Below are 57155 nucleotides of genomic sequence, written 5' to 3' on the forward strand. Positions count from 1 at the left end.
GCTTTCACCACGATCACCATCTTTGAGGGTATCAGGCCTGTCCCTGTCATTAAGGGCCAGCGGGGTGGGCTGCACAAAGTAAAAACGCCCCACGAGGGGGCGTTTTTGCGATGGTATTCGACCCGCAAGCCGGGGAGGGTTCAGGGGCTTACCCCTTCATGCCGTCCCAGAAGCTTTTGACCGAGGAAAAGAAGCTACGGGATTCAGGGTTCGTGTTCTCTTCCGAGAGGTCTTCGAACTCGCGCAGCAGTTCCTTTTGTCGGGAGGTCAGGTTGACCGGTGTTTCCACGGCCAGCTCGATGAACATGTCACCGGGGCTGCCGCCACGCAGCGCAGGCATACCCTTGCCGCGCAGGCGCATCTGACGGCCGGACTGGCTGCCTTCGGGGATCTGGACGCGGCCACGGCCGCCGTCGATGGTCGGCACCTCGATGGCACCGCCCAGGGCAGCTTTGGCCATCGACACGGGCACCCGGCAATAAAGATTGTTGCCGTCGCGTTCGAACAGATCGTGCGGCGAAACCTCGACAAAGATGTAGAGATCGCCCGGAGGTCCACCGCGCAGGCCCGCCTCGCCTTCACCAGCCAGACGGATTCGCGTGCCGGTTTCCACACCCGCCGGAATATTCACCGACAGCGAGCGGTCCTTTTCCACGCGGCCATGGCCGTGGCAGGTTTTGCACGGGTTCTTGATGATCTGGCCCAGGCCCGAACAGGTCGGACAGCTGCGCTCCACCGTGAAAAAGCCCTGTTGCGCACGCACCTTGCCCATGCCCGAACAGGTCGGGCAGGTGGTGGGTTCGACCCCACCTTCGGCACCGGTGCCCTCGCAGGAGGTACAGGCGACCGAGGTCGGAACCTTGATCGTCTTGTGCAGACCGGAGAAGGCCTCTTCCAGGGTGACGCGCAGGTTATAGCGCAGATCCGCGCCGCGCGATGCGCGCTGACGCCCGCCTGCCTGACCGCGTCCGCCCATAAAGTCGCCGAACAGGTCGTCGAACACATCCGAGAAGGCCGAGGAGAAATCGCCGCCCCCCGGATGGCCGCCGCGGGGACCGCCGCCACCGCCCATGCCGTTTTCAAAGGCCGCATGACCATAGCGGTCATAGGCTGCCTTCTTCTCGGCGTCCTTCAGAACCTCGTAGGCCTCGTTGGCCTCTTTGAACTGCGCTTCGGCATCCGGGTTATCGGCATTGCGATCCGGGTGCAGTTCCTTGGCTTTCTTGCGATAGCCTTTTTTGATTTCCTCGGCGGTGGCGCCTTTGGCCACCCCGAGAATGTCGTAATAGTCGCGTTTTGACATCGGTTTACCCCTTCTGCCTCAACGTAAAACGGGCCAGTCCGGGGTCCGGACCGGCCCGAGGGTCAAGCCAATGATTCAGACCTTAGCGCTTGTCGCCGTCCAGGTCTTCGAATTCGGCATCCACGATGTCGTCGTCGCCCGGGCCGCTGGCTTCGTCAGCAGCTGTGGGTTCTTCTTCACCTTCTTCAGCCTGCGCCTTGTAGATCGCTTCGCCCAGTTTCATCGCCGCTTCGGTGACGTTCTGGATGCCAGCCTTGATCTTCTCGGCGTTGGCTTTGTCGCTTTCCAGGTCGTCCTTCAGCGCGGCAACCGCCAGTTCGATCACTTCGACGGTGGACGGGTCCACCTTGTCGCTGTGCTCTTCGAGCGACTTCTCGGTCGAATGGATCAGGCTTTCGGCCTGGTTCTTCGCTTCGATCAGCTCGCGGCGTTCCTTGTCCGCCTCGGCGTTGTCCTCAGCGTCCTTGACCATCTTTTCGATGTCGTCATCGGAAAGACCGCCCGAAGCCTGAATGGTGATCGTCTGCTCTTTGCCGGTCGCCTTGTCCTTGGCGCCAACCGAAACGATACCGTTGGCGTCGATGTCAAAGGTCACTTCGATCTGCGGCATGCCGCGCGGTGCCGGCGGGATGTCCTCGAGGTTGAACTGACCGAGCATCTTGTTGTCGGCAGCCATCTCGCGCTCACCCTGGAACACACGAATGGTCACGGCGTTCTGGTTGTCTTCCGCGGTCGAGAACACCTGCGACTTCTTGGTCGGGATGGTGGTGTTGCGGTCGATCAGGCGGGTGAAGACACCACCCAGGGTTTCGATACCCAAGCTCAGCGGGGTCACGTCGAGCAGAACAACGTCTTTCACGTCCCCCTGCAGAACGCCGGCCTGAATGGCGGCGCCCATGGCAACCACTTCGTCCGGGTTCACACCCTTGTGCGGCTCTTTACCGAAGAACTTAGTCACCTCTTCGATGACTTTCGGCATCCGGGTCATACCACCGACCAGAACCACCTCATCAATGTCGGACGCGGACAGACCGGCGTCTTTCAGAGCTGCGGCGCAGGGCTTCATCGAAGCCTTGATCAGGTCGCCAACCAGGCTTTCCAGCTTGGCGCGGGTCAGTTTCATGACCATGTGCAGCGGCTGGCCCGAGGACGGATCCATCGAGATGAACGGCTGGTTGATTTCGGTCTGCGAGCTGGAGGACAGTTCGATCTTGGCTTTTTCAGCGGCTTCTTTCAGTCGCTGCAGGGCCATCTTGTCCTTGGTCAGGTCGACCTGGTGCTCTTTCTTGAACTGATCTGCCAGGTAGTTGACGATGCGCATGTCAAAGTCTTCACCACCGAGGAAGGTGTCGCCGTTGGTCGACTTCACTTCGAACAGGCCGTCGTCGATTTCCAGAATGGTCACGTCGAAGGTACCACCACCAAGGTCATAAACCGCGATGGTCTGGGTGTCTTCCTTGTCGAGGCCATAGGCCAGCGCGGCGGCTGTCGGCTCGTTGATGATACGCAGGACTTCAAGACCGGCGATCTTGCCTGCGTCTTTGGTGGCCTGACGCTGTGCGTCGTTGAAATAGGCAGGCACGGTGATGACGGCCTGGGTCACTTCCTCACCGAGGTAGGACTCCGCGGTCTCTTTCATCTTGCCGAGAATGAAGGCCGAGATCTGGCTCGGCGAATACTTCTCACCCTTGGCTTCGACCCATGCGTCGCCATTGCCGCCGCTGATCACGTTGAACGGCAGGTTTTTCTTGTCTTTTGCCAGATCCGCATCGTCAAACCGGCGGCCGATCAGGCGCTTGACGCCGAAGATGGTGTTGTCCGGGTTGGTGACGGCCTGACGTTTGGCGGGCTGGCCAACCAGACGCTCTTCGTCGGTGAATGCGACGATGGACGGAGTGGTGCGGGTCCCTTCGGCGTTTTCAATCACGCGCGGCTGCGAACCATCCATGATGGCAACGCAGGAGTTGGTGGTCCCGAGGTCGATCCCGATAACTTTGCTCATTTTCGATCCCTTTTCTTTTCAAGGCGATTTCCCGAGACCTGGACCCGTTTTGGCATCCAGACCCCGATTTCGGTGCCAGGAGGTCTGCATCTCCCGGCGTCACGGCGTATATAGGGAGCGGAATTTGCCCCTGCAAGCGCCTGAACGCGTCGAGAAAGACGATTCAATGCGCTTTTTTGCATGGGCCGTGGTTAAGAATGGAATAACGGCGATGAGCAAGCTGCGCCTGCGCGGGTTCGAGATTTACAAAAGCCATCTGACCCCCGATGCGCAGCGGAACCTGATCGCGGCGTTGCGCCCGGTTCTGAAGGCGGCGCCGCTGTTTTCGCCTGTGGTGCCTGGGGGCGGGCAGATGTCGGTGCGCATGACCTCGGCTGGGGCGTTCGGCTGGTATTCTGATGCAGAAGGCTACCGCTACGCTCCAAAGCACCCGCGCGGCAGCGACTGGCCGACGATCCCGGAACCGATTCTCGACATCTGGCGTGAGCTGACGGGGGTGGAGCGTCTGCCCGATTGCTGTCTTATCAACTACTACGGTGAAGACGCGCGCATGGGTCTGCATCAAGACAAGGACGAGGCGGATTTCTCCTATCCGGTTGTGTCCATTTCCCTTGGTGATGACGGGCTGCTGCGCCTTGGTAATCCGACGCGCGGCGGCAAGACGGATTCGCTCTGGCTCAATTCCGGCGACGTGGTGGTCATGGGCGGAGAGGCGCGGCTGGCCTATCATGGGGTGGACCGGATCCGGTTCAAGTCTTCGCGGCTCTTGCCCAAAGGTGGGCGGCTCAATCTGACGCTGCGCGTTGTGACTTAAAGCGTTGGACCAGGTCGGGGGCTGCGTCTTTCAGCCAATGTACGTCGGCGCAGGCTGTCACCGCGGCCTCTGCGGCGCTGTTGAAACGGCGATCACCAAAATAGCCGATAGAAAACCAGCCGCGTCCGTCTTCGGGTTCGCGCCGGAACAGGTCAAACCCGAACGAGCCATCATCCCGCCGGAAGATATCGACGCAGATGCTGTTGGTGCCGTCAGGCAGGTTGACCGAAGCAAGAACGTGGTATGGGTGCGCCACTATCGGCGCGCGCTCCAGCTGAGCGAGACGTGGCGGCGGGTGTAGAATTCACCCATCAGGCCGATCATCACCAGCACCAGCCCCACCCAGGCAGCGTATTGCCATGTGCTGTGGTGGGGATTGTAGTTGATGAAGACATAGCCGCGCGACTGGTCGATGCAGTGGAACAGTGGGTTCCAGTCGAACATGGCCAGCATGAAGGTCGGCAGGGTATTGGCGAGGAACATCTTGCCCGAGGCGATCATGTTGGCGCGCTGGTAGATCATCGAGAAGATACCAACGAGGCTGGGCGCCCAGGGCTTCATCACCAGAAAGACAAGCCCGACCGCCGCGCCAGTGAACCAGGCCAGCAAAACCATACCAAAGGCGCCGATGGGTTGTTCGATATGCACCGGGGTAAAGGCGACGTGATAGACGAACAGGATGATCAGCAGCGACAGTACCTGAATATAAAGCGAGCCAAGCGCCGCTGACAGGATCGCCACCATGGTGTTCATCGGCGCGTGCTGCATCATCGGGCTGCTGGGCCCCTCTGCGCCGGCGACGGCGCTGACGGTTTTGGTATGGGTGAGGAACAGGAAGATCCCCGACAGCACATAAAGCAGAAAGTCGCCGCGAATGGCAGAGCCGCGCATGCCCAGAACCGCGAACATGATGTAAAAGGCCGCGACGAACAGAACAGCCTGCAACAGGTTGAGCCCCAGTGCGATCAGCGCGTTGTTGTGTTTCGACCGTACGCTCCGCACGACCGAATGAAAGACCACCTCGCCCATGGCGATGAGTCCGGAAACCGACGTTTTTTGCGTGCGAACCTGAAACATGTGGCCTGTAATCTGCGTTTGTTGCGGATTGGGGGACGGGCTGCTTGCCGTTCCAAAACAGAGCCACCATAAGGGGGCGCAGGAAAATTTTCAATTAACCCCTGGTCTGGGAGACGCCGAATTGACCTATGAAGAGCTCGTACCCGTGATCCGCCGGCTGGCGATCGAAGCCGGCAACAAGATCATGGAGATCTACAATTCGGATGATTTCGATGTGAAGGTGAAATCGGACGACAGCCCCGTCACCGCCGCTGACGAGGCCGCGGATGCTCTGATTTCGGCAGGCCTGCGTGCGGCGTTCCCGGATATGATGCTGGTCACCGAAGAGCAGAGCGCCTCGCACAAGGAACGCGGTGACACCTTCCTGATCGTCGACCCGCTGGATGGCACCAAGGAATTCATTCACCGCCGCGGCGATTTCACCGTGAACATCGCGCTGGTGGAAAAAGGCGTGCCGACCCGCGGCGTCGTCTATGCCCCGGCCAAGGAGCGCATGTTCTTCACTCTCGCTGATGGCTCTTCGGTAGAGGAAACCGGTGCCTTTGACCCTGAGACTGCTGGAGCCACATCTCCGATCCGCGTTGCCTCCAGCGACAATGCGGCGCTGATGGTGGTGGCCTCGAAATCGCACCGGGATCAGGCGACCGACGACTACATCAACAAGTACAGCGTCAAGGACATGAAGAGCGCGGGCTCTTCGCTTAAGTTCTGCCTCGTGGCCACCGGCGAAGCGGATCTTTACCCCCGCGTGGGCCGCACCATGGAGTGGGATACAGCGGCCGGCCACGCGGTCCTGTCGGGTGCAGGTGGCAAAGTGGTGCGTTTCGACGATCATTCCCCCCTTGTTTACGGCAAAGAGGGCTATGCGAACCCGTTTTTCATCGCTTACGCTCCGGGCGTTGAATTGAAAGAGGCCTGATGTCTGTCCTGATCGTCATCCCCGCGCGCTACGCGTCGACACGCTATCCGGGCAAGCCGCTTGTGGAATTGACCGGAGCCACCGGCGAAAAGCAAACCCTGATCGAGCGATCCTGGCGGGCGGCCTGTGCTGTCGGTGGGGTCGACCGGGTCGTTGTCGCGACGGATGACGACAGGATTCGCAGCGCGGCAGAAGGTTTTGGCGCCGAGGTCGTGATGACCTCGGAAAGCTGCGCCAACGGCACCGAGCGCTGCGCCGAGGCCCATGCGGCGCTGGGCGGCGGCTACGAGGTCGTCGTGAACCTTCAGGGGGATGCGCCGCTGACGCCGCATTGGTTCATCGAGGATTTGGTCAAAGCTCTGCGCGCAGCCCCGGGCATGGGGTTGGCGACGCCGGTGCTGCGCTGTGATGGTGCAACGCTCAACAGTCTTCTGGCAGATCGGCGCGCGGGCCGCGTCGGTGGCACCACTGCAGTCTTCGCGGCGGACCACAGCGCACTCTATTTTTCCAAAGAAGTGCTGCCTTTTTGTGCAAATGCCTATAAGGATGGCGAAAATACGCCAGTTTTCCACCATGTGGGCGTCTACGCCTACCGTCCCGACGCACTTGCCGCCTATCCTGATTGGCAGACAGGGCCGCTGGAAACCTTGGAAGGGCTGGAGCAGCTTCGTTTTCTTGAAAACGGTCGCAAGGTTCTGTGTGTCGAAGTCACCGCGCGGGGGCGCGAATTCTGGGAACTGAACAATCCGGAAGATGTGCCCAGGATAGAGGAGATGATGTCCCGTATGGGGGCGGCCTAACCAAAGGGAGGCCAACGGGAGGTCTCTGAATAGGGGCAAAACATGGCCCAATGTCATCAAAAACCCTTTTTTTGGTGTTTTTGTATAGGGTGAAACGGACAGGGATTGCGCAACAGGTGAAGTGCGTGACCCTGTGGGGCCGGAACCAGTGAGGGCAGTATGCCCCGAAAATAATTGAGAGAACACCATGCGTAAAAAAGTGACGAAGGCGATTTTCCCTGTGGCGGGTCTGGGTACACGGTTTTTGCCTGCGACCAAATCGGTGCCCAAGGAAATTATGACGCTGGTGGATCGCCCCCTGGTGCAATATGCCATCGACGAGGCTCGCGAGGCGGGGATCAAGGAATTCATCTTCGTGACCTCGCGCGGTAAGGGGGCATTGGAAGACTATTTTGACCAAGCCCCGATATTGGAGCAGGAGCTGCGCAAGAAAGGTAAGGATGCGCTGCTCGAAACTCTGAAGCACACCAATATGGAAAGCGGCGCCATCGCCTACATCCGCCAGCATCAGGCCCTGGGTCTGGGCCATGCGGTCTGGTGCGCACGGCGCCTGATCGCCAACGAACCCTTCGCGGTAATCCTGCCCGACGATGTGATCGCGGCGGAAACCCCCTGTCTCAAGCAGATGGTCGAGGCCTATTCCGAAACCGGCGGTAATATGGTTGCGGCGATGGAAGTTGCACCGGAAAAGGCTGGTGCCTATGGTGTTCTGGACGTGAAGAACGACATGGGATCCGTGGTCGAGGCCCGTGGCATGGTCGAAAAACCGGCTTTGGGCGAGGCGCCCTCCAATCTGGCGGTGATTGGCCGTTACATTCTGGAGCCCTCGGTGCTGCGCAATCTCAACAAGATGAAGCAGGGTGCGGGCGGCGAGATTCAGCTGACCGACGCCATTGCCCAGGACATCGAAAAAGATGTGCCTGTTTATGGCTATCGCTTCCGCGGCCAGCGCTTCGATTGCGGTTCCAAGGCAGGTTTCCTCCAGGCCACTGTCGCCTTTGCCCTGGGGCGTGAGGAATTGCGGGATGAGCTGCTGCAGTATATCACCGAAATCGCTCAGGTCGGACAGGCTGCCGAGTAGGAAACACTGGCCAGCCTCTGGTTTTGAGACCGGGTAATACAGGATCGAATTAGGGGTATACGGACAGTGGCAAATGTTCTGGTGACCGGCGGTGCCGGCTATATCGGCTCGCATGCATGTAAGGCGCTGAAGGCGGCGGGGTTTACACCCGTCACTTATGACAATCTGGTCACCGGTTGGCAGGACGCGGTCAAATTCGGCCCGTTTGAAAAGGGCGACCTTGCGGATCGTGCTCGTCTCGACGAGGTCTTCGCCACCTATCAGCCGGTCGCGGTGATGCATTTTGCGGCCCTTAGTCAAGTCGGGGAGGCGATGAGCCAGCCAGGCCGCTACTGGGCCAATAACACAGGTGGATCTTTGAACCTGATCGAAGCCGCGGTTGCTGCCGGGTGCCTTGATTTCGTATTCTCCTCGACCTGTGCCACCTATGGCGAACATGACAACGTGGTGCTGGACGAGAACACGCCGCAGCTGCCGCTCAACGCCTATGGCGCCAGCAAACGCGCGGTCGAGGATATCCTGAAGGATTTCGGTGCCGCCTATGGGCTGCGTTCGGTGATTTTCCGCTATTTCAACGTGGCTGGCGCCGATCCCGAGGCTGAAGTCGGCGAATTCCACCGTCCCGAAACCCATCTGGTCCCGCTGGTGCTGGATGCGATCGACGGCAAACGCGATGCGCTGACCATTTTTGGCACCGATTACGACACCCCCGATGGAACCTGCATCCGCGACTATGTGCATGTCTGCGATCTGGTGGATGCCCATGTTCTGGGCCTTCAGTGGCTGAAGGATGGCAAGGGCAGCCAGATCTTCAACCTCGGTACCGGCAGCGGGTTTTCGGTGCGCGAGGTCATGGACAAGGCTGAAGAGGTCACTGGCAGCAAGGTACCTTGCACCGTGGGGCCGCGTCGGGCGGGCGATTGCACCAAACTGGTGTCGGGATCGACCCGGGCGATCACAGATCTGGGCTGGAACCCACAGCGTTCCAGTCTTGAGATGATGATCGCTGATGCCTGGAAATGGCATCAGACGGGCAATTACGAGGCCTGAGCATGGAGCCGTTCCGCCCCGCCGCCGAGATGCCGGATATCGGCTGGCGTGCGGCCTACCGAATGCGGTGGAAACGGCGGCGGCTTCTGTGGCGCTCCTGGCGCTCTCGTCACCAGCTGAGCTTGTTGCGCGATCAGACCGCGGCAATCGGGGCAGAGGACATTCTGGCCTTTGTTGTGCTGCGCAACGAGGCGACGCGGCTGCCGTATTTCCTGGACTATTACCGGCGCCTCGGCGTCGGGCACTTCCTGATCATCGACAACGGCAGTGATGATGGCAGCGCAGAGATGCTGCGGCCGCAATCCGATGTCTCGCTCTGGCAGACGTCCGCGGGCTACAAGGCCTCCCGCTTCGGGCTGGACTGGCTGACCTTCCTGCTGATGACCTATGGCAGGGATCACTGGTGCCTGACGGTGGATGCGGATGAACTGCTGACCTATGGCGGCATTGCCACCCATGATCTGCGCGCGCTGACCGAACTTCTGGACCGCAGCGGGCAGGTCGGGTTTGGCGCCATGATGCTGGATCTTTATCCGCGCGGGCCGCTGAATCAGGTCAGCTACAGGCCGGGTCAGAACCCGCTGGAGGTTTTGCAGTGGTTCGATGCGGTGCCTTACCGTGCGGTCCGGCAGCACTCGATGGGAAACCTGTGGCTGCAGGGCGGCGCGCGGGAGCGGGTGTTCTTTGCTGCGGAGCCACATCGCTCTCCGACGTTGAACAAGATCCCGCTGATCCGCTGGAACCGCCGCTACGCCTATGTGAATTCGACTCATGCGGCGCTGCCGCCGGCGCTGAACGCCCTATACGACGGGCCGGGCGGGCCGCAGCCGTCGGGCGTGCTGCTGCACACAAAATTCCTGCCCGAAATTGTCGCAAAATCGGCAACAGAAAAGCAGCGAAAACAGCACTTCCATACGCCCGAGGATTTCGATCCTTATTACGATCACCTGACCTCGGCCCCGGACCTGTGGTTTGAGAACGCTTTGAAATACACGGGGCCAGAGCAACTGGCCGATCTGGGGTTGATGCGGGCGCCCGAGTGGTAGGGTGTGAATTACCCGAGTTCGGTGGTGCGGGTAGCCCCCGTAACTGTTTCTAAATTCGTTGTTAATAGACTTGGCGCGTGACATATTGCGCGCAGGCAGTCGCGCGCCGGGGCCTACCCGCGCGGAGCGTACAGGGTCGGAAACAGACGGATATGGAGTAGCCGTGGGTCTTTGGGATTCTTACCGTATGCGTGTACGGCGCAGGTACAGGCTGGCCCGGGCCTTGCGTAAATCCCGTGAACTCAAGACCATTCAGGACAACACCGGCCAGATCCGGCCGGATGATATCCTGCTGGTTTCCACGATGCGGAACGAGAAGATCCGCCTGCCCTATTTTCTGGACTATTACCGCGATCTGGGAGTCGATCACTTTCTCCTTGTCGATAACGGATCGCAGGACGGCACCCGCGACTATCTGCAAGGCATGCCGGATGTGTCTCTCTGGCACAGTGATGCGAGCTACCGGCGGGCAAACTACGGCGTGGACTGGATGAATGCGCTGAAACGCCGCTATGCCCATGGGCACTGGGTGTTGGTGGTCGATCCGGATGAGCTGTTCATCTATCCCTTCTGCGACACACGCCCGATCCGCGCGCTGACCGATTGGCTGGACAATTCCGCGATCCGCAGTTTTGCCGCCATGCTGATCGATGTTTATCCCAAGGGGCGCATCACCGATGCAGCCTATCAGCCCGGTCAGGATCCTTTGGAAATCGCCAACTGGTTCGACAGCGGCAACTACACGATCAGCCCGAACCCGACCTATGGCAACCTGTGGATTCAGGGCGGCCCCCGTGCCCGCATGTTCTTTGCCGACCGGCCAAAGAAGGCACCGGCTCTGAACAAGATTCCGTTGGTCAAATGGGACCGGAAATACGCCTATGTCAGTTCGACCCATGCTCTGCTGCCTCGCGGGCTGAACCGAGTTTATGAGACCAATGGCGGTGAAAAGACCAGCGGCGCGCTGCTCCATACCAAGTTTCTGGACACCTTTGGTGACAAGGCCCGCGAAGAGATGACGCGCAGCCAGCACTATGCGCAATCGGCCGAGTACAAGGCCTATGCCGCATCCCTGGCCGAGCAACCGGACCTGTGGTGCAAATGGAGCGAGAAATACATCAACTGGCGCCAGCTTGAGATTCTGGGTCTCATGTCCAAGGGCAACTGGGCATGAGCAGCGCAGGCCAAACTAGCAAGGAAGAGGCCACCAAGGGCACGGTCGGCATCGTCATGCTGGTGCATACGGCGCTGGAGCGGGCCGAGCAGGTGGCGCGCCACTGGGCGGCGGCGGGCTGCCCAGTGGTGATCCATGTGGACCGTAAGGTGCCGCAGACCACGTTCAAAACCTTCCGCGACGGGCTGTCGGATGAGCAGCTGATCCGGTTTTCGCCGCGCCACACCTGCGAATGGGGCACCTGGGGCATCGTCGCCGCCTCGCAATCGGCGGCGGAGATGATGTTGCGGTCCTGTCCCGGCGTGCGCCACGTCTACCTGTCGTCAGGCTCTTGCCTGCCGCTCAGACCGGTGCAGGAACTTGTCGATTATTTGGCCGCCCGCCCGCAGACCGATTTCATCGAAAGTGCCACCACCGCCGATGTGCCATGGATCGTGGGAGGTCTGGATGTGGAACGTTTTACCCTGCGCTTTCCCTTTTCCTGGAAAAAGCAGCGCGCGCTATTCGATGGTTATGTCAATCTGCAGCGCAGGCTGCGGATCAAGCGGCGCATCCCCCCCGGTCTGGTGCCCCATATGGGCAGCCAATGGTGGTGCCTGACCCGCCGCACCCTGTCGGCGATTCTTGAGGACCCGGACCGGCCAATCCATGATCGCTATTTCAAGAAGGTCTGGATCCCCGACGAAAGCTATTTCCAGACCCTCGCGCGGCAGCACTCGGCGCAGATCGAAAGCCGGTCGCTGACCCTGTCGAAGTTCGATTTCGAGGGTAAACCGCATATCTTTTATGACGATCACCTGCAGCTGTTGCGCCGGTCCGATTGCTTTGTCGCCCGCAAGATCTGGCCACGAGCGCAGCGGCTTTATGATGCCTTCCTGACCGATCCGGCAGGTGCGATGAAGCGGACGGAACCCAACCCAGGCAAGATCGACCGGGTCTTCTCCAAGGCGGTTGAGCGGCGCACCCGGGGGCGACCGGGTCTTTACATGCAAAGCCGGTTCCCGAGCAAATGGTCGGTGAGCAATGTGACCGCCAATCCCTATTCGGTGTTCCAGGGCTTTGCTGAGCTCTTCGTCGATTTTGAAAGCTGGCTGAACCGGACCACGGGCAGCCGGGTGCATGGCCATCTGTTTGCGCCGGATAGGGCCGAATTCGCCGATGGCGACAGCATGATCAATGGCGCACTCAGCGATACGGCAAAATTGCGCGACAATAATCCCGAAAGCTTCCTCACCAATCTGATCTGGAATACTCGGGGGCAACGGCAAAGCTTCCAGTTCGGCCCACAGGACAACCAGAAAATCGGCGCCTTTATCGCAGGCGATCCCAATGCACATGTGTCGGTGATCAGCGGCGCCTGGGCGGTGCCCTTGTTCCGCTCGACGCAGAGTTTTTCCGAATTGCGGCGCATCGCGGCGCGGCTGCAGCGGATCGAGGCCGCGCATCTGCATCTGCTGCGTGATCAGCATACCAAGGCCCGCGTCCGCATCTGGACCATGGCGGAATTTGTCGAGGCACCGATGGAGCCCCTGCAGGCCATTCTGGACGATCTGGGGGCGCAGGCCCCGCGCCATCTGAACGAGGCGCCGACGATGGCGGATCTGGAGGGCTTTGGACAGTTTCTGCAGAACCTCAAGAACCAGGGCATGCACCCCTATCTGATGGGGGATTTCCCGGTGGAACAAGGACCGGTAAGCATGCCAAAGTCCCCCCGAAAACCGTATTTGGTGCGATAGGTTCTGATGACCAAACCCTTTGATTACTTCGTTGTTTTTGCCGAAATGCGCACGGGCTCCAATTTTCTGGAAGCCAACCTCAACACGCTAGAAGGGGTGATCTGCCACGGAGAGGCCTTCAATCCCCATTTCATCGGCTACCCGAACCGCACCGAAATCCTGGGCCTGACGCAGGAGATGCGCGAAGCGGACCCTGGCAAGCTGATCGATCGGATCCGGTCGCAGCCCGATGCCTTTGGCGGCTTTCGGTATTTCCACGATCACGATCCGCGGGTTCTGGACATTGCGCTGGACGATCCTCGCTGCGCCAAGATCATCCTGACCCGCAACCCGCTGGAGAGCTACGTCTCGCGCAAGATCGCGGCCGCCACCGGCCAGTGGAAGCTGACCAATATCAAGCGCCGCAAAGAGGCGCAGGCGGAGTTCGATGCGGTGGAGTTTTCCCTCCATGTCGAGGATCTTCAGGCGTTTCAGATCACGTTGATGAACCGGCTTCAGTCCTCAGGCCAGACCGCATTCTACGTGGATTATGAAGACCTGCAGAATCTGGATGTGATGAACGGTCTGGCACAATGGCTGGGCGTCAACTCTCGGTTGGTGGCACTGGATGACAAGCTGAAGCGGCAGAACCCGGCGCCGACCCTGTCCAAGGTGGCCAACCCGGATGAGATGACGGCAGCACTGGCGGCAATGGATTGGTTCAACCTGTCGCGCACGCCGAATTTCGAACCGCGCCGTGGCCCGGCGGTGCGCGGCTATCTGGCCGCCGCCAAGACGCCGCTCCTTTACCTGCCGATGCGGGGCGGGCCCGAGGAAGCCGTGGCGGAATGGCTGGCAGCGCTGGATGGTGTGACTTCGGAGGATCTGATCTCCGGGATGAACCAGAAAGAACTCCGCCAGTGGAAAACTCAGAACAAGGGCTTTCGCAGTTTCACCGTTCTGCGTCACCCGGCCGAGCGAATTCACCAGGTGTTTTGCCAGCGCATTCTGCAAAAGGGTCCGGGCAGCTATGGCGCCATTCGCGAAACCCTGCGCCGTCAATTCAAGGTGCCGCTGCCCAAGGATGGCCCGGATGAGGATTATTCCCGCGCAGATCACCGGGCTGCCTTTGAAGGGTTCCTGAGCTTTGTCAAAGCCAACCTTGCCGGACAGACCTCGATCCGGGTCGATGCCGAATGGTCCAGCCAGTCACAGGCCTTGTCGGGCTTTGCCGAACTTGGCCCGCCCGACCTGATCCTGCGCGAAGAGGAGCTGGCGACTGAACTTCCCGCGCTGGCCAAAAGGTTTGCAGCCTCCGCGCCCGCCTATGCGCCGTCACAGCCGAGATCGCAGCCCTATACGCTGGGCGATATTCATGATGCAGCGCTGGAGGAGATGATCACAGCGCTCTATCAGCGGGATTATATGATGCTGGGGTTCGATGCCTGGAGGCCGCAGCGCTGACGAGTGTCTGCCCTGAACAAGGGCAGTTTCCCCATAGACTGTTCAATGCCGCTCTCAGGCAGCCTGAACCGGCTGGTTTTCGGTGAGAATGGTGAACAGCGTCGCCGGATCGTTATTGGCGCGCAGTTTGGTGCAGAAATTCTGCTCCCGCAGGGTGCGGGAGACCAGAGCCAGCGCTTTTAGGTGTTCAACGCCCGCATCCTCGGGCGCGAAAAGCGCAAAGGCGATATCGACGGGTTGCCGGTCGACAGCCGCGAAATCCAAGGGTTTTTCCAGAGTCACGAAGACGCCGCAGACCTCGGAGAGGCCATCAAGGCGGGCGTGGGGCAGGGCAACACCGTGTCCTACCCCTGTCGGGCCCAGGCTTTCCCGATCAAGCAGCGCTTCAACCGTGGGTTGCGGATTGAGACCGTAGGCGAGATGCCCGACCTCGGCGATCTCCTGAAACAGCCGCTTCTTGCTTGAGGCTGCACCAATCACGCGGACGGCGTCCGGTTTGAGGATCTTGGAAATCTGCATCTCGGTCATTTGCTCCGCTCGACCACCTTATCCGGTGGGCCGCTGGGCTACTGCTTAAGGATCGATCCAACCGATGTTGCCATCATCCCTGCGGTAAACCACATTCAATCCGTCTTTGCCTTCGTTGCGGAAAACCAGAACGGGCGCCCCGGCCAGTTCCATCTGCATCACTGCTTCGCCAACGGACAGGGACGGGATCTTGGTTTCCATCTCGGCCACGATGATCGGCTGCAGCGAGTCGGGTTCGGTCCCGGTCTCCGCTTCATCAGAGGCGAGGATATAAGAGCTGGCGCCCAAATGTTCAACCGGTTCGCTGCGGTCGCGGTGATGGTCCTTCAGGCGGCGTTTGTAGCGGCGCAGCTGTTTTTCCATCTTGTTGCAGCAGCCTTCGAAAGACGCATAGATTTCAGTGGCATGAGCCTTGGCCTGAGCGGTCAGACCGGTGGACAGGTGAACGGTGGCCTCGCAGACGTATTCATGCGCCGAACGGGAAAAGACCACGGTGGCGTCCGTCGGGCGCTCTGCGTATTTCGCGACAGCCGTTCCCAGTTCATCCTTAACGTGGGACTGCAACGCTTCGCCGATGTCGATCTGTTGACCGCTGATTTTGTAACGCATGTGATCTCCTTCACAATAATACCACCCGCAACACCGCCGGGGCCAAGCCCGGCAGACTATCGTCAGCTGCGGATGAGGGGATTAGGCAAGTACGCCGGAAGCAACCATGCGGACCCTGTTGCCAAGGCCAGCTTGCGGACTGCATCGGACTGCACATTTGCCATACTTCAATTCCATGACAACTGACGAAAAGAGTCAATGGAGAAGCGATGCGGATGGTGAAGGAATAGGAAACCGGCAGGAACAGGCCGAGGCCCGAAAGGTACGGTTCGGTTCAGGAAATACGGAAATTGTCGCCCAGATAAACGCGGCGCACGTTTTCGTTCTCGACCACCTCTTCGGGGCTGCCGGACATCAGAACCTGACCGTCATGCAGGATATAGGCGCGATCAACGATTTCGAGGGTTTCGCGCACGTTGTGATCGGTTATCAGCACTCCGATGCCACGTTTCTTCAGATCGGCGACCAGATGGCGGATATCGCCAACCGAAATCGGGTCGACCCCGGCAAAGGGTTCATCCAGCAGCAGGTATTTCGGATCCGCCGCCAGGCAGCGGGCGATTTCCACCCGGCGCCGTTCACCGCCCGACAGGGCCAACGCAGGTGCGCGGCGCAGGTGTTCGATAGAGAAATCCGACAGCAGCTCTTCTAGCCGTTCGCGCCGCTTGTGGTCGTGTTTGACGGCAATATCCAGCACGGCCGAGATATTGTCCTCGACCGACAGGCCCCGGAAAATGGACATTTCCTGCGGCAGGTAACCAATGCCAAGCCGCGCGCGGCGGTACATCGGCAGGTTGGTGACGTTCTGCCCGTCGATGGTGACGGTGCCCGCCTCGGGAAAGACAAGGCCGGCGATGGCGTAGAAACTGGTGGTCTTGCCGGACCCGTTCGGCCCCAGAAGGGCGACAACCTCGCCCCGGTCCAGACGCATGGTCACGTCACGAATCACCACCTTTTTGCGATAGCTTTTGCGCAGGTGTTCGATCCTGAGGCCGGACGAGCCTTCGGTGACCTTCAGTTCGGGTTTTGTCGCCATCAGTTGCCGCCATCCGGGTTGAGGATGGTTTTGACCCGTCCGGCCATGCTCGCGGTGCCGGTGGTCAGGTTCACCTCAAGCCGGTTCGAGGTCAGCGTGCTGGCTCCCTGATTGAGCAGGACATTGCCGGTCATCACAATGGTGCCGCTGTCGATGGTGTACTCTGCCTTCTCGGCCTCTGCGGCGTCCGGGCCGCTGACCAGCAGCACATCGCCGGTCGCCTCAAGCTGGTCGATGCCACGTTTGCCGGTCTCATCGGTCTTGTAGATCACCAGAACCCGGTTTGCAGACAGTCGCATCACCCCCTGGATGATCAGCACATTGCCAGTGAATTCGGCCGAGCCATCGGCCTGGTTGACCGCCAGCGCATCGGCTGTCACCTCGACCGGTTCCTTGGGGTCGGCCTTAACCTCGCCAAAGGCAATCACGTCCGTCTGGGCCATCGCAACCGGTGCAACCGATGCAAGGGCGCAAGACAGGCAAATCAGCAAGGTGGGCAATCTGAACACGGGCTATCTTTCTTTAGTATTGGGATCGTATACCAGCTTGACTCTGTTTTTGAATACCATTTGCACCGGTCCGCCTTCGGTTTTTGCCGTCACCAGCATCTGCCCCGCAGTCAGAACGCCAAGGGCGCCCGTGGCATGAACCGGTCCGGGACTTTCTGCGCGCACCCCGTCCAGCGCGGTTTCCAGTAATTCGGTCTCAACCGTCATACCATCCGCGGATGTCAGTTTGACGTTGCCGCTGAACCGCGCGAGGCCTTGATCGGGATGCACCGCCCCGCTGTCAGAGACCAACGTCATACGGCCGCCCTCGGCCATGCGGATTTCGGCCTGCAGATTGGTGGCCGTGGCGCCGCCGCTGTCGCTATTGGGCTGGGCAACCGAAGCCATCACCATGATCTCATCGCCCTGCGCGGTAGTGCCGGAAAAGAAGGGGCGGGTGACCTGCTGCCCGCGCATGCGTTCCTCGATCTCCTTTTGCGCAAAGGGGATGACCGCTTCGGTGTCGACCCCGCGCGAAATCAGGAACAGCGTCGACAGCAGCGCCAGCGCGGCCAGTGGCAGCAGCACCTTGAGATAGGCGACTGTGCGCGAATAGCGGTCCATCCGGTGTCCCCTTTCTCTTTTGTTGGCGTTGCGGTTCAGCCGAGGCCTGCGCGCAGGCAATCGTGGATATGGATCAGGCCGAGGGCCTGCGGGCCTTGTGTAGCATCCACCACAAACAGGCAGGTGATCTTGCGGGCATTCATCACCGCAAGCGCCTCTTCGGCGAGGGCGTCGGGGCCGATGGTTGTCGGCGAGGAGGTCATGACATCGGCAGCGGTCTGGCTCAGCAGCCCGTCCATGTGGCGGCGCAGGTCGCCATCCGTGATAATGCCGGTCAGTGCATTATCGGCGCCGGAAACCCCTGCCACGCCAAATCCCTTCTGGCTGATTTCCAGCAGCGCCTCGGACATCGGGCTGTTTTCAGCGACCAGTGGCAGGGCATCTCCGCCGTGCATCAGGTCGCGGACCTTGGACAGGCGCGCACCGAGTTTGCCGCCGGGGTGGAAATCGCGGAAGTTCTCGGGGCGGAAGTCGCGGTGCTTCATGATGGCAATGGCGAGCGCGTCGCCCATGGCCAGCGTCAGCGTGGTCGAAATCGATGGCACGATCCCGTATCCGCAGGCCTCGCCCAGGGCGGGGATTTCCAGCTGCACATCGGCTTGGGTCATCAGGGTGCTTTCCGGCCTGCTGGAGAGGCCGATCAACGGAATGTCAAAGCGGCGGGTAAAGACCAGAAGATTGGCCAGTTCAGGCGCTTCACCAGAGTTGGAGATGGCCAGAACCACATCGCCCTTGGACAGCATGCCAAGGTCGCCATGACTGGCCTCGGCCGGATGTACGAAATGGGCAGGTGTGCCGGTGCTGGCCAATGTGGCTGCGATCTTGCGACCGATGTGGCCGGATTTGCCGATACCGCTGACGATCACACGCCCTTCGGCCTTCAGGATCAGGCGCACCGCATCGGCGAACCGCTCGTCAAAACCGGCAGCCAGCGCATCCAGTGCGCGGGCTTCGTCGGTCACGACCTGACGCGCCGTGGCGAGGAAATGCTCGGACCCGCTCATGAGTGCGCGAAGATATCGGTTTCGGGCCAGCCCGCCAGATCAAGGCGCGCGCGCATCGGCAGGAAGTCGAAACAGGCCTGCGCCATGTCGGTGCGGCCTTCACGGGCAAGACGTTTGTCCAGCTCTTCACGCAGGCGGTGCAGGTGCAAAACGTCCGAGGCGGCATAGTCCAGCTGCGCTTCGGTCAGGGTTTCGGCACCCCAGTCACTCATCTGCTGTTGTTTCGAGATATCGACACCGATCAGCTCCTGACACAGGTTCCGCAATCCGTGGCGGTCGGTATAGGTGCGGATCAGGCGGCTTGCGATCTTGGTGCAGTAGACCGGCGCTGCCAGCGCGCCAAAGGCGTGGTACATGGCGGCGATGTCAAAACGCCCGAAATGGAACAGCTTCAGCACATTGGGATCTTCCAGCATACGGCACAGGTTCGGTGCTTCGCTCTGGCCCTTCTCAATCTGAACGATATGGGAGTTGCCGTCACCGCCGGACATCTGGATCACGCACAGCCGGTCGCGGTGGGGGTTGAGCCCCATGGTTTCACAATCGATTGCAACAACCGGGCCAAGGTCAAGCCCGTCCGGCAGGTCGTTTTTGTAAAGATGATTGGCCAATGGAGCGGTCCTTTGTCTGGGCAGGGCGCGCGGCCCGCCTTTCTGCCGAAATAGGGGCTAAAGCCTCTGAACTCAACTGTAGCCCAGCCCAGCCCTTGGTGTCGGGCAGCACTGGACGATATTTCTGCTAACATGGGGTTTAAGGCAGGTCAGCCAAATAGGAAACCTGCCAAAGCATTCGGCCCGGCAGTCTTTATCCAGCTCTCATGCGGCTGAAACTCATCGAGATATGAGCCTGTTGCAGCATCGCGGCAGCCTGAAGATCGCCAGCCTCAAGCGCTGCTGTGACGGTGCTGATCTCGCCATCGAAGATGCGCATTTCATCGCAAAGGTCGATGACGGAATCGATCACCGAGGTCAGCCAGATCCGCGAGGTCTGGTAATAAAGCCGCTCGGCTGTGGTGCGCAGCGGCATATTGCCGGTCAGTTTCAGCGTGGCGAGGAAGAAATCGGTGATCAGCCGGGCAAATTCGCGCGGGGCCGGGTCCTGTAGCAGGGATTGGGAGCGATCCGACAGGGCGCGGAACTCGGCAAGCAGCGCGTCGCTGGGCGGCAGGGGCATTATGTGGCCCATCATGCCGGCCAGTTCCATCCTCAGCTGGTAGGTTTGCGCCAGTTCCTCAAGGTTCACATCGGTGACGAAGGTGCCTACGCCGTGTACCGATTGCACCAGCCCTTCGTCTTCGAGCCGGGCAAGAACCCGGCGCAGCGGGGTGCGACTGACGCCGAATTCCTCGGCCAGTTCGGTTTCCGACAGGCGGGTTCCGGGCGCATAGTCCAGCAGACAGATGCGATCCCGGATTTCCCGGTGCATCAGTTCGAACCGGTCACGGGCACTATAGTCGGCATTGTCGAGATCCAGCGCCATGTTGGGCGAGGATGAGGTCATTGGAGGCCTCCCTTGGTTGGGTGCCTGTGTACCTGTCCCCGCCCGTCGGCGCAAATATCTGTTCAGACCAGTTTAGCAGAGAGCCCTTCGAGCAGCCCGAGGCATTGCGACAGCTGGTCGAGCGAGACGTATTCGTCCGGCTTGTGCGCCTGTTCGATCGATCCCGGTCCGCAGACGGCGACATTCATGCCAAGCCCCTGGAAAATCCCGGCCTCGGTGCCGAATGCCACCAGATCGGCGCCATTTGCCCCGGTCAGCTCCTGCAGGATCTCGCGGGCCTCGTTGTCGGTGACCGGCTCCAAACCGTCGACCTCTCCGATGACCTCGGTGACGATGCCTGCCTCGGGGAACACCGCCTGCATCTGCGGGATCAGGGAATGAGTGCACAGCCGATGCAGGTCTTCTTTGACGAAGTCGGCATCGGATTTCTGCACCGGGCGCATTTCCCAGTCGACCCGCGCCTTGCCGGGGATCACGTTATGGGCGTGGCCGCTGACCAGCGCGCCGGTGTTGATGGTGGTCCAGGGCGGTTCGAACCGGCTGCCTTCAGGCGCGCGGGCGCGCAAGGCGTCCTTCAGTTCCAGCAGGCGGGCGACGTAGCGCGCCGCGTATTCCGCGGCATTCACCCCCAGATCCGGGCCGGATCCGTGCCCTTCGAGCCCGGTGAAATGGGTCGAATACTCATAGCATCCCTTGTGACCTTCGATGATACGCATCATCGTAGGCTCTCCGACGATGCAGACCGAGGGGCGTATCTCCCGTTCTTTCAGCGACTTGGCCAGAGCCTGCGCGCCAAAGCAGCCGACCTCTTCGTCATAGGTGAAGGCGAAATGGATCGGCCGGGTCGGGTTCAGCGCCGCGTAATGCGGCGCCATCGCGGTCGCTGCCGCGATGAACCCCTTCATGTCGCAGGTGCCACGCCCGAACAGCTTGCCGTCGCGCTCCACCATCTGGAAGGGGTCGCTGGACCAGTCCTGATCGGTCACAGGCACCACGTCCGAATGGCCCGAGAGAACGATGCCACCATCGGTATCAGGACCGATGGTGGCGAAAAGATTGGCCTTGCTGCCGGTGTCGTCGGTCCACAGATGAACCTGTGCGCCTGCGCTATCCAGCCGGTCCGCCAATAGCGACATCAACGTCAGGTTGCTGCTCGCGGACACGGTCGGTTGCGCGATGAGTTCTCCCAACAAATCCGTCGTTCGGGGCAGGAAGGTCATTCAGAACCTCGTCTTTCACAAAGATTTTGCGCTCCACATCGCAGAGGGCTTCGGCTGGTCCGTTCTCGCGTATCAGGATCGTCTCGGTGGTCTCAAGCCCCCAGCTGTCCATCCAGAGCGCGGGCATGAAGTGGAAGGTCATCCCCGGCACCAGCACGGTTTCATCGGTGTCCCGCAGCGAAATGGTCCGCTCCCCCCAGTCCGGCGGGTAGCTGAGTCCGATCGGGTAGCCGCAGCGTCCGTTGCGGTCGATCCCGGCCTTTTTCAGGGCGCCATTCAGGGCATTGGCAATGTCACAGGCGCGGTTGCCGGCCTTTGCGGCCTCGATCCCGGCCTCGATGCCTTCGTTCAGCGCGGCAGAGGCGTCCAGCATTTCCTGCGGCGGCTGGCCCAGGTGTACGGTCCGGCACAGCGGCGCGTGATAGCGGCGATAACAGCCGGAAAGTTCGAAGAAGGTCGCCTCACCGGTCTGCATCTCGCGCCCGTCCCAGGTCATATGCGCGGCGGTGGCATCCAGACCCGAGGGCGTCAGCGGCACGATGGCCGGGTAATCACCCCAGTCTTCGCCAACCCCATAGGTGCCGGCCTGCAGCAGGTCGCCCACCAGCTCGTTCTTGCGCAATCCGGGGCGTGCGCGCTCGATGGCCAGATTGACGATGTTTTCGGTGATGCGGGCGGCCCGGCGGATGAACATCAGCTCTTCGTCGGACTTCACCGCACGCTGCCAGTTCACCAGCGCGGTGGCGTCATGCAGGCTGGCGTTGGGCAGGTTCTTTTGCAGGACAGCGTGGGCCTTGGCGGAGTAATAGTAGTTTTCCATTTCCACGCCGACGCGGGCCTTGCCGTATCCGAGCCGGGTCAGATGCGCGGCCAGATCTTCCATGGGGTGGCAGGTGGTCGACTGGATATAGCGGTCGTCGTAGCCGATGACGCTGCGCTCTTCCATCCAGACGGTGCGCAGGGCGCCAAAGGCATCCATCGTGCGGCCCCACCAGATCGGATCACCGTTCAGCCCCAGGATGACACCCTGGTGGACATAGAAGGACCAGCCGTCATAGCCGGTCAGCCAGGCCTGATTGGACGGGTCCGTGACGAAGAGAACGTCGATCCCGGCGGCCTCCATGGCTTTACGGGTCTTGGCGATGCGGCGGGCGTATTCGCCCTCAGTAAACGGAGCAAGTTCCAGTGGCATGGGGACCTCTGTTCAAAGGAGGGGTGTCGGAAATAGGGACTGTAATCTTTGTAGATGAGTACATCCTCCGATTCCGATCTATTCGCGGCAAAGGATTTGCTCAAAACGACACGCATAATCGGCATTTACGACGTCGTGAGCGGCAGGTTGCGTGATTGTTGTGCACAACCGGCGAATCTTTGGACAGTTTTGGTCCAGAGTAGAGCCTACGCCGGTATCGCGGTCACCTGTGTTCTCTCCGGCACGGCAGGTGGCGCAGTGTTCACAGATTCGCGGGGCGCTTTTCCAGTGATCACACCCGTGATACAGCCCTGACGCATGATACGTCTTGATGACCGGGATATCGCCATTCTCCGCGTGCTGACGCAGGAGGGGCGCATTACCAAAGCGGCCCTGGCCGAACGCATCGGCCTGTCTCCGACACCGTGCTGGGACCGGCTGCGCAAGCTGGAAAAGGCCGGGCTGATCGAAGGTTACGGCGCCCGCATCAACCTGCGCAAACTGGCACCGCATATAACGGTGTTTGTGGCGGTGGAAATTGCCGATCACACGGCGGCCCGGTTTCAGGCGTTTGAACTGGCGATCCAGCGCTATGATGAGGTCACGGCCTGCTGGGCGCTTGGCGGCGGCTTCGATTACCTGATGCAGATCGTCACCCATGACATCGATGCTTATCAGCGGCTGATCGATTCGATGCTGGATGCCCGCATCGGCCTGTCGCGCTATTTCACCTATATTGTGACCAAACCGGTCAAAGGTCCGGGCGGTCCGCCGCTGGATATTTTGCTGGGACGGGGGGCTGGCAGCTGAATCTTCTCCTTCATGGGGGAACTTTGGCTACTGTTTCTGGGTCTGGCAGAGGAATGTCCTCCTGAACTTCAGGAGGATTTGCCATGGCCGACACCGCCCTTTCTGCCCGCAGCGACATCGCGGACAAAACGCTAGTCCGTTCATTTTCTTATGTGAATGGCCGGTGGCAGACGGCTGAAGACGGCAATACCTTTGCCGTGAAGGACCCCGGAACCGGAAATGTGGTTGGCCATGTCGCGAGCCTTTCGGCAGAAGAATCCTCTGCTGCGGTCGATGCCGCGCAGAATGCTTTCGCCGCTTGGGCGGGGCTTTTGCCGCAGGAACGTTCGGCCATCCTGCGCCGGTGGTATCAGCTGCAGCTGGACCATAAGGAGGATCTGGCCCGGATCATGGTGCTGGAACAGGGTAAACCCCTGTCCGAGGCGATGGGCGAAATCGACTACGGCGCGGGCTTTGTGGAGTTCTACGCCGAAGAGGCCAAGCGTCCGAACATCGAAGGCGTTACCAGCCACCTGCCCGATGCCGAGGTCGAGCTGTGGCGCGAGCCGGTTGGCGTGGTGGCGCTGATCACGCCGTGGAACTTCCCCTCCGCAATGCTGACGCGCAAGGCAGCGGCGGCGCTGGCGGCGGGCTGCACCGTTGTGGCGCACCCTTCGGCGGAAACCCCGTTCAGCGCCCTGGCGCTGGCCGAATTGGCCGAACGCGCGGGCGTGCCTGCCGGGGTGTTCAACGTCGTCACCGGCGATGCGCCCACCGTGGTCAAACCCTGGACCGAAGATACCCGTGTGCGGGCGCTGTCCTTCACCGGCTCTACCGAAGTGGGCAAGCTGTTGTACCGGCAAAGCGCCGATACGGTGAAGCGGCTGGTGATGGAGCTGGGCGGCCACGCACCGGTGATCGTCTTCGAAGATGCCGATCTTGATCAGGCGGTCGAGGAAACCATGAAGGCGAAATTCGCGACCTCGGGTCAGGATTGCCTCGGTGCCAACCGGATCTTTGTGCAGCGCAGCATCTACCCGGAGTTTTGCAAACGGCTGACGGCGGCGACCAAGAAACTGACCGTTGGTCTAGGCATGGACGACCCGGACATCGGGCCGCTGATGCACGACCGAGTCGTGGCCAAGCAGGAAGAACATGTGCGCGACGCGATTGAGAAGGGCGCCAAACTGGCCTGCGGCGGCGAACGCCACGCCATGGGACCGCTGTTCTATCAGCCGACCGTGCTGACCAACGTGCCGCAGGATGCCAAGATCATGCACGAGGAAACCTTTGGTCCGGTGGCGCCGGTGGCCCCCTTTGACAGCGAAGAGGAAATCACCCAGCGTGCCAATGACACCGAATACGGGCTGGTGGCCTATGTGCATACGCAGGATCCGCGCCGTATCTACCGGCTGTCGCGGGCGCTGCAATTTGGCATGGTGGCCGTGAACCGGACCAAGGTGACCGGTGCGCCGATCCCCTTTGGCGGCGCCAAGCAATCCGGTCTGGGTCGCGAAGGTGCGCGTCTGGGCATGGAAGAATTCACCGAGGTCAAATACGTCTGCCGCGACTGGGCGTGACGGGCTCCTTGCCGGGCAATTGAATATCAAACGATCACACCCGGGCCGTGCGGGCACCGGGAAACGCAGAAGGACTAGATATGCTGAAAAACGATCAACTGGACCAATGGGACCGCGACAACTTCTTTCACCCCTCGACCCATCTGGCGCAGCACGCACGCGGCGAAAGCCCGAACCGGGTGATCAAGACCGCCAGCGGCGTGCATATCGAAGACCGCGACGGCACCAAGCTGCTGGACGCCTTTGCAGGCCTTTACTGCGTAAACGTGGGCTATGGCCGTCAGGAAATCGCCGAAGCCATCGCAGATCAGGCCCGCGAACTGGCCTATTACCACTCTTATGTCGGGCATGGCACCGAGGCGTCGATCACCCTGTCCAAGATGATCCTGGACCGGGCGCCTTCGAATATGTCCAAGGTCTATTTTGGCCTCGGCGGCTCGGACGCCAATGAAACCAACGTCAAGCTGATCTGGTACTACAACAATATTCTGGGTCGCCCCGAGAAGAAGAAGATCATCTCGCGCTGGCGCGGCTATCACGGCTCTGGGCTGGTCACCGGCTCACTGACGGGGCTTGAGCTGTTTCACAAGAAATTCGACCTGCCGCTGGCGCAGGTGGTGCACACCGATGCGCCCTATTATTTCCGCCGCGAGGATCAGAACCAGACCGAAGAACAATTCGTTGCCCATTGCGTCGCAGAACTGGAAGCGCTGATCGAGCGCGAAGGTGCCGACACCATCGCCGCCTTCATCGGTGAGCCGGTTCTGGGCACCGGTGGCATCGTGCCGCCCCCCGCCGGTTACTGGGAAGCGATCCAAGCCGTGCTGAAAAAGCACGACATCCTGCTGGTCGTGGATGAGGTCGTCACCGGGTTTGGCCGTCTCGGCACCATGTTCGGCAGCGATCACTACGGGCTGGAAGCGGATATCATCACCATCGCCAAGGGCCTGACCTCGGCCTATGCGCCGCTGTCCGGTTCGATCGTGTCCGACAAGGTCTGGAAGGTGCTGGAGCAGGGCACCGATGAGAACGGCCCCATCGGCCACGGCTGGACCTATTCGGCGCACCCCATCGGTGCTGCGGCGGGCGTTGCCAACCTCAAGCTGATCGATGAACTGAATCTGGTTGAAAACGCAGGCAGCGTTGGCGCCTACCTGAACCAGTCGATGAAGGACGCGCTGGGCGATCATGCCCATGTCGGCGACATCCGCGGCGAAGGCATGCTCTGTGCGGTGGAATTCGTGAAGGATCGGGATAGCCGCACCTTCTTTGACGCGGCGGACAAGATCGGTCCGCAGATTTCGGCCAAGCTCCTGGAGCAGGACCGGGTGATTGCCCGCGCCATGCCGCAGGGTGATATCCTGGGCTTTGCGCCGCCCTTCTGCTTGACCCGTGAAGAGGCCGACACCGTGGTTGCGGCAACCGCGCGGGCCGTGAAAGCGGTTCTGGGCTAATACCCTAGGCTGAGGTCCGGATACGCCTCGGGCGGGGCGCTCCCGCCCGGATCGGATCCCCTGCGGGAGGATCCTCTCCCGTTGGGCCCGGCAAAAAGAAAGGCGTCGCGCAATTTGCGCGGCGCCTTTCTTTTTGCTGCAGCCGCTGCGCGTTATCGCCCGGCTGGGGGCGCTTTGGATGCGGCCTTTCCAAAAAAATTTGAGCTGCAAAACCAGTCAAATAATTGAATTGTATTAATTTTTCAAAGTTCGACTATCGCACCCGGCAGGCCCCCGGCATTTTCCTTGACCAAAGGTAAGTCCTTGATGGAACATTCTTTTATTAACGGGAGGAAAATTCATGAAACTGACTTCGACGCTGACCGGCGCCGCGCTGGCGCTGTGCACTGCACTGCCCGCATTTGCTGCGGATGTGACCGCACGTATCTCTTTGCAGCTGCCGCTCAAAAGCCACCTTGGCCAGAACCTCTTGATGTTCAAGGAAGAGGTCGAAAAGACCTCGAACGGTGACATCGCGGTGGAGATTTACGACTCCGCGCAGCTTTACAAGGACAAGGAAGTGCCTGCCGCTGTCGGCTCTGGCGCCATCGAGATGGGCGTAGCTTCGCTGACGCGTTATGTCGGGGATATTCCCGCGGTGGATGTCTTCTATATGCCGTTCCTGTTCAACTCCGAGGAAAAGGTGCGCAAGGCCGTTGCGCCGGACAGCCCGGTGCGCGGACCCATCGATGCGGCCATCGCTGATACCGGGGCCACGGTTCTGTGGTGGCAGGCCTATGGCGGCGCGATCATGCTGTCCCAGGACGGTCCGGTGAAAACGCCTGCTGATATGGAAGGCAAGAAGGCCCGCGTCTTCGGCAAGACGCTGGGTGATTTCGTCACTGCGACCGGCGGTGCCCCGACGCTGATTTCCGGTTCCGAGCAGTATCTGGCCTATCAGCGCGGCACCGTTGATATCGGCATGACCGGTGTTTCGGGCGTGAAATCCCGCAAACTGTGGGAGGTCATGGACACTATCACCGTCACCAACCACGCCGATATCGAATTCATCGTCGTGGCCAACACCGACTGGTGGAATGGTCTGTCGCCTGAGCATCAGAAGATCATGTCGGACGCCGCCCGCAAGGCTGAAATCGCAGTGCGGGACGAGATGTCCGCGATCGAGGCTGCCGCCTATGCCGAGGCAGAAAAGGCCGGGATGACGGTGTACCAGCCGACCGATGCAGAGATCGCCGCCTGGAAAGAGGCTGCCGCGCCCGTCTATGACGGTTTCCGCGCCAAGGCCGGTGATCTGGGCGCAGAAATCCTGTCTGCTGCCGAGAAGTTCTGAGCCTGACAGTCACGGACCGGCGCCGCATCCGGGGCCGGTCCATCTTATTCTTCGGGAAATTCCATGCACGTTTTTGCCAGGTTCGTGACTGCGCTGGCCCTTGTGGCGGCGGTCCTCTTTGTTCTTGCGGGGGTCATGCTGACCTATGAGGTCATGGCCCGCTATTTCTTTGTCCGCCCCACCATCTGGGCGGCAGAGTTGAGCCAGTTCTGCCTGATCTGGGGATCGCTGATCGCGGCGCCCTGGTGCCTGCGCGAACGGCGCCATATCCGCATCACGGCGGTGATCTCTGGATTGCCGCGTGGTCCCAGGATCGGCGCGGATGTTTTTGCCATGACGGTGGTGGCGGTGTTCTCCGCTGTCGTGCTGGTCTACGGATATGAGATTTTCCACGACAGTTTCATGCGCGGGCGCACCACCGGCACCATGCTGGACATGCCCATGTGGTACGTCGAACTGTCGCTGCCCTTCGGCTTTGCGGTGCTGCTGCTGCAATCCGTGATCGAGGTCTGGCGCGCGGCGCAGGGGCATATCGCGGCTGAAGGAGAGCATGAATAATGACGGTTTTCCTGATCCTTTTCGCCCTGTTCGCACTGCTGCTTGTCGGTGTTCCGGTTGCCTTTGCCCTTGGTGGGCTGGGCCTGTCGATGCTGATCCTTGGCGGGTTTTCTCCGCTGATGGCACCGCAGGCGATCCTCTCCACTCTGGATGGCTTCATTCTGCTGGCGGTGCCGCTGTTTTTGTTGATGTCCAATGTGCTGCTGAAAGGCGGCGTTGGGCGTGATCTATATGCCGCCGTGCAGGCCTGGGTTGGCCACTGGCCTGGTGGGCTGGCCGTGGCGACGGTGATTTCCTGCGGGTTGTTCGCCGCGATCTCCGGCTCTTCGGTGGCGACGGCCGCTACCATTGGTACCGTTGCCATCCCGGAAATGATCAGCCGCGGCTACGAGCGGCGGTTTGTCTACGGGCTTTTGGCGGCTGGCGGCACGCTGGGCATCCTGATCCCGCCGTCGATCCCGATGATCATCTACGGTTTCGTCACCGAGGAATCGGTGATTGCCCTGTTCTTGGCGGGTGTCGGCCCCGGTCTGGCGCTGCTGGTGCTGTTTGCGGGCTATTCGATGATCTATGCCTCGATGAAGGGCATGGGACGCAGTGAAAAGGCGACCGGAGCAGAACGCCGCCGCGCCACCCTGAGGGCGCTGCCGTCGATTGTGCTGGCCACCGTGGTTGTGGCGGGCATCTATTCCGGCGCCTTTACCCCGACCGAGGCCGCGGCCATCGGATTTGCCTTTGCCGTGGTCATCACCGCGCTGGTCCTGCGCACGCTGACCTGGAAAGCCTTCTGGGAGGCCGCGGTGGACAGCATGGCGACCACGGTCGCGATCCTGCTGATCATTGCGGGCGCCAAAGTGTTCGGAAAGGCGATCACCCTGTACCGTATCCCGCAGGAAATCAGCGCCTTCATCTCGGACGCGGTGTCCAGCCCGGTCATGTTCGTGCTGCTGGTGGCCGGTATCCTCGTGGTGATGGGGCTGGTGCTGGAGGCGCTGTCGATGGTGCTGATCATGACCCCGGTGCTGCTGCCTGCTGCCATGGGGCTGGGCTTTGATCCGATCTGGTTCGGCGTCTTCATGGTGGTCATGGTCGAGGCGGCCTTGATCACACCGCCGGTGGGGCTGAACCTTTACGTGATCCAGGCCGTGGCGCGCGCCACCCTTGGCGATGTGGCGCGTGGGGCGATCCCCTTCCTGCTCCTGATGTTCTTCTGTGTGGTGCTGCTCTATCTGGTGCCCGACCTTGCCCTTTATATTCCCTTCAAATTGTGAGTGACATGACGACACCTGCTGACCGCCTGCGCGCGCTTCTTGCGCAGCCCCGCCTTCACACCATGCCCTGCGCCTATGATGCGCTGTCTGCCAAGCTGATCGAACAGGCCGGGTTCGACCTGACCTTCATGACCGGCTTTGGCGCCTCGGCCTCGCGGATCGGGGCGCCGGATCTGGGCCTGATGAGCTATGGCGAAGTGCTGGATCAGGCTCGCAATATCGCCGGGGCGATCTCCATGCCGCTGATTGCCGACGGGGACACCGGCTATGGCAATGCAATGAACGTGCGCCGCACGGTACAGGGGATGGCGAATGCGGGCTGCGCCGCCGTGATGATCGAGGATCAGCTGGCACCTAAACGCTGCGGTCACACACCGGGCAAGGCCGTGGTGGGCCGCGAAGAGGCCTATGACCGCATCCGCGCCGCCGTGGATGCACGTGAGGAAGGTCAGGATATCCTGATCCTTGCGCGCACCGATGCCCGTCATGATCACGGGCTGAATGAGGCGCTGACCCGCGCGCAGAAGTTCCGCGAGCTGGGCGCCGATATCATCTTTGTCGAGGCGCCCCGGTCCGAGGCGGAGATGCGCGAGGTCTGCGCGGCAACCGACGCACCCAATATGGCCAATATCGTCGAAGGTGGCGAAACCCCCGACCTGCCGCCCGAGGCGCTGGAGGAGATCGGGTATCGTATCGCAGCCTATCCGTTGTCGCTGATGGCCTCGGCGATGCAGGCAATGATGCAGACGCTGGCCGAGATGAAAGTGGGTCAGCCACGTAGCAACCTGATGGATTTCATGGAGCTGCGCCGCCGGATCGGATTTGACGACTACTACGAAGCCTCCGAGCGCTATGCTACATCGGCCCGCCCGGTGACCGGCGCGCGCGAAGGTAGTTAAGCCAGGATCCGCGCAATCATGGTTTACGCACAGTAAACGTGGACAGGATGCCCCTTCCTGCGCTCACTTTGGAACAGGATGCAGCCTTGGGAGGGGAGCGATGCAGTTCGACTATGTGATTGTGGGGGGCGGTTCAGCAGGGTCAACTCTGGCCTCAAGGCTCAGCGAGGATCCGAACACCAGCGTCTGCCTGCTGGAGGCAGGCGGGCGCGGTGACAGCATTCTGGTACGCGCACCGGCGGCGGTGGTCGCCATGCTGCCGGGCCGTCCCAAGATCAACAACTGGGCGTTTGAGACTGTGCCGCAGCCGGGCCTGAACGGGCGCAAGGGATACCAGCCGCGCGGCAAGGCGCTGGGCGGCTCCAGTGCGATCAACGCCATGCTATATGTGCGCGGTCATGCGGGTGACTATGATGAATGGGCAGCGCTGGGCTGTGATGGTTGGGGCTGGAGTGACGTGCTGCCCTATTTCCAGCGCGCCGAAAACAACGAAGCTGGCGGCGATGCGGTGCATGGCGGTGACGGCCCCCTGCAGGTCAGTCACCAGAAATCCCCGCGCCCCATCACTCGCGCCTTTGTCGAGGCGGGCAAGGCGCTGCAGATCCGCGAGACGGCGGATTTCAATACTGGAGATAATGAAGGCATCGGCCTTTATCAGGTGACGCAGTTCCACGCGGCGGAGAAGAATGGCGAGCGCTGCTCGGCCGCGGCAGCCTATCTGCACCCGGTGATGGATCGTGCGAACCTGACGGTGATCACCGGCGCCCACGCCACCAAGGTGCTGTTTCAGGGTAAGCGCGCCACCGGCGTTGCGTACCGGAAGGGCGGGCAGGATCTGACGGTCAACGCCGGGCGCGAGGCGATACTCTGCGGTGGCGCCTTCAATTCACCGCAACTGCTGCAGCTGTCGGGGGTGGGGCGCCCCGAGGATATCACGCCGCATGGGATCGGTATGGTGCACGAGTTGCCCGGCGTCGGGCAGAACCTGCAGGATCATCTCGATTTCACCCTCGCCTACAAAAGCAAGGACCGGGACAATTTCGGGATCTCTTTGCCGGGCAGCGTCAGCCTGCTGAAACACATCAACGACTGGCGCAAGACGGGCAAGGGGATGCTGGCGACTCCCTTTGCCGAAGGGGCGGCGTTCCTGAAGACCGATCCGACACTGGAGCGCGCGGATGTGCAGCTGCATTTCGTCATTTCCATCGTCGACGATCACGCCCGTAAGCTGCATCTGGGGCATGGCTTCAGCTGTCACATCTGTGTGTTGCGACCGAAATCGCGTGGCTCGGTCGGGCTGACCTCGGGCGATCCGATGGCGCCGCCGCGGATCGATCCGCAGTTCCTGTCCGATCCCGAGGATCTGACCACCCTGATCAGGGGCGTGCGCAAGACCCGGCAGATCATGCAGACGCCGCCCTTGCAGGGCTACATCCATAAGGAGCTGTTCATCGAAGGTGAGCCGGATGACGCAGCGTTGGAGCAGCACATCCGGGCGCGGTCGGATACGATCTATCATCCGGTGGGTACCTGCAGGATGGGGCAGGACGAAATGGCGGTCGTCGATCCGGAATTGAAAGTGCGCGGTATGGAGGGCCTGCGCGTTGTGGATGCATCGGTCATGCCGCGGCTGATCGGGGGCAACACCAACGCACCGACCATCATGATCGCAGAAAAAGCCGCGGATCTGATCCGCAACCGGGCGGCTCTGGCCGCCGAGTGAATTTTGGAGGAGCAAGGCAAAATGCTTGGCAAGATGATGCACAAACCGCTGACGATCAGCTCGTTGATCGAACACGCGGGCCGGTACCACGGCAACACCACCGTGACTTCGGTCGAAACCTCGGGCGAGGTCGTGCATTCCAACTGGGGTGAGATCGAGGCGAATGCCCGCAAACTGTCTGCCGCGCTGAAGCGTCTTGGCATCAAGGCAGGAGAGCGCTGCGGCACCATCGCCTGGAACAACCGCCGCCATCTGGAAATCTATTTCGGTGTCTCCGGTGGCGGGATGATCTGTCACACGATCAACCCGCGCCTGAAGCCGGAACAGCTGATTTACATTATCAACCACGCAGAGGATCAGGTGCTGTTCATCGACGCCACCTTTGTGCCTGCGGCGGGCAAGCTGAAAGAGCACCTGAAAACGCTGAAACACATCGTGCTGATGGGTCCGCGGGATGAGGCGGCCGCCGAGGCCGTGCCAGGCATCCTGTTCTACGACGAACTGCTGGCCGCCGAAGGCGATGACAACAGTTGGCCCGACCTTGATGAAAACACGCCGTCGAGCCTGTGCTATACCTCAGGTACCACGGGCAACCCCAAGGGCGTGCAATATACCCACCGCACCACTGTGCTGCACTCGATGGGCGGCAACCAGCCGGACGGGCTGGCGATCTCGGCGCGCGACACGGTGATGGCGGTGGTGCCGATGTTCCACGTCAACGCCTGGGGTGTTCCCTATATTGCGGCCGCCGTCGGAGCCAAGCTGGTTCTGCCGGGGCCGCATCTTGATGGGGAAAGCCTGGTCAAGTTGATCGATGGCGAGCGGGTCACCCTTGCGCTGGGCGTGCCGACCATCTGGATGGGGCTGTTGCAGGCGCTGGAGAAGACCGGCAGCAAGGCCGAAAGCCTGAAGCGTACCGTTGTGGGCGGCTCGGCCCTGCCGACGGTTATGATCCCGACCTTCCGCGACAAATACGGAGTGGAGTTGATCCACGCCTGGGGCATGACCGAAACCAGCCCGCTGGGTACGCTCAACAACCTTCTGCAGAAACACGACAACCTGAGCGTCGAGGAAAAGGGCAAGATCCGCGAAGGGCAGGGGCGTCCGCCCTATGGTGTCGAACTGCGCATCGTGGACGAGGCGGGCAAACGCCTGCCCGAGGATGGCGAGACCCAGGGCGAGTTGCAGATCCGTGGTCACTGGATCATCGATACCTATTTTGGCCATGACACCAGCGCGCTGACCATGGATGGCTGGTTCGATACCGGCGATGTCGCCACCATCGATGCCGATGGCTATATGATCATCCGCGACCGGTCCAAGGACATCATCAAGTCGGGCGGTGAGTGGATTTCGACGGTGGAGCTGGAAGACATCGCCATGTCCCACCCCAAGGTCGCCCAGGCGGCTGCCATCGCGGCCCGGCACCCCAAGTGGGATGAACGTCCGGTGGTGATTGCGGTGCGTTCCGACGAAAGTCTGACCGAAGAAGAGCTGTTGGCGCATTACGAAGGCAAGGTTGCAAGCTGGCAGATTCCGGACCGCGTGGTCTTTACCGATGATCTGCCGCTGGGCGGCACCGGCAAAGTGCTCAAGAACAAGCTGCGCGAATCATTCGGCGACATCCTTTTGGACGCTTGAAACGCCCTTCTGATCCCGCCCTTTTTGTGGCGGGGTCAGACCCCCGCCACACCTTCGCCACAAAGCTGCCACATCGTTGACTTGAGGTCGTCTCGGTTCACCCCTGAAAACCACATTTATGCCCTTAAATCATTTGTTTAGATGTCTTAATAGCAGCCAATTTTAGCTGTTAAGATCTGATTAACACACTGCCTGATACCCCGATTGTGGGTGAAAAAAAGTGGTGGTTGAAATGAGCGCTCAAAGCAATGTAGCTCCGATAATTATCAAGAAGAAAAAGTCAGGTGGTGGCGATGGTCATCACGGCGGTGCATGGAAGGTGGCCTACGCCGACTTCGTGACCGCGATGATGGCATTCTTCCTTCTGATGTGGCTCCTGAATGCGACCACTGAAAAGCAGCGCAAAGGTCTGGCTGACTATTTCTCGCCGTCCATTCCGCTCAGCCGGGTCTCCGGTGGCGGCAACGGCGCGTTCAGCGGGGACAGCATGTTCACCGAGGATGTCAAACCGCAAAGCGGCATTGGCGCGACGGACGAACACCCGACAAATGCGCGGCAGGCTCAAGGCGCGACCGGGCTGATGGATGCAAGCGAGCAGTCCGCCCAAGAGGAGGTTTTCCGGGTCGTCGAAGAGGAGCTGAAAGGGCTTGGCGGTGAAAGCATGGTCTCGACCGACCTGGCGCGCCATATCGTGACACGGGTCACCGACGAAGGTCTGATCATCGAATTGTTCGAAACCGAAGACGCAGCACTGTTCGAAGATGGTACAGCAGAACCGACGCCCTTGTTCCGCGATCTGGTGCGCATGGTGGCCCGGGTCAGCGGTACGGTAGCCAACGGTATCGCCATTGGCGGGCACATCCGGTCCCAGCCTGTGGTGCTTGCCAAGAACCCGGTGTGGGAGTTGTCGCACGCCCGGGCTGATGCCGCCCGCCAGTTACTCGAATCGGGTGGTCTGAAATCTAGCCGAATCCATCGGATCACAGGCTATGCCGACCGTACTCTGGCCGTTGAAAACCCCATGCGGGTTCGCAACAACCGCGTCGAAATCACCCTTTTGCGCAAGTAAAACATGACAATTAACCACCACCGGGCGGCGACAGATAGATTGGATTTTATCTGTTAGCCGCCCGTTAAGTGCTCGTGCGCTAGCTATTGCATCAAGAATTTGAAGCAGCAGAAAGGCGTGCTATGACCATTTCTTCGTCGCTATATGCGGGTGTATCCGGGCTCGGCGCGAATGCCAGCCGACTGGCCTCCATCTCCGATAACATCGCGAACTCCTCTACCGCTGGCTACAAGCGCGTCCAGACGGATTTCCATTCGATCGTGGCGGGGTCCTCTGGCGGTGCCTATAGTGCGGGCGGTGTGCGGACCACCAATGTGCGTCTGATTGATCAACGCGGTCCCCTGGTGACGACAGATAATCCGACAGACCTGGCAGTGCGCGACGGCGGTGGCTTCCTGCCTGTGACGACCCTTTCGGAAATTGCAGCAGGTAATGGCGCGCCGTCGATGCGGCTGACCACTGCGGGATCCTTCAGCATGAATTCCGATGGCTATCTCGCAACGGAATCGGGGCTGGCACTGCTTGGATGGCCGACAGATGCTGCCGGGAACACCTTGGCCGGCGCTGTGGACTCGAGCGATGGTCTGGAGCCGATATATCTGAATAAGAACCAGCTGGTCGGCGAGCCGACAACCAAAATGCAGATTGGTGCCAACCTGCCTGCGACAGCGACGGAGGCTGGCGCAACCTCAGGGGTTGAATCCCTGTCGATCGAGTATTTCGACAACCTTGGATCCTCGGAAAATCTGGATATCGAGTTCACTCCGACGGTGCCCGCGACCGGTAAATCCAACCAATGGACGATGACCATCAAAGATACCGCCAGCGGCGGCGCGGTTGTGGGTGAATATACTCTGGAATTTGACGACAGTCGCACCGATGGCGGCAATCTGGCTTCGGTAACTGATGTGAGCGGTGGTGCGTATGATGCTGCGACCGGTAGTGTTATCGTTACTGTCGATGGCGGCCCGATCGAAATCAATATCGGCCTGATCGGTGAAAATGATGGTTTCACCCAGGTTTCCGATACCTTTGCACCCGCGACCATCACCAAGGATGGTGCGACTGCGGGCAACCTGCTTGGGGTTGATGTAGACACGTCGGGCTTTGTGCGGGCCAATTATAGCACTGGCGCAAGCCGCATCCTCTACAAGATCCCGCTGGTCGATATGCCTAACCCCAATGGGATGGTGTCGCTGGACTATCAGACCTTCCTCCCGTCAGCAGATAGCGGTGCGTTCTTCCTGTGGAATGCGGGCGATGGACCCACCGGTGAAATTGCTGGCTTCACGCGTGAGGAATCTTCGACCGATGTGGCGGGTGAGCTGACCAACATGATCCAGACGCAGCGGGCCTATTCCTCGAACGCGAAGGTTATCCAGACCGTCGACGAGATGCTTCAGGAAACCACCAACATCAAGCGTTAACGCGCTGATGCGCAATGACCCCGGCTTAGAAAGAGCAGGCTGATCATGTCTATCACAAGTGCAATTAACTCCGCGATGAGCGGATTGAATGCTGCGTCACGATCTTCACAGATCGTGTCCGAGAACCTCGCCAACGCGCTGACCCCGGGTTACACGCGGCGGACACTGGATCTGAATGCGAATGCCTACTCTCCGGGGGTGAGAATCGGTGCGGTCCAGCGCATGGTCGATCCGGGGGTGGTCTCTGCGCGCCGCGATTCTGAGGCTGAATATGCCGTGGCTGAGGTCAACGCGACTTTTTACGCGCGGATGAGCAGCCTTGTCGGCAGCGTTGACGATGAATCTTCGATCGCATCGCAGATGGCCAACTTCGACGGCAGTCTGGTCGAGACGTTGTCTCGGCCCGACTCCACGCCGCGTTTGAACGATCTGGCGGTGAAGGCGGACCTTCTGGTCCGCTCGATCACCGACGCGGCTGACGGGCTCCGCGATATGCGGGTTCAGGCCGATACCTCGATCGGTATTCAGGTCGACAAGGTGAATTCCACCCTGAAGGAGCTTGAAAAGCTGAATGCCCGCGTTGTCGTGGCCAAAGCTGCGGGGGCCGACACCACGACATTGCTTGACCAACGCAGCATGCTGGTTGATGAAATCAACGCGATCATCCCGGTCAATGTTATCAACCGGGATGGTGGCAGGATCGCGCTCTATTCCTCCGGTGGCACTGCGCTCTTGGAGGGTAAAGCTTCTGAGCTCAGCTTCTCTCCCAAAAGTGACATGCTGCCTCATATGACCCAGGACAACGGGCTGTTGTCAGGGCTTGAGGTGAATGGCAAACCGATCAGCACAAGCGCAAACGGCCCCATCCGAGGCGGCACACTGGTTGCTCAGTTCCAGGTCCGTGACGTGCTGGCCGTGAAGGCGCAGGACGATCTTGATGCCTATGCCCGCGATCTGATCGAACGGTTCCAGGATCCGGCACTCGATTCCACGATCGGCGCCACGGATGCGGGTATCTTCACTGATGGTGGCAACTTCTTCGATAGCGCCGACACGGTTGGGATTTCCGGCCGACTGGAGCTGAATGATCTGGTTGCCATGGATGGTCAGGCGGAAACCTGGCGTTTCCGGGACGGGCTTTATGCAGCCACGCAGGGTGATCCCGGTGACGGCAGTCTGATCAATGGCTACGCAGAGGCCCTGAAGGAAAACCGTTCTCTGAGTTCGACAGGTCTTGGCAGTGTCAGTGGCGATGCCTCGACGCTGAGTTCCGTCTTGCTGTCCCGGTTTGCCCGCGACGATAACAGCGCGTCGAACACGCTGACCTTTGCGGCAGCCAGCTATACCGAAATGGCCCAGACCGAGGCGAGCTTTGGTGTCGATACCGATGCCGAGCTGCAGAACCTGATGCTGTATGAAAAAGCCTATGGCGCAAATGCCAAGGTGTTGTCCGTCGTGGATGGCCTGCTGGAAACTATTCTGGGGATCTGATCAATGATTATTAAGTCCTATGGCGACATGGCGCAGCATATGTTCTTGCGTAACCGCAACGCCGAGCTGAAGCAGGATATCGAAAGGCTGGGGCAAGAGCTTGCCAGCGGGAAACTCTCCGATATTACCGCCAGACTGGGTGGTGATTTCACGTATCTTTCCGATATCGAAACCAACCTGACCCGCCTGGAAAGCCATGTGATTGCCACCAACGAGGCAAAGCTTTTTGCAACGGGCATGCAGGGCAGCCTGGAACTGATTCAATCTTCGGCTCAGACCATGCGTGACAATTTGCTGGGCCTGACACCAACGCTCAAGCCTGACGATGCAGAGCGTTTCGGTGCGGAAGGACGGATCCAGCTAGATAATGCCATCAGCAAGCTGAATTCTTGGGCCGGTGGCCGCAGCCTGTTTGCCGGCACCGCCACCTCTACCTCGCCGCTGAATGATGCAGGTACGCTGATGACCGAACTGGTGTCCGAGGTTTCGGGGCTGACAAGCGCAACGGACATCGTGCAGGCGGTAAAGGATTGGTTCGCCGATCCGATGGGGTTTGACGATGCCATGTATGTGGGCTCCACCAAGGATCTGTCACCGGTCGAGGTCGCCGATGGGGAAACCGTATCGCTTGCGCTGCGCGCCGATGATCCTGCTTTGAAGCACCCGCTGCAAAGCTTTGCCATCGCGGCTCTGGTCAACGAAAGCGCGCTGGGTTTGAGCGACACCACCAAGGTTGAGCTTGCCAAGATGACTGGGACGGAACTGCTCAACAGCACCGAACAGCTCATCGATAAACAGGCTAGCATCGGCTTTATCGAAGGGCAGTTGGAGCGCGTGAGTACACGCAACACCGCGACCGAAACCAGTCTGAGCATCGCCAAAAACAACCTGATCAACGCGGACCCCTATGAAACGCATACACGCCTAGAAGAAGCTCAGCTGCAGCTGGAAAGCCTCTACTCGGTGACCTCGCGTAGTTCCCAACTGTCGCTGCTGAGGTACATGTAATGTTGAAATTTCTACGTCTCCTCATCGCCTGTCTGCTTCTGCCTGCGATGGCTCAGGCCAGCGCGATCCGGCTGAAGGATCTGGTGGAGTTTGATGGCGTGCGCGGCAATGATCTGGTTGGTTACGGCCTGGTTGTGGGGCTGGATGGCACCGGTGATGGTCTACGCAATTCGCCTTTCACCGAAGAAATCATGTCGAACATTCTGGAGCGCCTCGGCGTTAACGTGACGGGCGAACAATTCCGTCCGAAGAACGTGGCCGCAGTGTTTGTGACAGCAACTCTGCCACCGTTTGCGCGGGTTGGCGGCAACGTCGATGTGACGGTTTCGGCCATTGGCGACTCCAAAAGCCTGATGGGCGGCACCCTGATCATGACGCCACTCAATGCGGCCGACGGTCAGATCTATGCCGTGGCTCAGGGGACCATCCTGGCCGGTGGCACCGTCGCCGAGGGGGAGGCCGCCAGTGTGACGCAGGGCGTGCCGACCGCTGGTGTGATCCCGGCAGGTGGCCGGGTTGAGCGGGAGATCGATTTCGATCTGTCCTCTCTTTCGTCGATGCGTCTGGCGCTGCGTGAACCGGATTTCACCACCGCAGGCCGGATCGAACGGGCCATTAACGCTGAATTCGGCCGCAGCGTTGCCCTGATGCGGGACTCTGGCACGGTTGAGGTGGATATCCAGCGTACCCGTGCGCGATCCACGGCCCATGCGGTCGGCCGGATCGAAAACATCCTTGTCGAGCCACAGCGCAAGGCGCGTGTTGTCATTGATCAGGCTTCCGGCACCATTGTAATGGGCAGCGACGTGCGGATTTCGCGGGTGGCCGTGGCCCAGGGTAATCTGACCCTCCGGATAGAAGAAGCACCGCTTGTGGTACAGCCCAACCCGTTCGGAAATGGCGAATCGGTCGTCGTTCCGCGCACTGGTGCTGCCATCGAAGAGGAAGAGGGCATCCAACTGGCCGAGGTTCCCGAAAGCACTTCCCTGTCCGAAGTCGTCGCTGGGCTCAATGCGCTGGGTGTCTCTCCACGGGACATGATCGATATCCTGAAAAGCCTGAAAGCGGCGGGAGCTTTGCACGCGGAATTCGTAGTGCGCTGAAGCCAGCCAAAGCACATTACAAAAGCCCGGATCGCTTGCGCGGTCCGGGCTTTTCTTTGGCCATGTCTGCAAAGCGCGTTTTTCGGCTTTGAGCCCGATTTGCCATCGCCGCTCCGGGTTTGAATGAGCGAGAACTGCAACAGCGAGTGAATGACCTGTAAGCCCTTCCGCACATGTCGGTGGCACGGCAAACCGAGAAACCGGGCTCCACAATTAATTTGATCGCGATCAAGTCGGATGTTGCGACCAATCGTTAATCTTTCGCGCAGACAGATTTTCTAGCCTAACCATTTTGATATGAAGGAGAGCAGATTTGGCTACCCCTGAAGAGAAGGGCTGGGACGCCATCATCATCGGCTCTGGCATGGGTGGGATGGCCGCGGCCGCCGCGCTTTCGAAGCTTGGGCACAAGGTCCTTCTTCTGGAGCAGTACCAGACGCTTGGAGGTCTGACCCACAGCTTCTCCATGGAAGGGTTCACTTGGGATGCGGGCATCCACTACCTCAATTGCGTCGCTCCGGAAGATCGCGAGCGCCACATGCTGGACTGGCTGTCGGACACGCCGATTGAGTTCACCTCCATGGGTTCGATTTATGACAACCTGCATATCGGAGATGCGGCGCCGCTGTCCCTGTCGCGACCTTACGAGGCTCAGGAGCGTGATCTTAAGGATCGATTTCCGGGCGAGGCTAGGGCCATCGAAGCGTGGATCGCTGCGCTCAAGGAAGGCAGGCAGGCGTCCTTTACGGCTACTTCTACCCGTGCAATGCCTGCGATCATCGGGTCGGCTATGAAGTGGTGGCATAGCCACGCCATCGACCTTTGGTGCAAGCGGACGACGCAAGAGGTTATCGACGAGATCACAGACAACCCCGATCTGGCCGCCGCCTTCGCTGCGCAGTGGTTCGACCATGGCGGCAGACCCAGCAAAGCGAGCTTTGCGATGCATGCCCTGATTACAGGCTCTTACCTTGAGAGCGGCGCCTGGTATCCGTCGGGCGGTGGCGCGTCCTTTGCAGAGCACATCCTGCCGACGATCACAAAGGCCGGGGGAGAGGCGCGGGCAGACACCAGAGTCGAAACGCTGGTCATCGATAATGGGCGGGCCGTTGGCGTCCGCACGGCAGAGGGAGAGGAAATCCGAGCAAAGTTCGTGATCTCCAATATCGGGGCGCGCGAGACCGTAAACTCGCTTTTGCCCGAGGGGAGCGGACATCAGGACTGGATCGAAGAGATCAACGCATTGCCCCACTCGGTGGCTCATTTCAGCCTCTTTATGGGCTTTGAGGGCGATATCGAGGATGCTGGAGCGACCCGTTCGAACCATTGGATATACCCAGGTGGAAAGGTGGACGTCGTCTGGACCGACGCTCCCGACAATCGGCCCCCGGGCATGTTCGTTTCGTTTGCTTCGCTAAAGGACAGTGCGCACGATCCCGGCCCGTCCCGCAAATACGCCGGAGAGATCGTGGCGTGGACCGACTGGTCGGTGGTGGAGAAGTGGGCCCGGCTGGAGCCTGGCGCACGGGGCGAGGACTACCGGGAGTTCAAGGAAAAGGTCGAGGATATCCTGTTCGCGCAGTTCGAGACATATTTCCCCGACCTCGCCAAGCTCGTGGTATTTCGCAACCTATCGACGCCCCTCTCCACCAAGGCGATCACGGGACATTATCGCGGCGGTTTCTACGGCATAGACGTCACGCCCAAACGGGTGCTGAGCGACGCACTCCAGGTAAAGACACCGGTACCGGGGCTAATCCTTTCAGGTCAGGACGTTTTGACACCGGGCATTCCCGGAGCCCTATGGGGTGGAATCTTCGCCGCGGCCAGCATTGATCCGAAGGTCTGGCGCGAGCTTCCTAAGTAGGTTGTGATTTTTTGCGCGATGTCACCGTGAAACGGCTGCAATAGCAGACTTTCGGTCGGCAAGTTCGAACGCCCGTTTCCTCCGCACAGTGGACCTACATGTTTCGCAGGCCGCGTCTCGTTGCATGTGGCTGATGCTTGAGGTGGAAAATGCGCATTGTTTCGTACGCAGACTTCGACCAGGGACACGAGAATTGAGAACTTGAGGATCAGTGACAGAACCAAACTGAGCGCGTCACGGAACATAACATAAAAGGCCCCCCGAACCGCTGTTCGGAGGGCTGAGATCTGTCTTGAATGTCTGCCGGTCCGGCTAGGATGGATAGTAACTGCGTACCAGGGCGGTTGCGATCAGGCTCCAGCCATCGGCGACCACGAAGAACGCCAGTTTGAACGGCAGGGAGACCACTGCTGGGGGCACCATCATCATACCCATGGACATCAGGATAGCGGCGACCACCAGGTCGATAACCAGGAAGGGGAGAAAGACCAGAAAGCCAATCTGAAATGCCCGCGCGATTTCCGACAGAAGAAAGCTGGAGACCAGAACAGACAGCGGCGCATCGGCTGTTGGATCGATCCCTTGGGTGGCTGGGCGCAGATCTGCGATGGCATAAAAGGTGTCCGGATCCAGCCGGTTTGCCATGAAGGCTCTGAAGGGTTCCAGCCCCCGGGTAATGCCGGTTTCGACGTCCACCTGTTCTTCGATCAACGGGCTGATCCCGTTCACCCAGGCTTCGTTGAATACCGGCTCCATCACGAAATAGGTCAGGAACAACGCCAGGCTGATCATCAGCATGTTTGGCGGCGCCTGCTGCAGGCCCATGCCCTGGCGCAGGATCGACAGCACCGTTACGAGGAACGGAAAGCAGGTAACCATGATCAAAAGGCCGGGCGCGAGGCTCAGCACGGTGATCAGCAGAATCAGCTGGATGGACCGCGCCGAAATCGACTGTCCATCCGCCAATGATAGGCTCAGTTCTTGAGCAACGGCGGCCTGCGGCAGGGCCAGCGCCAGAAAAAGCGCCAGCGCCGCATAGGCGATAGGTTTGTGTGTCATCCCAGCCCGTTTTGCAGATCGGCAATTTCGGTCAGGCGCACGGCAAGCTGGCCAGCCTGATCGCCTTCCATTTCTTCCAGCTGACCGCGGGCGACCAGACGGTCCCCGACATAAAGGTCAACCGGATCCTCGACCCGTTTGTCCAGAGTCAGGATCGCGTTTTCGCCAAGGTTGACCAGATCGCGGATCAGTGGCCGGGCCTTGCCGACCGAAACAACCACTTCCACTGGAACCGATACGAAGGGGTTGCTTGCATCGGTGGCTTTCATATTGAGTTCGGCTGCATTATCCATACTGGCTGTCCTCTCTGACATGATAGGTAAAGGCGTCGATCGAACCATGAATAGATTCGAGCAGCGCGGAGCTGTTTAGTTCGCGTTCGGAGGCGCCGACACGCAGATAAGCCTGACCTTCGGCCAGGGTATCGTCTTCCTGAACTTTCACCGGAACCGAGATGTTTTCTGCAACAAGGGCACGGACCGCGTGGCTTTCGCTCGGCGACACCACGATCTGCATCGCCTGATCGGTCTGGAACCGGGCCATATCGGTCAGTTGATCAACGATGTGGTGGCCAAAGGTGGCTGACATAGCATCCGGCAGGACCGAACTGGTCAGTACCTTGAACATCGGGTCCAGCGATTCGATGAGCTGGGCCTGGGCCTCGTGGTAGGTAAAGTTCAGGTCTTCAAGCGAACTGGCCAGCGTGGCCGAAATCCGCGTTGATTCCTGATCCTTTGCGCTGATGGCGTCTTCCCAGCCAGCGCTGTATCCCTTTTCAAAGGACACCAGCCTTTGTTCTTCGACGGCCTCCTCGGAAAGCCCGGGGTCGGGGGCTTCGACGGCTGAACCGCCGCCGAAGTCTTCCAGAAGGTGCGTGATACTCATCAGACTCGTTCCTCGTTCTCTTCCAGCCAGCCGCGCAGAATCTGGACGGTTTCTTCCTGACGTTCACCGATCATGGAGCGCAGCCTGTCGACGGGGTTTTCGCCACCACCACCCAGTGCGGGCAGTCCGCCCAGGTCGTCCAGGCCGCTACCCATGCCGGGCATATCGCCAAGTGGAGCAAAATCGCCGCCCATGTTGTCTTGGATTTCTCCGTCCAGGGCGAGATTCGCACCCATGTCCGGGTTCGACATGAAGTCGCCACCTCCGCCCAAGGCGGGCAGATCAGGCAATGCACCGCCGGTAGGTGCGCTCAGCGCGGCGACAGAGGATCCTTTGTTGGACAGAATCGGGCGGACAACGAAGAGGCCAAGGATTAGGGTAACCAGTGCCAGGGCCCCCATCTGGATCAGCGACATGGCGTCGAAATACAGATTGTCCATGAAGGAGCTGGTGGCCACCGTGCCCTGCGGCTCGACAGAGGGAAGATCCATCGACTTCAGGGTAATCACATCACCGCGGTCCGCGTTAAATCCGACAGCGGCCGAAATCAGCTCGCGCAGGGCTTGCAGTTCTTCTTCGGGGCGCGGTTCAAAGACGGTTTCACCGGCTTCGTTGGTCGCCATGCCACCGTTGACCAGCACCGCGACGGTGAGACGCTTGATGGCACCGGGGCCGCGCACGATCTCTTTTTCGGTTTCGGAGATCTCGTAGTTTACCCGTTCCCGCGTTGCGCTGGTGTTCGCCTTGGAACCCTGGCCTGATGCAGCATCCCCATCGGGAATATTCGAGGCGACGGTCACCTCTCCGGCCTGGTTCTGAGACGAATCGGCGCGTTCTTCCACATCCGTGCTGATCGCAACACGGCTTTCCGGGTCGACCCGCTTTTCGCGGATGGATTCGGTGTCGGTTACGGTCTCGACACTGACTTCAACCACTGCGTTGCCATGGCCGACTCGGGCCTCAACAAGGCGCATGACCCGATCGCGGATGGATTGCGACCTGTCATCGGAGCCTGCACCCGCTGCTGCTGCAGCCTCGGTGGATCCGATCAGGGCACCATTGGCATCGATGACGGCGACGTTTTCCACCGCAAGGCCGGTGACGGCCGAGGCAACCAGAAAGCGAATCGCGTTGGCCTGCGCCGGTGTAATGGGCGACCCCATCGGCACCACGGATACCGATGCGGTGGCATCTGCGGTCCGCTGGAAAGGATTCGTTCCAGTATTGGCAATATGGACTCGCGCTTGGGTAATATGCGGGCTGCCGACGATGGTCCGGGCCAACTCGCCTTCTTTTGCACGCCAGTAGGCGGCGTCGAACATCTGCGAAGTCGTTCCGAACCCGCTGAGCGAATCGAGCAGTTCGTAACCGCGCCCGCCATTTGCCGGAAGCCCCTCGCTTGCCAGGGTCATCCGAAGCTCGTCGCGTTTGTCCGAGGGCACATAAATAGAGCCGCCGCGGACTTCATATTGGATGTTGCGCTGCTCAAGCGAGCTCACCACATCTCCGGCCGTGCCGCTTTCCAGCCCGGCGTATAACAATTGCATTGTTGGCTTGGTTGCCAAATTGGACATCGCCAGGATGCTGAGAATCACGGCCAAAGTCGCGCCAATTGCGATCAGGCGCTTCCGCGTATCCAAACCTGCCCAGACATTCTTGATCTGCTGCACATTAACCTCCGTCGCACCGGCGTTCTGTCCGGCGTGCAACCTTTTTGAACGAACGGCCTTAACATTCGGTTAGTTCCTCACGGGTTATGAAGAGGAGCACGACGTTTTAGGGATAGCCATGACAGACGCTGTAGTAGATACAGAAGAACCAGCCAAAAAAAGCAAAATGCCCCTGATTATTGGGGTTGTGCTTGCGGTAGCTGGTGCGGGCGGCGGATTCTTCGCCGTTCAGTCAGGCCTTCTTCCTTTTGGTCACAAAGCAGCGCCCGAATCGGCGCATATGACCGAAGAGGCGCCAGAAGGCGTGGATAGTGGTGAGACGGCAGAGGATATTGCCAATCTCGCCTTCATCGAAATGGAACCGATTGTGATATCGCTGCAAAGTCCCAGCGGCATTCGGCATTTGCGGTTCCGTGCACAACTAGAGGTAGATCTGGCCCATCAGGCCGAGGTCGAAAAAGTCCTCCCACGAGTTGTCGATGTTCTGAACAGCTATCTACGCGCTTTGGAGGTTAAGGATCTTTCCGATCCGATGGCCCTGCCAAAACTGCGCGCACAGATGCTGCGGCGGATCAATATCGCGACCGGACAGGGTCGCGTGAGGGATCTGCTGATCATGGATTTCGTACTAAACTAGGAGGACAGGATGGACCTTATTGCTGATATCCTGCTTGCAGCCGGAGCTCTTGGAGCTGGTTTCTATTGTCTGGTGCTGTCGCGCCGGTTGAAACGGTTCAACGATCTGGAAAAAGGCGTCGGCGGTGCCGTCGCGGTTCTTTCGGCGCAGGTGGATGACCTGAACAAATCTCTCGTATCGGCCCAGAAGGTGTCGGATGGCTCCAGCAAGGCGTTGGAACAGCTCACCGGACGCGCAGAGACGGTTGCCCAGCGGCTGGAGCTGATGATGGCCTCGATGCATGACATGCCCGAAGCCGCAGCGCCCGAAGCGCCGCAGCCCACAGCCCAGGGGGCCGAAGAGCACGATGCTCTGGCGGAAGCCTACGGATCGCAGGGTGAGCCGGAAAAACCGGCCGAGGATACGTCCAGCTCCTCCGGCCTGATGTTTGTCCGTCACGCTCGTGGTCAGAATCGGGTGGCGTGATGAGCGAAAAGAAAAAGAAATCAAAGAAGGGCGCTCGCGCAAAAAGCGGCACCCTGATGATGATTGCATTGCTGCTGATGGGATCAGCGATTCTTCGCCTCGGTCTCGACGCAGGCCCGGCGATTGCTCGTGAAGTTGCCAGCCTTCAAAAGGAAGGCAACGAAGATCACGCGGATAAGGGCGAGATGCGCAGCGAATCGATGCCGTCTTCGGCAGAGCTACAGGCGATGCTGGCTGCGTTCAAGGAGCGCGAAGCGGCTCTTGCAGCCCGCGAGGCTGAAATCGAGGACCGTATGAAGGCGCTGGAGATCGCGGACCAGGCGATCGACACCAAACTCGCAGCGCTTCAGGATGCCGAGGAGAAGCTGAAATCCACTCTGGCTCTGGCCGATGGTGCGACCGAGGCGGATGTGGCCCGGCTGACCACCGTTTACGAGCAGATGAAGCCAAAAGAATCGGCTGCACTGTTTGAAGAGATGGATCCGACTTTTGCGGCCGGATTTCTGGCGCGCATGCGTCCCGAGGCAGCAGCTGGCATCATGGCCGGTCTGAGCCCCGAAGCGGCCTATACGATCAGCGTTGTGCTGGCCGGAAGAAATGGCGCCGTACCGACGGAATAACTTGGGCCGGTCGAACTTGGCCCAGTTGATTAGTCTTTTTTAATCAGACTCACCTAAGCTTCTATAAAGCAACACAATTCGGAGTGAACCTGTGATCGGGATTATAGGTATTGTCGTCATCTTTGCCATGGTTTTTGGCGGGTATCTGATGGCTGGCGGCAAGATGGGCATCATCCTGAAGTCGCTTCCTTTTGAGCTGATGATGATTGGCGGGGCAGCGGTCGGTGCCTTTCTTATCAGCAATGACATGAGCGGTATCAAACACACGCTCAAGGATGTTGGGAAAGTCTTCAAGGGCCCCAAGTGGAAGCCGGATGATTACCGGGATCTGCTGTGCCTGCTCTTTTCCCTGATCCGGATCGCCCGTGCGAACCCGGTCGAGGTGGAGCAGCATATCGAAGACCCCGAGAATTCGTCGGTGTTTAACAAATACCCTAAAATCGTGGCCGACAAGGAGGTGGTGAACCTGATTTGCGACACCATGCGCTCGGCCTCGATGAACTACGACGACCCGCATCAGGTCGAGGAAGTTCTGGAAAAGCGGATGGAAGCCAACCTGCATCACGCAATGCACGGCAGCCACGCGCTTCAGACCATGGCAGACGGCCTGCCGGCCCTGGGGATTGTTGCGGCGGTTCTGGGTGTGATCAAGACCATGGCCTCGATCGACCAGCCGCCAGAGGTTCTGGGCAAGATGATCGGCGGCGCCCTTGTCGGTACCTTCCTTGGCGTGTTCCTGGCCTATGGTCTGGTTGGCCCCTTCGCCAGCAAGGTCAAATCGGTGACCGAGGAAGACGCGCATTTCTATCAGCTGATCCGCGAAGTACTTGTGGCCAACCTGCATAACCACGCGGCAGCAATCTGCATCGAGGTCGGGCGTCAGAATACCCCGTCTCATATCCGCCCCGGTTTTTCGGAACTGGAAGAAGCTCTCAGATCGGTGAAACAGGACGCAGCATGATTTGGCGCGCACTTGCGATAACTGCCACAGTTTTGGCCAGTCTTCTGGTCTCGGGCGAAGCCCGGGCCCAGACGATCGTGGCCCGCTCAGGTGAACACGACGGATTTTCCCGGCTGGTTATGCGTCTGCCCAATGGGGCGGACTGGTCTCTGACCCAAAGTGGGCGAAGTGCGACATTGAACATCGGCGCCCGGGACATTGTTTATGACACGTCCCGCGTCTTCAACCTGATCCCACGGGACCGGTTGCAGGCCATCGGACAGGCTGCGCCCGGGCAGCCGTTGCGGATGGATCTGGGCTGCAACTGCGAAATCCGGTCTTACGTGCAACGCGATGGCTATCTCGTGATCGATATCCGTGATGGCAACGATGAACCAGTCTATTCCACGGCAGGCAGTGGTGCCGCCGTAGGCAATGGTCGGCCCTTCGTGCCCTCCCTTCCTTTGCAAACCGCCGAGGAGCCGAAAACCGAGCAACCGACATCCGGTTACCGGTTCAATCTGGGACAAAGCGCCATCGCGGATGCCCGCCTGGCGCTGGATCTCGCTGCTGCGGTGGAACGCAGCGCACCACCCGCGCCAGCAACCAGTACAACTCGTGTGGAGGCGCCCGTCGCCCAGTCCGAAATGCACGCCGCAACGAGCGCCGAACAGTTACGTCTGCCTGCGCTATTGCCGTTGGAGCCGCGTGCCGAAGCAAGCAATGTGCCGACGCCGGATCCCGTCAAGGCCAATATGGGCGAGCCGCAGAAGCCGATGACGTTGCCGGAAGTGAATCTGCTTCTCGATATGGAAGAATCGGCCCGCGCTGCGACCGTGAACGCCTCTGAACAGCGCCTACTGCGTCAGATTGGCCGCGCCGCGAACCAGGGTCTTTTGGACATCGCCATCGCAGGTGGGCAGATCGATGCCGGACAGCGGCAGATCAATCCGCTGGACCGGGATGGGCGTCCACTGGATCCACTGGATAATATCTCCATTACATCCGCAGTCGATCGGGAGGCGGGGCTTCTCGCCCGCGCCCGTGACGAAGAGGATGAATCCGAATTGTGCCTGCCTGATCATGGTATCGCCGTATACAACTGGGGCAATGACAGCTCCTTTGCCGATCAGGTGGGACCGCTGCGCAGTGCGTTAGTTCGCGAGTTTGACGACGTTAATCCGGCAGGTGTGCTGGCCTTGGCGAAACTCTACATTTTTTTCGGCTTTGGCGCCGAAGCCAAGGCGATGATCCAAGCCATGCCCGAGGACCGGCTGACACCGGAAAACAGAAATATCCTGAATGCTTTGGCGGATCTCGTTGAAGGCGAGACATTGCCGATAAACCATCCGTTTTCCGGACAGCAAATCTGTGACGGCGACACTACCCTGTGGTCGGTATTGGCGGATGGTGAAATCAAGAAAGGTGCCAATACCGATGCCATTCAGCAGGCGTTTGGGCGTTTGCCTGTACATCTGCGGGTGCACCTTGGCCCCAAGGTTAGTTCTCTCTTTTCCGAGGCAGAGCAATATCATGTAGCCGGCGCGATCCTGAGGTCGGTGAACCGGACCGGTGTTGATCACGTGCCGGAATTGAATATGGCGGAGGCCGCGATTGCGGATCTGGAAGGGGACACGGAAAAGGCTGCGGAAAAACTGACCGAAGCTGTTGCGGAACGCACAGAGAATACTCCGGTTGCCCTGATTGAGCTGATTGCGCTCAGCTATAAGGAAGGCAAGGCTCTGTCGCCGGACGTGCCGGATGTTGTCGGCTCTTATGAGCACGAGAATCGCGACGGCGAACTGGGGTCGGATCTGCGCAAGGCCGAGATCACCGCCCTGGCGCTCACCGGACGTTTTCACGATGCATTCCAAGAGCTGAAGGAACTCAGCAACCGCGATGGTCCGGCCGCCCGCACGGCCGCTCTGGAACCTTTGATGACTCTTCTCACAGAGCGCGCGGACGACGTAACCTTCCTTCAGTATGCGCTCGTCTTTGCGATGCAATCCACCGCCAGAGAAGCGGCGCCGGTCGCAGATATCATCGCGCGCCGGTTGCTGGATCTCGGATTTGCAGAGCAGGCCATGTCCCTGCTGAAGAAACTGGCGCTGGAGCCCGAAAACGAAAAACGCCGCGAGATGCTGGCCGAAGCAGCTCTGGCGTTGAATAAGCCGCAGCGGGCTCTGGTTGAACTGATGGGGCTGGAGAGCACCGAGGCCAACCGTCTGCGCGCTGAGGCGCTGTGGCGCAATGGTGAATACGGCCGGTCGGGTGAATACATGCAGGTCGCAGAGGACAAGAACGCGGCGGCCCGCGGCTTCTGGCACTCCGAAAACCTGGAAGCGATCCAGTCGTTGGAAGCGGATGAGGGAACTCCGTTCCGGCAAGTTGCCGACATGACCACAGAAATCGGCGAGACAGCGAAGGATCCCGAAGGTCTGACACCGCTGGCCCATGCCCGTGCACTTGTCGAAAGCAGCCAGGGCACCCGCGGCGGGATCGAAGATCTGCTGAAACAGCTGAAACCCGCACGCGCTGAAACAGAGTAATCGAAGGCTCCTTTAGATCATGGACCGCTCTCTTTTGAGGGCGGTCTTTGCGTTGGGTGATAACGGTTTGTAAACCGTCTTTGCCTAGCTTGAACCGCGGATGAATCCGCAATTGGAACGGGCAGAATGCCGGAAAAACAACATAGAATACGCCTGATTGGGCGGCGGCGCTTTGGGCAGCCGTTGCACCTTGAGCAGGTCCCGCCGTCCTTGGGTGATTCTGCTTCACTCGACAGGCTGCGCCCCGGCGACACGGCTGTCGCTTTCTCCGCTTTCTCAACGCTTGAACAGGCAGGGGTTGGTCTCCCCCGCACGAACAGCTGCGCGCTGCGTCCTTCCCGTTCGCTACGCTCTCGGCGCTGGTCCAGGACCGGGCAGCTGCCCTCTGCCGTGCGGTCTTCAACATATTCCCAGCATGCCGTGGCACCTGCCCGGCCTGCACTGACATCTTTGAAATAGGGGACATTACAGGTGCCCAAAATCACACCTCAACAGCTGTTTAGCCCCACCGTGCTGCTGGCGCTGGCATTGATGGCGATCATCGTGATGATGATTCTGCCGATGCCGTCCTGGGTGCTGGACGTTGGTCTTGCTGCCTCCTTTGGTCTGGCGATTCTGATCTTCACCATCACGCTGTTCATTGAAAGACCACTGGATTTCTCGTCCTTCCCGACGATCCTGCTGGCCTCTCTGATGTTGCGGCTGTCACTGAACGTCTCCTCCACGAAACTCATCATTGGTCAGGGTCACACCGGGACCGATGCGGCTGGTGATGTTATCCAGGGCTTTGCCCAATTCGTGATGGGCGGCAGTGTTTTCCTGGGCCTTGTGGTCTTTGGGGTGCTGCTAATCGTGAACTTCATGGTCATCACCAAGGGCGCGGCCCGGATGGCCGAGGTGGGCGCCCGTTTCGCACTGGACGGTATGCCTGGTAAGCAGCTGGCCATCGACAGCGATATGTCCGCTGGTGCCATTGACCATGCCACCGCCCGGGCTCGCCGTGAAAATGACCAGCGCGAAACCACATTCTTTGGCTCGCTTGATGGTGCATCGAAGTTTGTCAAAGGCGATGCGGTTGCCGGTCTGCTGATCACCCTGCTGAACCTGGTGATGGGTCTGGTGATGGGTGTTCTGGTGCATGGCATGCCGGTGGGCAGCGCCTTTGAAACCTACGCCATCCTGACCGTCGGCGACGGTCTGGTTTCGCAGATCCCGTCGGTGATCATTTCCATTGCCGCGGCCCTGCTGCTGGCGCGCGGCGGTGCCACCGGCGCCACCGATATCGCCCTGTTCGAACAGTTCGGCAAACACCCGGCCGCTTTGACCACCGTTGCGGTCCTGATGGTTCTCTTCGCGCTGGTGCCCGGTTTGCCGTTCCTGCCCTTCATCGTTGGCGGCGCGGCTCTGGGCTTTGCGGCGTATCGCATTCAGATGAAAAAACAGAGCGCCGAAGAGGCCGAGGTTGAAGAACAGCTTGAAGAGGCGGCCAATCCGGCGCCGTCCAAGGCGCTTGGTGATATTCTTGACCTTGACGATCTGCATCTGGAGTTCGCACCGGATCTGGTGAGCATGGTTCTGGATGAGGGCACCGGGCTGGATGCGCGGATTGCCAATATGCGAACCCATATCGCCACCAGTTTCGGTCTGATCCTGCCGGAAATCCGGCTGACGGATCAGGCGGATCTTGAGATGGGAACCTATGTGGTGAAGGTTCAGGGTGTGGAACAGGCCCGTGGCACGCTGCACCCGGATATGGTGCTGGCGTTGATGCCGGACAACCATTCGGCACTGCCGCCCGGTACCGATGTGACAGAACCTGTCTACGGCGCTCCCGCCCGGTGGATCGGAGCCCAGAATCAGGATGCGGCTGCCGTTGCGGGCGCGACCGTGGTAACGCCGCCCGAAATCCTGGCCACTCACCTGCTTGAGGTGATCAAACAGAACTTCTCGCGGCTGTTGACCCTGAAATCGCTGCGCCGTCTGCTGAACGAAATGACCGAGCTGTCGGATGCTTTCCGGGCCGAGGCAAACCGCAAGCTCCTGGATGATCTGGTGCCGGACAAGGTGCCGATGGACACTCTACATTCGGTGCTGCGCCTGCTGCTGGATGAACGCGTGTCGATCCGGAATCTGCCGCTGATCCTTGAAGCCATTGCAGAGGCACGGGTGCACACCACCCAGCCCGAACTGATCTGCGAGCACGTGCGTCAGCGCATGGGGTTCCAACTGGTGGCAGAGATGAAGCGCGAAGATGGTACCATTCCGCTGATCCAACTGGCGCCGGAATGGGAAGACACCTTCTCGACCTATCAGGTGGACATCCAGGGCGGGGGGATGGATATCGCGCTGCCGCCCGACATGTTCAACCGCTTGGCCGAAGGGTTGAGCGAGCGGCTCAACACGATTACCGAGCAGGGGATTTTTGCTGCGGTTGTCACATCGACCCGCCGCCGCCGTTATCTGCGCACGATCCTGAAGTCGCGCGGCATTACCAACCCGGTGCTGTCCTTCGAGGAAATCGGGCTGGAGGCCCGCCCGGCGCTCGTGGGGATGGTGCAAGCATGAACCTGCTGGACCTTCCCCCAGGGCTGGTTGCGCTTCTGGGGGCGGGCTTCTGGCACGCGGCCATCGTGTTTTTACGGATCTCGGCGATCGTGTCCGTGCTGCCCGCCTTTGGTGAGCAATATGTGTCGATGCGGGTTAAATTGGCGCTATCCATTGCCTTTACCGCGATTGTGGCCCCTGCGCTGCCCGCAATCCCCGAGCCCACAAGCGCCTTGCAGTTTGCAGGGTATGCCGCCAGCGAGGCTGTTGTCGGGCTGGCGCTTGGCGTCGGGATCCGTTTCTTTGTTCACGGTCTCCAGACTGCGGGCACCATCGCCGCGCAAAGTACCTCGCTGTCGCAGGTGTTGGGCGGTATCGGCGCAGAACCGATGCCGGCCCTTGGCGCTGTTCTTTTGATCTCTGGCCTGGCGCTAGCAGTTATGATGGGCCTGCACGTGCGGGTGGCAGAGTTCATGATCTATTCCTACGACGCCTTTCCGGCCGGGGTTTTCCCGGCGGCGGGCGGTCTTTCTGAATGGGGCGTCCACCGGGTTGCCAAAAGCTATTACATGGCATTTACCCTTGCGGCACCTTTCCTGATTACGGCGGTGATCTACAATCTGGCACTTGGCGTCATTAACCGTGCGATGCCACAGCTGATGGTGGCCTTTGTCGGGGCGCCGGTGATCACCTTTGGCGGCTTGTTTATTTTGATGGTCGGCAGCCCGGTGATCTTGGATGTCTGGGTTCGGGCGTTGATGACGTTCCTTGCCAATCCGGGAGGCAACATACCATGAGCGGTGGTGACGACGACTCAGATAAGTCATTCGAGCCGACGGCGCAGAAGCTCCAGAAGGCACGGGAAAAAGGCGAGGTTGCCAAATCCACCGATCTGTCGGTTGCGGCTGCCTATCTGGGGCTGGTCGTGGCTTTATATGTTTCTGGCAGTGGCATGGTCGAGGGCTTCGGAACGGTGCTGATATCCCTGTTGGATCAACCCGACCGGCTGGCCCAGCAAATGTTCACCGGCGCCGCAAGCGCCCCCGTCGGCGGGATCTTGATGGCTTTGGTGATACCTATTTTGCCGATCTTCATTCTGCCCTTTGGTGCGGTGCTGTTGTCGATCCTGGCACAGCGCGCGCTGGTCTTTGCGCCCAGCAAGCTGGAGCCGAAGATGTCAAAGATCTCTATCATTTCGAACGCGAAGAACAAATTCGGCCGAGCTGGATTGTTTGAGTTCCTCAAGAGCTTCGTAAAGCTGGTTCTCTATTCGATTTGTCTTGGTGTCTATCTTAGTTACCGGTTGCCAGAGATGATTGCCTCCTCCGGAACGGGTGCCTTTTCCGTTGTCGCGATGTTGGCGCAGCTGGGAATGGAATTTCTTATTATCGCCCTGTTGCTCGCATTGCCGGTCGGTGTCGTGGATGCGGTGTTTCAGCACGCCGAGCACATACGTAAGAACATGATGTCGCGCCAGGAAATCCAGGATGAAGTGAAGGATTCCGAAGGCGATCCACATGTGAAGGGGCAACGCCGTCAGAAGGGCCAGCAAATCGCCATGGGTCAGATGATGGCTGATGTTCCCAAGGCCGATGTGGTGATCGTCAACCCGACCCACTATGCGGTTGCGCTGCAGTGGAGCCGGGAAAAAGGCTCTGCCCCGAAATGCGTTGCCAAAGGGGTGGATGAGGTTGCCGCCGCAATCCGCCGGGTTGCCAACGAACATGCGGTACCGATCCACAGTGATCCGCCCACTGCCCGGGCGTTGCACGCCACCATCGAAATCGGTGAGGAAATCATGGAAGAGCACTATGCTCCTGTTGCGGCGGCCATCCGGTTTGCCGAGGCCATGCGCCAGCGGGCGAAAGGAGGGGTCTGATGAAACAGAAGATGCTGGATCAAATGGCAGCGGTGACTGCGGCGCAATATCTGCGCGAACATGCGCGGGTGAAGCCGATTCTGGATGAGGAAGCCCGTTTGCGTGGGCAGCTTACCAAGCTGAACGCCCATGTGCAGGCCACACGCAGTGAAGCAGATGAGAACCACATGATGAAGGCGTTGGGCGCTGATCTGCTGTGGGAAGGCTGGCACACCCGGGCAAAGCGGGAACTGAACACCGAACTGGCCCAGGTCACGGCAAAGAAGCTGATGGCGATGGACAAGCTGCGCAAATCCTTTGGCCGCAAGACCGCCATTGCGGACATGGCCAAGGCCGAACGCGATCTGCACAAGGCCGCGCGTATTAAGGCGCTGCAGGAAAAGTTGTTGAATTAAGTCCGGGTGCTGGGCGCGCCCGACCAGCTCTGAAACAAGAGCGGCGCGGAGAGGTCTCCAGGCAAGGTCACACAGCTTTGGTGGCAGGCGAAACGCAAAAGGCCGGACCAATCAAGGTCCGGCCTTTTTGTTGCATATAGGTAAGTTGTATCAGACGTCTTGGCGGGTCATATCCATGATCAGGACGTCATAGACGTCATGTCCAAGCTGCCGCTGTGCGGCTTCACGCAGCGCCGTGCGTAGGGGGTGCATCACGTCAGAGCGAGTGAACGCGCCTTTGAAGCCGCCCATGTTTGCATGGTCAAACAGTACCTGCAGGAATACGTCGCGTAGTTTGGGTTCAAAGGTGCGAATTTTATCCGCCATACCGGGTTTTGTTTCCAGGCTGAGAGTGATCACAACCAAAGAGGTCAGTTCGTCATGTTCAACAACGGGAACGATGAACTGGTTCGGGATCTTGACGTAATCATGCTCTCCACCCTCCATGGACTCGGCGGCGCCATGCCCGTCGTCCATAGTTTCCGTCGGCGGGGCCATGTGTTCTTCCCCGGTTGAGGCCATTTCATGCTCGGGGGCCGGTTCGGGCGCCATCATGATCCCGGCGCCAATTCCAGCGCCGGTGCCCACAATCAGCAGGATGAGAGGCAGTATCTTTGCAAGCATGGTTTACCTCAGAATGGCAGGATGGCGTCCAGGACCTGTTGGCCGTAACGCGGTTGCTGCATGTCGGTGATCTGGCCGCGACCGCCGTAGGACACGCGGGCCGACGCGATCTTGTCGTAGGTGATCTCGTTCTGGCGGCTGATATCCTGCGGCCGTACATAGCCGGACACTAGGAGTTCGCGCATTTCGAAGTTCACTCGCAACTCCTGCGAGCCGCTGATCGCCAGAACTCCGTTTGGCAGCACGTCAACCACGGTGGCTGCCACCCGCAGTTCCAGTTTTTCGCTGCGTTTCACCGATCCTTTGCCCGCGGCCGAGCTGGAGCTGCCAAGTTCCACCGCGTTCGAGGCGCTGGCTCCATCCGGAAGGTGACGATCCAGGCGCTGAGGCAGACCCAGAAGCTGCGGCAGTGCCATGCTTTCCGAGCCGGAGCGGGAGCGCGCGGTGTCATTCTTGATCTCTGCCGTTTCATCAATCTCGATGACCACGGTCATGATGTCGCCCTTCTTGATGGCGCGGCGGTCGCCCAGCAGGGACTGTTGCGAACCGCTCCACAAAGAGGCGCTATCGACAGCGCGCCGCGGTTGGCTGTCCTGCGGCAGGCCCTGCCAGAGCATCGCGACGTGTTCGGAGGATTCATTGGCCGGCGAAAACGACGGTGGCTTGCCAAGGTGATCAGCCCGCCCACAAGCGCCGAGAATGATCAGCCCTGCCAGGGCGGCTTTGGAAGTGAATGCTGTGTGTTTCATTTTCGTACCTCGACGGATCCGTCGGCTGCTATGCGTCCGGTTACAGTGGTGCGTGATGCCAGATTCATCACGCGGATCAGTTCGCCCTCGGCGCCGCGTCCAAGCGCGCGCCCTTCGGCGGAAATGGAAAGCCCACCCTGAACGAAGGTCAGAATCACCATGTCGTTGCGCTCGACGATGGCCGGGGGGCCAACATCGCCGGGCCGCAAGGGGCGCCCCGGATAAAGCGCAACGCGGGCTTCCT

Annotated in this window: 54 protein-coding genes (1 of these 54 cut by a window edge); 33 read left to right on the forward strand and 21 right to left on the reverse strand. The window is 60.0% G+C overall.

All coding sequences use genetic code 11. From position 1 onward, the window contains the following. Window positions 1–148: 148 nt before the first annotated feature. Window positions 149–1303: a molecular chaperone DnaJ gene (gene dnaJ / locus JL2886_RS11265; RefSeq protein WP_065272088.1), complete on the reverse strand. Its 1155-nt coding sequence runs from the start codon at window positions 1301–1303 to the stop codon at window positions 149–151. Window positions 1304–1385: 82 nt separating this feature from the next. Further along, window positions 1386–3305: a molecular chaperone DnaK gene (gene dnaK, locus JL2886_RS11270; RefSeq protein ID WP_065272089.1), complete on the reverse strand. Its 1920-nt coding sequence runs from the start codon at window positions 3303–3305 to the stop codon at window positions 1386–1388. 211 nt (window positions 3306–3516) lie between these two features. On the opposite strand from dnaK, the gene JL2886_RS11275 reads away from it, so the two are divergent. After that, on the forward strand, window positions 3517–4119 hold the full coding sequence (locus JL2886_RS11275) for an alpha-ketoglutarate-dependent dioxygenase AlkB family protein (RefSeq protein WP_065272090.1): 603 nt from the start codon (window positions 3517–3519) through the stop codon (window positions 4117–4119). Here JL2886_RS11275 and JL2886_RS11280 read toward each other — a convergent pair. After that, complete coding sequence (locus JL2886_RS11280; protein WP_065272091.1) at window positions 4091–4375, reverse strand: hypothetical protein; 285 nt, start codon at window positions 4373–4375, stop codon at window positions 4091–4093. The two genes, JL2886_RS11275 and JL2886_RS11280, sit on opposite strands and share 29 nt — an antisense overlap. Beyond that, window positions 4375–5196: an ABC transporter permease gene (locus JL2886_RS11285; protein WP_065272092.1), complete on the reverse strand. Its 822-nt coding sequence runs from the start codon at window positions 5194–5196 to the stop codon at window positions 4375–4377. The genes JL2886_RS11280 and JL2886_RS11285 overlap by 1 nt, the downstream gene beginning before the upstream one ends. A 121-nt stretch (window positions 5197–5317) precedes the next feature. Here JL2886_RS11285 and cysQ point away from each other — a divergent pair, with 121 nt between their 5' ends. The 8 genes from cysQ (at window position 5318) to JL2886_RS11325 (ending at window position 14445) form a co-directional block, all read left to right on the forward strand. Beyond that, window positions 5318–6115, forward strand: a complete 798-nt coding sequence (gene cysQ, locus JL2886_RS11290; protein ID WP_065272093.1) for a 3'(2'),5'-bisphosphate nucleotidase CysQ — start codon at window positions 5318–5320, stop codon at window positions 6113–6115. Next, window positions 6115–6915 (forward strand): 3-deoxy-manno-octulosonate cytidylyltransferase, encoded by an 801-nt coding sequence (locus tag JL2886_RS11295; protein ID WP_065272094.1) that lies wholly within the window; start codon window positions 6115–6117, stop codon window positions 6913–6915. Before cysQ ends, JL2886_RS11295 begins: the two co-directional genes overlap by 1 nt. A 187-nt stretch (window positions 6916–7102) precedes the next feature. Beyond that, the gene (galU, locus tag JL2886_RS11300; protein ID WP_065272095.1) at window positions 7103–7996 is read left to right on the forward strand and encodes a UTP--glucose-1-phosphate uridylyltransferase GalU; all 894 of its coding nucleotides are present in this window, start codon (window positions 7103–7105) and stop codon (window positions 7994–7996) included. Window positions 7997–8062: 66 nt separating this feature from the next. Continuing rightward, window positions 8063–9046 carry a UDP-glucose 4-epimerase GalE gene (gene galE, locus JL2886_RS11305; protein ID WP_065272096.1) on the forward strand — a complete coding sequence of 328 codons (984 nt, stop codon included), beginning with the start codon at window positions 8063–8065 and terminating at the stop codon, window positions 9044–9046. 2 nt (window positions 9047–9048) lie between these two features. Next, entirely contained in the window at window positions 9049–10092 is a 1044-nt protein-coding gene (locus tag JL2886_RS11310; protein ID WP_065272097.1) for a glycosyltransferase family 2 protein, read from the forward strand. 187 nt (window positions 10093–10279) lie between these two features. Continuing rightward, a complete protein-coding gene (locus JL2886_RS11315) occupies window positions 10280–11266 on the forward strand; it encodes a glycosyltransferase family 2 protein (protein WP_065272098.1) in 987 nt (328 codons plus the stop codon). Beyond that, on the forward strand, window positions 11263–13002 hold the full coding sequence (locus JL2886_RS11320) for a beta-1,6-N-acetylglucosaminyltransferase (protein ID WP_065272099.1): 1740 nt from the start codon (window positions 11263–11265) through the stop codon (window positions 13000–13002). Before JL2886_RS11315 ends, JL2886_RS11320 begins: the two co-directional genes overlap by 4 nt. A 6-nt stretch (window positions 13003–13008) precedes the next feature. Beyond that, window positions 13009–14445, forward strand: coding sequence for a sulfotransferase family 2 domain-containing protein (locus JL2886_RS11325; protein ID WP_065272100.1), 1437 nt, complete (start codon window positions 13009–13011; stop codon window positions 14443–14445). A gap of 54 nt (window positions 14446–14499) precedes the next feature. Here JL2886_RS11325 and JL2886_RS11330 read toward each other — a convergent pair whose 3' ends face one another. From JL2886_RS11330 to JL2886_RS11375, 10 genes are all read right to left on the reverse strand, one after another. Further along, a complete protein-coding gene (locus JL2886_RS11330) occupies window positions 14500–14964 on the reverse strand; it encodes a PTS sugar transporter subunit IIA (protein ID WP_065272101.1) in 465 nt (154 codons plus the stop codon). 54 nt (window positions 14965–15018) lie between these two features. Next, window positions 15019–15582: a ribosome hibernation-promoting factor, HPF/YfiA family gene (gene hpf, locus JL2886_RS11335; protein ID WP_065272102.1), complete on the reverse strand. Its 564-nt coding sequence runs from the start codon at window positions 15580–15582 to the stop codon at window positions 15019–15021. A 274-nt stretch (window positions 15583–15856) separates the two neighbouring features. Then, the gene (lptB, locus tag JL2886_RS11340; RefSeq protein WP_065272103.1) at window positions 15857–16618 is read right to left on the reverse strand and encodes an LPS export ABC transporter ATP-binding protein; all 762 of its coding nucleotides are present in this window, start codon (window positions 16616–16618) and stop codon (window positions 15857–15859) included. Then, on the reverse strand, window positions 16618–17061 hold the full coding sequence (locus JL2886_RS11345; protein WP_082996065.1) for an LptA/OstA family protein: 444 nt from the start codon (window positions 17059–17061) through the stop codon (window positions 16618–16620). The genes lptB and JL2886_RS11345 overlap by 1 nt, the downstream gene beginning before the upstream one ends. 69 nt (window positions 17062–17130) lie before the next feature. Beyond that, complete coding sequence (lptC, locus tag JL2886_RS11350) at window positions 17131–17730, reverse strand: LPS export ABC transporter periplasmic protein LptC (RefSeq protein WP_065272105.1); 600 nt, start codon at window positions 17728–17730, stop codon at window positions 17131–17133. A 35-nt stretch (window positions 17731–17765) separates the two neighbouring features. Then, on the reverse strand, window positions 17766–18734 hold the full coding sequence (locus JL2886_RS11355) for a KpsF/GutQ family sugar-phosphate isomerase (RefSeq protein WP_065272106.1): 969 nt from the start codon (window positions 18732–18734) through the stop codon (window positions 17766–17768). Continuing rightward, entirely contained in the window at window positions 18731–19345 is a 615-nt protein-coding gene (locus JL2886_RS11360; protein WP_065272107.1) for a ribonuclease D, read from the reverse strand. The genes JL2886_RS11355 and JL2886_RS11360 overlap by 4 nt, the downstream gene beginning before the upstream one ends. A 193-nt stretch (window positions 19346–19538) precedes the next feature. Next, window positions 19539–20234, reverse strand: coding sequence for a GntR family transcriptional regulator (locus JL2886_RS11365; RefSeq protein ID WP_065272108.1), 696 nt, complete (start codon window positions 20232–20234; stop codon window positions 19539–19541). A 62-nt stretch (window positions 20235–20296) separates the two neighbouring features. Continuing rightward, window positions 20297–21454, reverse strand: a complete 1158-nt coding sequence (argE, locus tag JL2886_RS11370; protein WP_065272109.1) for an acetylornithine deacetylase — start codon at window positions 21452–21454, stop codon at window positions 20297–20299. After that, window positions 21342–22646, reverse strand: coding sequence for a M24 family metallopeptidase (locus JL2886_RS11375; protein ID WP_082996066.1), 1305 nt, complete (start codon window positions 22644–22646; stop codon window positions 21342–21344). The genes argE and JL2886_RS11375 overlap by 113 nt, the downstream gene beginning before the upstream one ends. 321 nt (window positions 22647–22967) lie before the next feature. On the opposite strand from JL2886_RS11375, the gene JL2886_RS11380 reads away from it, so the two are divergent. The 15 genes from JL2886_RS11380 to JL2886_RS11450 all read left to right on the forward strand — a co-directional run bounded on the left by JL2886_RS11380 (window position 22968) and on the right by JL2886_RS11450 (window position 41856). Next, the gene (locus JL2886_RS11380) at window positions 22968–23456 is read left to right on the forward strand and encodes an Lrp/AsnC family transcriptional regulator (protein ID WP_065273657.1); all 489 of its coding nucleotides are present in this window, start codon (window positions 22968–22970) and stop codon (window positions 23454–23456) included. Between the two features lie 83 nt (window positions 23457–23539). After that, a complete protein-coding gene (locus JL2886_RS11385; protein ID WP_065272110.1) occupies window positions 23540–25015 on the forward strand; it encodes an NAD-dependent succinate-semialdehyde dehydrogenase in 1476 nt (491 codons plus the stop codon). Window positions 25016–25095: 80 nt separating this feature from the next. Next, a complete protein-coding gene (locus tag JL2886_RS11390; RefSeq protein ID WP_065272111.1) occupies window positions 25096–26469 on the forward strand; it encodes an aspartate aminotransferase family protein in 1374 nt (457 codons plus the stop codon). Window positions 26470–26809: 340 nt separating this feature from the next. Next, the gene (dctP, locus tag JL2886_RS11395; protein ID WP_082996067.1) at window positions 26810–27799 is read left to right on the forward strand and encodes a TRAP transporter substrate-binding protein DctP; all 990 of its coding nucleotides are present in this window, start codon (window positions 26810–26812) and stop codon (window positions 27797–27799) included. 63 nt (window positions 27800–27862) lie between these two features. After that, window positions 27863–28357 (forward strand): TRAP transporter small permease, encoded by a 495-nt coding sequence (locus JL2886_RS11400; RefSeq protein WP_065272112.1) that lies wholly within the window; start codon window positions 27863–27865, stop codon window positions 28355–28357. Continuing rightward, window positions 28357–29628, forward strand: a complete 1272-nt coding sequence (locus tag JL2886_RS11405) for a TRAP transporter large permease (RefSeq protein WP_065272113.1) — start codon at window positions 28357–28359, stop codon at window positions 29626–29628. The genes JL2886_RS11400 and JL2886_RS11405 overlap by 1 nt, the downstream gene beginning before the upstream one ends. Window positions 29629–29633: 5 nt before the next feature. Then, window positions 29634–30527, forward strand: a complete 894-nt coding sequence (locus JL2886_RS11410) for an isocitrate lyase/PEP mutase family protein (protein WP_065272114.1) — start codon at window positions 29634–29636, stop codon at window positions 30525–30527. A 100-nt stretch (window positions 30528–30627) separates the two neighbouring features. Continuing rightward, the gene (locus tag JL2886_RS11415) at window positions 30628–32250 is read left to right on the forward strand and encodes a GMC family oxidoreductase (RefSeq protein ID WP_065272115.1); all 1623 of its coding nucleotides are present in this window, start codon (window positions 30628–30630) and stop codon (window positions 32248–32250) included. 21 nt (window positions 32251–32271) lie between these two features. Next, entirely contained in the window at window positions 32272–33891 is a 1620-nt protein-coding gene (locus tag JL2886_RS11420; protein WP_065272116.1) for a long-chain-fatty-acid--CoA ligase, read from the forward strand. A 232-nt stretch (window positions 33892–34123) separates the two neighbouring features. Next, on the forward strand, window positions 34124–34960 hold the full coding sequence (locus tag JL2886_RS11425) for an OmpA/MotB family protein (RefSeq protein ID WP_065272117.1): 837 nt from the start codon (window positions 34124–34126) through the stop codon (window positions 34958–34960). 122 nt (window positions 34961–35082) lie between these two features. Then, window positions 35083–36387 (forward strand): flagellar hook protein FlgE, encoded by a 1305-nt coding sequence (locus JL2886_RS11430; protein ID WP_065272118.1) that lies wholly within the window; start codon window positions 35083–35085, stop codon window positions 36385–36387. 45 nt (window positions 36388–36432) lie between these two features. Next, complete coding sequence (gene flgK, locus JL2886_RS11435; protein ID WP_065272119.1) at window positions 36433–37878, forward strand: flagellar hook-associated protein FlgK; 1446 nt, start codon at window positions 36433–36435, stop codon at window positions 37876–37878. A gap of 27 nt (window positions 37879–37905) precedes the next feature. Continuing rightward, the gene (locus tag JL2886_RS11440) at window positions 37906–38886 is read left to right on the forward strand and encodes a flagellin (protein ID WP_237028361.1); all 981 of its coding nucleotides are present in this window, start codon (window positions 37906–37908) and stop codon (window positions 38884–38886) included. Then, the gene (locus tag JL2886_RS11445) at window positions 38886–39989 is read left to right on the forward strand and encodes a flagellar basal body P-ring protein FlgI (RefSeq protein WP_065272121.1); all 1104 of its coding nucleotides are present in this window, start codon (window positions 38886–38888) and stop codon (window positions 39987–39989) included. The genes JL2886_RS11440 and JL2886_RS11445 overlap by 1 nt, the downstream gene beginning before the upstream one ends. A gap of 313 nt (window positions 39990–40302) precedes the next feature. After that, window positions 40303–41856 (forward strand): phytoene desaturase family protein, encoded by a 1554-nt coding sequence (locus tag JL2886_RS11450; RefSeq protein ID WP_237028362.1) that lies wholly within the window; start codon window positions 40303–40305, stop codon window positions 41854–41856. Between the two features lie 312 nt (window positions 41857–42168). Here the strand turns inward: JL2886_RS11450 and fliP are convergent, their stop codons facing one another. The 4 genes from fliP to fliF are packed head-to-tail and all read right to left on the reverse strand — an operon-like array spanning window position 42169 to window position 45470. After that, the gene (fliP, locus tag JL2886_RS11455) at window positions 42169–42915 is read right to left on the reverse strand and encodes a flagellar type III secretion system pore protein FliP (protein ID WP_065272122.1); all 747 of its coding nucleotides are present in this window, start codon (window positions 42913–42915) and stop codon (window positions 42169–42171) included. Beyond that, complete coding sequence (locus JL2886_RS11460; RefSeq protein WP_065272123.1) at window positions 42912–43208, reverse strand: FliM/FliN family flagellar motor switch protein; 297 nt, start codon at window positions 43206–43208, stop codon at window positions 42912–42914. The genes fliP and JL2886_RS11460 overlap by 4 nt, the downstream gene beginning before the upstream one ends. Beyond that, window positions 43201–43800 (reverse strand): ABC transporter ATP-binding protein, encoded by a 600-nt coding sequence (locus JL2886_RS11465; protein ID WP_065272124.1) that lies wholly within the window; start codon window positions 43798–43800, stop codon window positions 43201–43203. The genes JL2886_RS11460 and JL2886_RS11465 overlap by 8 nt, the downstream gene beginning before the upstream one ends. Beyond that, complete coding sequence (gene fliF / locus JL2886_RS11470; protein ID WP_065273660.1) at window positions 43800–45470, reverse strand: flagellar basal-body MS-ring/collar protein FliF; 1671 nt, start codon at window positions 45468–45470, stop codon at window positions 43800–43802. Before fliF ends, JL2886_RS11465 begins: the two co-directional genes overlap by 1 nt. Before the next feature lie 118 nt (window positions 45471–45588). On the opposite strand from fliF, the gene JL2886_RS11475 reads away from it, so the two are divergent. From JL2886_RS11475 to JL2886_RS11515, 9 genes are all read left to right on the forward strand, one after another. After that, on the forward strand, window positions 45589–46107 hold the full coding sequence (locus JL2886_RS11475; protein ID WP_065272125.1) for a flagellar basal body-associated FliL family protein: 519 nt from the start codon (window positions 45589–45591) through the stop codon (window positions 46105–46107). A gap of 9 nt (window positions 46108–46116) precedes the next feature. Beyond that, window positions 46117–46572: a hypothetical protein gene (locus JL2886_RS11480; protein ID WP_065272126.1), complete on the forward strand. Its 456-nt coding sequence runs from the start codon at window positions 46117–46119 to the stop codon at window positions 46570–46572. Beyond that, entirely contained in the window at window positions 46572–47192 is a 621-nt protein-coding gene (locus JL2886_RS11485) for a MotE family protein (RefSeq protein ID WP_065272127.1), read from the forward strand. Before JL2886_RS11480 ends, JL2886_RS11485 begins: the two co-directional genes overlap by 1 nt. A 91-nt stretch (window positions 47193–47283) precedes the next feature. Beyond that, a complete protein-coding gene (motA, locus tag JL2886_RS11490; protein WP_065272128.1) occupies window positions 47284–48153 on the forward strand; it encodes a flagellar motor stator protein MotA in 870 nt (289 codons plus the stop codon). Further along, a complete protein-coding gene (locus tag JL2886_RS11495; protein WP_197492313.1) occupies window positions 48150–50681 on the forward strand; it encodes a tetratricopeptide repeat protein in 2532 nt (843 codons plus the stop codon). Before motA ends, JL2886_RS11495 begins: the two co-directional genes overlap by 4 nt. Window positions 50682–51212: 531 nt before the next feature. After that, complete coding sequence (flhA, locus tag JL2886_RS11500; RefSeq protein WP_420480638.1) at window positions 51213–53246, forward strand: flagellar biosynthesis protein FlhA; 2034 nt, start codon at window positions 51213–51215, stop codon at window positions 53244–53246. Then, entirely contained in the window at window positions 53243–54022 is a 780-nt protein-coding gene (locus tag JL2886_RS11505; RefSeq protein ID WP_065272130.1) for a flagellar biosynthetic protein FliR, read from the forward strand. Before flhA ends, JL2886_RS11505 begins: the two co-directional genes overlap by 4 nt. Then, window positions 54019–55104 carry a flagellar type III secretion system protein FlhB gene (gene flhB / locus JL2886_RS11510; RefSeq protein WP_065272131.1) on the forward strand — a complete coding sequence of 362 codons (1086 nt, stop codon included), beginning with the start codon at window positions 54019–54021 and terminating at the stop codon, window positions 55102–55104. Before JL2886_RS11505 ends, flhB begins: the two co-directional genes overlap by 4 nt. Continuing rightward, entirely contained in the window at window positions 55104–55499 is a 396-nt protein-coding gene (locus tag JL2886_RS11515; protein WP_065272132.1) for a hypothetical protein, read from the forward strand. Before flhB ends, JL2886_RS11515 begins: the two co-directional genes overlap by 1 nt. Before the next feature lie 150 nt (window positions 55500–55649). Here the strand turns inward: JL2886_RS11515 and JL2886_RS11520 are convergent, their stop codons facing one another. The 3 genes in view from JL2886_RS11520 to flgA are tightly spaced (at most 8 nt apart) and all read right to left on the reverse strand, a layout consistent with a single transcriptional unit that may run on beyond the window. Continuing rightward, window positions 55650–56162, reverse strand: a complete 513-nt coding sequence (locus JL2886_RS11520) for a flagellar basal body-associated FliL family protein (protein ID WP_065272133.1) — start codon at window positions 56160–56162, stop codon at window positions 55650–55652. 8 nt (window positions 56163–56170) lie between these two features. Beyond that, a complete protein-coding gene (flgH, locus tag JL2886_RS11525) occupies window positions 56171–56911 on the reverse strand; it encodes a flagellar basal body L-ring protein FlgH (protein WP_065272134.1) in 741 nt (246 codons plus the stop codon). Then, window positions 56908–57155, reverse strand: the 3' portion of a protein-coding gene (gene flgA / locus JL2886_RS11530) for a flagellar basal body P-ring formation chaperone FlgA (RefSeq protein ID WP_065272135.1). The gene runs 172 nt beyond the window's last position; the window shows 248 of its 420 coding nt (coding positions 173–420); its start codon lies beyond the right edge, outside the window; it ends in the stop codon at window positions 56908–56910. The genes flgH and flgA overlap by 4 nt, the downstream gene beginning before the upstream one ends.

This window comes from Phaeobacter gallaeciensis (genome assembly GCF_001678945.1).
Classification (GTDB): domain Bacteria; phylum Pseudomonadota; class Alphaproteobacteria; order Rhodobacterales; family Rhodobacteraceae; genus Phycobacter; species Phycobacter gallaeciensis_A.

What these genes read in the sequence shown, in the direction of transcription:
- lptC (WP_065272105.1), bottom strand. Translation starts at nt 17,730, where the DNA reads ATGGACCGCTATTCGCGCACAGTCGCCTATCTCAAGGTGCTGCTGCCA.
- JL2886_RS11465 (WP_065272124.1), bottom strand. Translation starts at nt 43,800, where the DNA reads ATGAGTATCACGCACCTTCTGGAAGACTTCGGCGGCGGTTCAGCCGTC.
- JL2886_RS11520 (WP_065272133.1), bottom strand. Translation starts at nt 56,162, where the DNA reads ATGCTTGCAAAGATACTGCCTCTCATCCTGCTGATTGTGGGCACCGGC.
- JL2886_RS11330 (WP_065272101.1), bottom strand. Translation starts at nt 14,964, where the DNA reads ATGCAGATTTCCAAGATCCTCAAACCGGACGCCGTCCGCGTGATTGGT.
- lptB (WP_065272103.1), bottom strand. Translation starts at nt 16,618, where the DNA reads ATGGCGACAAAACCCGAACTGAAGGTCACCGAAGGCTCGTCCGGCCTC.
- flgK (WP_065272119.1), top strand. Translation starts at nt 36,433, where the DNA reads ATGTCTATCACAAGTGCAATTAACTCCGCGATGAGCGGATTGAATGCT.
- JL2886_RS11390 (WP_065272111.1), top strand. Translation starts at nt 25,096, where the DNA reads ATGCTGAAAAACGATCAACTGGACCAATGGGACCGCGACAACTTCTTT.
- JL2886_RS11515 (WP_065272132.1), top strand. Translation starts at nt 55,104, where the DNA reads ATGAAACAGAAGATGCTGGATCAAATGGCAGCGGTGACTGCGGCGCAA.
- hpf (WP_065272102.1), bottom strand. Translation starts at nt 15,582, where the DNA reads ATGCGTTACAAAATCAGCGGTCAACAGATCGACATCGGCGAAGCGTTG.
- JL2886_RS11445 (WP_065272121.1), top strand. Translation starts at nt 38,886, where the DNA reads ATGTTGAAATTTCTACGTCTCCTCATCGCCTGTCTGCTTCTGCCTGCG.
- JL2886_RS11480 (WP_065272126.1), top strand. Translation starts at nt 46,117, where the DNA reads ATGGACCTTATTGCTGATATCCTGCTTGCAGCCGGAGCTCTTGGAGCT.
- dnaK (WP_065272089.1), bottom strand. Translation starts at nt 3,305, where the DNA reads ATGAGCAAAGTTATCGGGATCGACCTCGGGACCACCAACTCCTGCGTT.
- JL2886_RS11425 (WP_065272117.1), top strand. Translation starts at nt 34,124, where the DNA reads ATGAGCGCTCAAAGCAATGTAGCTCCGATAATTATCAAGAAGAAAAAG.
- JL2886_RS11440 (WP_237028361.1), top strand. Translation starts at nt 37,906, where the DNA reads ATGGCGCAGCATATGTTCTTGCGTAACCGCAACGCCGAGCTGAAGCAG.
- JL2886_RS11325 (WP_065272100.1), top strand. Translation starts at nt 13,009, where the DNA reads ATGACCAAACCCTTTGATTACTTCGTTGTTTTTGCCGAAATGCGCACG.
- JL2886_RS11320 (WP_065272099.1), top strand. Translation starts at nt 11,263, where the DNA reads ATGAGCAGCGCAGGCCAAACTAGCAAGGAAGAGGCCACCAAGGGCACG.
- JL2886_RS11285 (WP_065272092.1), bottom strand. Translation starts at nt 5,196, where the DNA reads ATGTTTCAGGTTCGCACGCAAAAAACGTCGGTTTCCGGACTCATCGCC.
- JL2886_RS11410 (WP_065272114.1), top strand. Translation starts at nt 29,634, where the DNA reads ATGACGACACCTGCTGACCGCCTGCGCGCGCTTCTTGCGCAGCCCCGC.
- JL2886_RS11275 (WP_065272090.1), top strand. Translation starts at nt 3,517, where the DNA reads ATGAGCAAGCTGCGCCTGCGCGGGTTCGAGATTTACAAAAGCCATCTG.
- JL2886_RS11415 (WP_065272115.1), top strand. Translation starts at nt 30,628, where the DNA reads ATGCAGTTCGACTATGTGATTGTGGGGGGCGGTTCAGCAGGGTCAACT.
- JL2886_RS11405 (WP_065272113.1), top strand. Translation starts at nt 28,357, where the DNA reads ATGACGGTTTTCCTGATCCTTTTCGCCCTGTTCGCACTGCTGCTTGTC.
- JL2886_RS11315 (WP_065272098.1), top strand. Translation starts at nt 10,280, where the DNA reads ATGCGTGTACGGCGCAGGTACAGGCTGGCCCGGGCCTTGCGTAAATCC.
- flhA (WP_420480638.1), top strand. Translation starts at nt 51,213, where the DNA reads ATGGCGATCATCGTGATGATGATTCTGCCGATGCCGTCCTGGGTGCTG.
- JL2886_RS11310 (WP_065272097.1), top strand. Translation starts at nt 9,049, where the DNA reads ATGGAGCCGTTCCGCCCCGCCGCCGAGATGCCGGATATCGGCTGGCGT.
- flhB (WP_065272131.1), top strand. Translation starts at nt 54,019, where the DNA reads ATGAGCGGTGGTGACGACGACTCAGATAAGTCATTCGAGCCGACGGCG.
- flgH (WP_065272134.1), bottom strand. Translation starts at nt 56,911, where the DNA reads ATGAAACACACAGCATTCACTTCCAAAGCCGCCCTGGCAGGGCTGATC.
- JL2886_RS11295 (WP_065272094.1), top strand. Translation starts at nt 6,115, where the DNA reads ATGTCTGTCCTGATCGTCATCCCCGCGCGCTACGCGTCGACACGCTAT.
- argE (WP_065272109.1), bottom strand. Translation starts at nt 21,454, where the DNA reads ATGACCTTCCTGCCCCGAACGACGGATTTGTTGGGAGAACTCATCGCG.
- JL2886_RS11475 (WP_065272125.1), top strand. Translation starts at nt 45,589, where the DNA reads ATGACAGACGCTGTAGTAGATACAGAAGAACCAGCCAAAAAAAGCAAA.
- JL2886_RS11495 (WP_197492313.1), top strand. Translation starts at nt 48,150, where the DNA reads ATGATTTGGCGCGCACTTGCGATAACTGCCACAGTTTTGGCCAGTCTT.
- JL2886_RS11355 (WP_065272106.1), bottom strand. Translation starts at nt 18,734, where the DNA reads ATGAGCGGGTCCGAGCATTTCCTCGCCACGGCGCGTCAGGTCGTGACC.
- JL2886_RS11365 (WP_065272108.1), bottom strand. Translation starts at nt 20,234, where the DNA reads ATGACCTCATCCTCGCCCAACATGGCGCTGGATCTCGACAATGCCGAC.
- fliP (WP_065272122.1), bottom strand. Translation starts at nt 42,915, where the DNA reads ATGACACACAAACCTATCGCCTATGCGGCGCTGGCGCTTTTTCTGGCG.
- JL2886_RS11385 (WP_065272110.1), top strand. Translation starts at nt 23,540, where the DNA reads ATGGCCGACACCGCCCTTTCTGCCCGCAGCGACATCGCGGACAAAACG.
- JL2886_RS11460 (WP_065272123.1), bottom strand. Translation starts at nt 43,208, where the DNA reads ATGGATAATGCAGCCGAACTCAATATGAAAGCCACCGATGCAAGCAAC.
- dnaJ (WP_065272088.1), bottom strand. Translation starts at nt 1,303, where the DNA reads ATGTCAAAACGCGACTATTACGACATTCTCGGGGTGGCCAAAGGCGCC.
- JL2886_RS11345 (WP_082996065.1), bottom strand. Translation starts at nt 17,061, where the DNA reads ATGGCCCAGACGGACGTGATTGCCTTTGGCGAGGTTAAGGCCGACCCC.
- JL2886_RS11375 (WP_082996066.1), bottom strand. Translation starts at nt 22,646, where the DNA reads ATGCCACTGGAACTTGCTCCGTTTACTGAGGGCGAATACGCCCGCCGC.
- JL2886_RS11400 (WP_065272112.1), top strand. Translation starts at nt 27,863, where the DNA reads ATGCACGTTTTTGCCAGGTTCGTGACTGCGCTGGCCCTTGTGGCGGCG.
- JL2886_RS11420 (WP_065272116.1), top strand. Translation starts at nt 32,272, where the DNA reads ATGCTTGGCAAGATGATGCACAAACCGCTGACGATCAGCTCGTTGATC.
- JL2886_RS11485 (WP_065272127.1), top strand. Translation starts at nt 46,572, where the DNA reads ATGAGCGAAAAGAAAAAGAAATCAAAGAAGGGCGCTCGCGCAAAAAGC.
- JL2886_RS11430 (WP_065272118.1), top strand. Translation starts at nt 35,083, where the DNA reads ATGACCATTTCTTCGTCGCTATATGCGGGTGTATCCGGGCTCGGCGCG.
- galU (WP_065272095.1), top strand. Translation starts at nt 7,103, where the DNA reads ATGCGTAAAAAAGTGACGAAGGCGATTTTCCCTGTGGCGGGTCTGGGT.
- JL2886_RS11505 (WP_065272130.1), top strand. Translation starts at nt 53,243, where the DNA reads ATGAACCTGCTGGACCTTCCCCCAGGGCTGGTTGCGCTTCTGGGGGCG.
- dctP (WP_082996067.1), top strand. Translation starts at nt 26,810, where the DNA reads ATGAAACTGACTTCGACGCTGACCGGCGCCGCGCTGGCGCTGTGCACT.